The sequence below is a fragment of the Glycocaulis sp. genome, assembly GCF_052168375.1.
Taxonomy (GTDB): domain Bacteria; phylum Pseudomonadota; class Alphaproteobacteria; order Caulobacterales; family Maricaulaceae; genus Glycocaulis.
In genome coordinates, this window is sequence record NZ_JBQLZR010000309.1 from 1 (window position 1) to 42,477 (window position 42,477).

At 63.9% G+C, this 42,477-nt stretch carries 38 protein-coding genes and 1 tRNA gene; 14 read left to right on the forward strand and 25 right to left on the reverse strand.

The genetic code is table 11. From position 1 onward, the window contains the following. Nucleotides 1-1,128: penicillin acylase family protein (locus tag ACTS2Z_RS12650; protein WP_442573570.1), on the reverse strand; the 1,128-nt coding region annotated here is incomplete at its 3' end. A 104-nt stretch (nucleotides 1,129-1,232) separates the two neighbouring features. On the opposite strand from ACTS2Z_RS12650, the gene ACTS2Z_RS12655 reads away from it, so the two are divergent. Further along, nucleotides 1,233-1,649 carry a DUF1330 domain-containing protein gene (locus ACTS2Z_RS12655; RefSeq protein WP_442573571.1) on the forward strand — a complete coding sequence of 139 codons (417 nt, stop codon included), beginning with the start codon at nucleotides 1,233-1,235 and terminating at the stop codon, nucleotides 1,647-1,649. Here the strand turns inward: ACTS2Z_RS12655 and ACTS2Z_RS12660 are convergent. Together ACTS2Z_RS12660 and msrA are read right to left on the reverse strand one after the other, a co-directional pair. Further along, a complete protein-coding gene (locus tag ACTS2Z_RS12660) occupies nucleotides 1,642-2,316 on the reverse strand; it encodes an HAD-IB family phosphatase (RefSeq protein WP_442573572.1) in 675 nt (224 codons plus the stop codon). The two genes, ACTS2Z_RS12655 and ACTS2Z_RS12660, sit on opposite strands and share 8 nt — an antisense overlap. A 27-nt stretch (nucleotides 2,317-2,343) precedes the next feature. Then, on the reverse strand, nucleotides 2,344-3,012 hold the full coding sequence (gene msrA / locus ACTS2Z_RS12665; protein WP_442573607.1) for a peptide-methionine (S)-S-oxide reductase MsrA: 669 nt from the start codon (nucleotides 3,010-3,012) through the stop codon (nucleotides 2,344-2,346). A gap of 200 nt (nucleotides 3,013-3,212) precedes the next feature. Here msrA and ACTS2Z_RS12670 point away from each other — a divergent pair, with 200 nt between their 5' ends. After that, the gene (locus ACTS2Z_RS12670) at nucleotides 3,213-4,151 is read left to right on the forward strand and encodes a calcium/sodium antiporter (RefSeq protein ID WP_442573573.1); all 939 of its coding nucleotides are present in this window, start codon (nucleotides 3,213-3,215) and stop codon (nucleotides 4,149-4,151) included. Nucleotides 4,152-4,169: 18 nt separating this feature from the next. On the opposite strand, the gene ACTS2Z_RS12675 is transcribed toward ACTS2Z_RS12670, so the two are convergent. Continuing rightward, nucleotides 4,170-4,877 carry a tellurite resistance TerB family protein gene (locus tag ACTS2Z_RS12675; RefSeq protein ID WP_442573574.1) on the reverse strand — a complete coding sequence of 236 codons (708 nt, stop codon included), beginning with the start codon at nucleotides 4,875-4,877 and terminating at the stop codon, nucleotides 4,170-4,172. A gap of 188 nt (nucleotides 4,878-5,065) precedes the next feature. Here ACTS2Z_RS12675 and ACTS2Z_RS12680 point away from each other — a divergent pair. After that, nucleotides 5,066-5,155, forward strand: a tRNA-Ser gene (locus tag ACTS2Z_RS12680). Between the two features lie 107 nt (nucleotides 5,156-5,262). Here ACTS2Z_RS12680 and ACTS2Z_RS12685 read toward each other — a convergent pair. The 9 genes from ACTS2Z_RS12685 to ACTS2Z_RS12725 all read right to left on the reverse strand — a co-directional run bounded on the left by ACTS2Z_RS12685 (nucleotide 5,263) and on the right by ACTS2Z_RS12725 (nucleotide 14,491). Further along, nucleotides 5,263-6,438, reverse strand: a complete 1,176-nt coding sequence (locus tag ACTS2Z_RS12685) for a hypothetical protein (protein ID WP_442573575.1) — start codon at nucleotides 6,436-6,438, stop codon at nucleotides 5,263-5,265. A 5-nt stretch (nucleotides 6,439-6,443) separates the two neighbouring features. After that, nucleotides 6,444-7,241, reverse strand: coding sequence for a hypothetical protein (locus tag ACTS2Z_RS12690; protein WP_442573576.1), 798 nt, complete (start codon nucleotides 7,239-7,241; stop codon nucleotides 6,444-6,446). 162 nt (nucleotides 7,242-7,403) lie between these two features. After that, nucleotides 7,404-8,081 (reverse strand): DUF4386 domain-containing protein, encoded by a 678-nt coding sequence (locus ACTS2Z_RS12695; protein WP_442573577.1) that lies wholly within the window; start codon nucleotides 8,079-8,081, stop codon nucleotides 7,404-7,406. Nucleotides 8,082-8,184: 103 nt separating this feature from the next. Then, nucleotides 8,185-9,387, reverse strand: a complete 1,203-nt coding sequence (locus ACTS2Z_RS12700) for an NAD(P)/FAD-dependent oxidoreductase (RefSeq protein WP_442573578.1) — start codon at nucleotides 9,385-9,387, stop codon at nucleotides 8,185-8,187. A 50-nt stretch (nucleotides 9,388-9,437) separates the two neighbouring features. Then, on the reverse strand, nucleotides 9,438-10,709 hold the full coding sequence (locus ACTS2Z_RS12705; RefSeq protein WP_442573579.1) for an NAD(P)/FAD-dependent oxidoreductase: 1,272 nt from the start codon (nucleotides 10,707-10,709) through the stop codon (nucleotides 9,438-9,440). Next, entirely contained in the window at nucleotides 10,706-11,866 is a 1,161-nt protein-coding gene (locus tag ACTS2Z_RS12710; protein WP_442573580.1) for a M24 family metallopeptidase, read from the reverse strand. Before ACTS2Z_RS12710 ends, ACTS2Z_RS12705 begins: the two co-directional genes overlap by 4 nt. A 27-nt stretch (nucleotides 11,867-11,893) precedes the next feature. After that, nucleotides 11,894-12,559, reverse strand: coding sequence for a GntR family transcriptional regulator (locus tag ACTS2Z_RS12715; RefSeq protein ID WP_442573581.1), 666 nt, complete (start codon nucleotides 12,557-12,559; stop codon nucleotides 11,894-11,896). 1 nt (nucleotide 12,560) lies between these two features. Then, nucleotides 12,561-13,559 carry a 4-hydroxyproline epimerase gene (locus ACTS2Z_RS12720; RefSeq protein ID WP_442573582.1) on the reverse strand — a complete coding sequence of 333 codons (999 nt, stop codon included), beginning with the start codon at nucleotides 13,557-13,559 and terminating at the stop codon, nucleotides 12,561-12,563. Between the two features lie 14 nt (nucleotides 13,560-13,573). Beyond that, nucleotides 13,574-14,491 (reverse strand): dihydrodipicolinate synthase family protein, encoded by a 918-nt coding sequence (locus ACTS2Z_RS12725; protein WP_442573583.1) that lies wholly within the window; start codon nucleotides 14,489-14,491, stop codon nucleotides 13,574-13,576. Between the two features lie 181 nt (nucleotides 14,492-14,672). Between ACTS2Z_RS12725 and ACTS2Z_RS12730 the strand changes: the two genes are divergently transcribed. Both ACTS2Z_RS12730 and ACTS2Z_RS12735 read left to right on the forward strand, forming a co-directional pair. Beyond that, entirely contained in the window at nucleotides 14,673-15,839 is a 1,167-nt protein-coding gene (locus ACTS2Z_RS12730; protein ID WP_442573584.1) for a serine hydrolase domain-containing protein, read from the forward strand. A gap of 30 nt (nucleotides 15,840-15,869) precedes the next feature. After that, nucleotides 15,870-17,381 (forward strand): serine hydrolase domain-containing protein, encoded by a 1,512-nt coding sequence (locus tag ACTS2Z_RS12735; RefSeq protein ID WP_442573585.1) that lies wholly within the window; start codon nucleotides 15,870-15,872, stop codon nucleotides 17,379-17,381. A 27-nt stretch (nucleotides 17,382-17,408) separates the two neighbouring features. On the opposite strand, the gene ACTS2Z_RS12740 is transcribed toward ACTS2Z_RS12735, so the two are convergent. Continuing rightward, nucleotides 17,409-19,658 (reverse strand): acyl-CoA dehydrogenase, encoded by a 2,250-nt coding sequence (locus tag ACTS2Z_RS12740; protein ID WP_442573586.1) that lies wholly within the window; start codon nucleotides 19,656-19,658, stop codon nucleotides 17,409-17,411. Between the two features lie 64 nt (nucleotides 19,659-19,722). Here ACTS2Z_RS12740 and ACTS2Z_RS12745 point away from each other — a divergent pair, with 64 nt between their 5' ends. Further along, nucleotides 19,723-21,057, forward strand: a complete 1,335-nt coding sequence (locus tag ACTS2Z_RS12745; RefSeq protein ID WP_442573587.1) for a ferredoxin reductase family protein — start codon at nucleotides 19,723-19,725, stop codon at nucleotides 21,055-21,057. A 101-nt stretch (nucleotides 21,058-21,158) separates the two neighbouring features. On the opposite strand, the gene ACTS2Z_RS12750 is transcribed toward ACTS2Z_RS12745, so the two are convergent. From ACTS2Z_RS12750 to coxB, 3 genes are read right to left on the reverse strand one after another with little or no spacing between them, the layout of a single operon-like run. Then, on the reverse strand, nucleotides 21,159-21,518 hold the full coding sequence (locus tag ACTS2Z_RS12750) for a hypothetical protein (protein ID WP_442573588.1): 360 nt from the start codon (nucleotides 21,516-21,518) through the stop codon (nucleotides 21,159-21,161). Further along, on the reverse strand, nucleotides 21,515-24,016 hold the full coding sequence (ctaD, locus tag ACTS2Z_RS12755; RefSeq protein ID WP_442573589.1) for a cytochrome c oxidase subunit I: 2,502 nt from the start codon (nucleotides 24,014-24,016) through the stop codon (nucleotides 21,515-21,517). Before ctaD ends, ACTS2Z_RS12750 begins: the two co-directional genes overlap by 4 nt. Then, complete coding sequence (gene coxB, locus ACTS2Z_RS12760) at nucleotides 24,013-24,684, reverse strand: cytochrome c oxidase subunit II (RefSeq protein ID WP_442573590.1); 672 nt, start codon at nucleotides 24,682-24,684, stop codon at nucleotides 24,013-24,015. The genes ctaD and coxB overlap by 4 nt, the downstream gene beginning before the upstream one ends. 12 nt (nucleotides 24,685-24,696) lie before the next feature. Here coxB and ACTS2Z_RS12765 point away from each other — a divergent pair, with 12 nt between their 5' ends. Then, nucleotides 24,697-25,269: a DUF2231 domain-containing protein gene (locus tag ACTS2Z_RS12765; protein ID WP_442573591.1), complete on the forward strand. Its 573-nt coding sequence runs from the start codon at nucleotides 24,697-24,699 to the stop codon at nucleotides 25,267-25,269. Here ACTS2Z_RS12765 and ACTS2Z_RS12770 read toward each other — a convergent pair. Then, entirely contained in the window at nucleotides 25,185-25,718 is a 534-nt protein-coding gene (locus ACTS2Z_RS12770; protein WP_442573592.1) for a CopD family protein, read from the reverse strand. The two genes, ACTS2Z_RS12765 and ACTS2Z_RS12770, sit on opposite strands and share 85 nt — an antisense overlap. Then, nucleotides 25,718-26,479: a cytochrome c oxidase assembly protein gene (locus ACTS2Z_RS12775; protein ID WP_442573593.1), complete on the reverse strand. Its 762-nt coding sequence runs from the start codon at nucleotides 26,477-26,479 to the stop codon at nucleotides 25,718-25,720. The genes ACTS2Z_RS12770 and ACTS2Z_RS12775 overlap by 1 nt, the downstream gene beginning before the upstream one ends. Nucleotides 26,480-26,693: 214 nt before the next feature. Here ACTS2Z_RS12775 and ACTS2Z_RS12780 point away from each other — a divergent pair, with 214 nt between their 5' ends. Together ACTS2Z_RS12780 and ACTS2Z_RS12785 are read left to right on the forward strand one after the other, a co-directional pair. After that, nucleotides 26,694-26,882 (forward strand): DUF3008 family protein, encoded by a 189-nt coding sequence (locus ACTS2Z_RS12780; protein ID WP_442573594.1) that lies wholly within the window; start codon nucleotides 26,694-26,696, stop codon nucleotides 26,880-26,882. Between the two features lie 67 nt (nucleotides 26,883-26,949). After that, nucleotides 26,950-27,225 (forward strand): hypothetical protein, encoded by a 276-nt coding sequence (locus tag ACTS2Z_RS12785; RefSeq protein ID WP_442573595.1) that lies wholly within the window; start codon nucleotides 26,950-26,952, stop codon nucleotides 27,223-27,225. Here the strand turns inward: ACTS2Z_RS12785 and ACTS2Z_RS12790 are convergent. From ACTS2Z_RS12790 to ACTS2Z_RS12805, 4 genes are read right to left on the reverse strand one after another with little or no spacing between them, the layout of a single operon-like run. Continuing rightward, complete coding sequence (locus tag ACTS2Z_RS12790; protein ID WP_442573596.1) at nucleotides 27,222-28,460, reverse strand: DsbA family protein; 1,239 nt, start codon at nucleotides 28,458-28,460, stop codon at nucleotides 27,222-27,224. The genes ACTS2Z_RS12785 and ACTS2Z_RS12790 overlap by 4 nt on opposite strands. Continuing rightward, nucleotides 28,457-29,119, reverse strand: coding sequence for a glutathione S-transferase family protein (locus ACTS2Z_RS12795; protein WP_442573597.1), 663 nt, complete (start codon nucleotides 29,117-29,119; stop codon nucleotides 28,457-28,459). The genes ACTS2Z_RS12790 and ACTS2Z_RS12795 overlap by 4 nt, the downstream gene beginning before the upstream one ends. Before the next feature lie 3 nt (nucleotides 29,120-29,122). Next, the gene (locus ACTS2Z_RS12800) at nucleotides 29,123-30,160 is read right to left on the reverse strand and encodes a glutathione S-transferase N-terminal domain-containing protein (RefSeq protein ID WP_442573598.1); all 1,038 of its coding nucleotides are present in this window, start codon (nucleotides 30,158-30,160) and stop codon (nucleotides 29,123-29,125) included. Between the two features lie 16 nt (nucleotides 30,161-30,176). Next, nucleotides 30,177-30,863 carry a TetR/AcrR family transcriptional regulator gene (locus ACTS2Z_RS12805; RefSeq protein WP_442573599.1) on the reverse strand — a complete coding sequence of 229 codons (687 nt, stop codon included), beginning with the start codon at nucleotides 30,861-30,863 and terminating at the stop codon, nucleotides 30,177-30,179. Nucleotides 30,864-30,971: 108 nt separating this feature from the next. Here ACTS2Z_RS12805 and ACTS2Z_RS12810 point away from each other — a divergent pair, with 108 nt between their 5' ends. Both ACTS2Z_RS12810 and ACTS2Z_RS12815 read left to right on the forward strand, forming a co-directional pair. Further along, entirely contained in the window at nucleotides 30,972-32,630 is a 1,659-nt protein-coding gene (locus tag ACTS2Z_RS12810; RefSeq protein ID WP_442573600.1) for a sulfatase, read from the forward strand. Next, entirely contained in the window at nucleotides 32,611-34,368 is a 1,758-nt protein-coding gene (locus ACTS2Z_RS12815; protein WP_442573601.1) for a sulfatase-like hydrolase/transferase, read from the forward strand. The genes ACTS2Z_RS12810 and ACTS2Z_RS12815 overlap by 20 nt, the downstream gene beginning before the upstream one ends. Here the strand turns inward: ACTS2Z_RS12815 and ACTS2Z_RS12820 are convergent, their stop codons facing one another. Beyond that, on the reverse strand, nucleotides 34,369-35,310 hold the full coding sequence (locus ACTS2Z_RS12820) for a formylglycine-generating enzyme family protein (protein ID WP_442573602.1): 942 nt from the start codon (nucleotides 35,308-35,310) through the stop codon (nucleotides 34,369-34,371). 207 nt (nucleotides 35,311-35,517) lie between these two features. Here ACTS2Z_RS12820 and katG point away from each other — a divergent pair, with 207 nt between their 5' ends. The 3 genes from katG (at nucleotide 35,518) to ACTS2Z_RS12835 (ending at nucleotide 42,120) form a co-directional block, all read left to right on the forward strand. Further along, the gene (gene katG / locus ACTS2Z_RS12825; RefSeq protein WP_442573603.1) at nucleotides 35,518-37,695 is read left to right on the forward strand and encodes a catalase/peroxidase HPI; all 2,178 of its coding nucleotides are present in this window, start codon (nucleotides 35,518-35,520) and stop codon (nucleotides 37,693-37,695) included. Nucleotides 37,696-37,848: 153 nt separating this feature from the next. Next, a complete protein-coding gene (locus ACTS2Z_RS12830; RefSeq protein WP_442573604.1) occupies nucleotides 37,849-39,291 on the forward strand; it encodes a pyridoxal phosphate-dependent decarboxylase family protein in 1,443 nt (480 codons plus the stop codon). A gap of 21 nt (nucleotides 39,292-39,312) precedes the next feature. Beyond that, nucleotides 39,313-42,120 carry a phosphoenolpyruvate carboxylase gene (locus tag ACTS2Z_RS12835; RefSeq protein ID WP_442573605.1) on the forward strand — a complete coding sequence of 936 codons (2,808 nt, stop codon included), beginning with the start codon at nucleotides 39,313-39,315 and terminating at the stop codon, nucleotides 42,118-42,120. A 6-nt stretch (nucleotides 42,121-42,126) separates the two neighbouring features. On the opposite strand, the gene ACTS2Z_RS12840 is transcribed toward ACTS2Z_RS12835, so the two are convergent. Further along, nucleotides 42,127-42,282, reverse strand: a complete 156-nt coding sequence (locus tag ACTS2Z_RS12840; RefSeq protein ID WP_442573606.1) for a hypothetical protein — start codon at nucleotides 42,280-42,282, stop codon at nucleotides 42,127-42,129. Between the last annotated feature and the right edge of the window lie 195 nt (nucleotides 42,283-42,477).

Genomic DNA, 42,477 nt, shown 5'->3' on the forward strand with positions numbered 1-42,477 from the left:
CATCAGCAGATAGGTCTGCTCCGCGCCGCGCAAATCGCCTTGCGTGGCATGACGTATGGCAAAGACGCCCCGCTCGGTGCGCAGGACCGCGCCATGGACCGAGCGCTCGACCGGTCGCGTCACCTGAAAGGCGAACGGGCCCCAGAGGTGGACCAGCATGCGTGCGGTCGACCGCTCGAACGGCACATACTCGCCATCGAGCAGGTAGGAGCGGTCATCGTCGGAGACGGTCAGCTCATAGACATCGATAAGATCTGGCCGGTTGATCGTCGCGGCATGGGCCAGCCCCGGATTGGCGCCCAGATGCAGCACCGGCACGCCGGGAAACGTGCCGCCAGCAAAGTTCAGTCCCTCTGCCGACATCATGTGGGTTTCATACCAGGCGACCGGCCCCTCGACCGGCTGGTGGGAATTGATGACTACCCGCGTCGCCCCGTCATCGGAGCGCGAGGGCGCAACTGCAATTGCGTTGGAGCCCAGCTCATGGCGCTCGCCCGGGGCTATGAAGTGCACCTGAAGTTCCTGCCCGCGCGCGCCATCACGCTCGACATCAGGCGCGAAAAGCTCGGTCAGCACATCGCTCATGCCGTAAAAGAGCGGGAAGTAGAAGGCGGCCAGTGCGGCCACATCTTCCCCGGTCACCGGGAAGAGATCACGCACCCGCTCGTCCGGGTGCAGCGCCGCATAATAGTTCAGCCCCGCCGCATAGCCGCTGAAGAGAGCGCGGGTGTCGAGCGATAGCTGGCTTTCATACTCGGCGGCCACAAGGTCGGTCACGCCGAGCGCCTGCACCAGATAGGCGCCTCTGGCCTCGCTCTCGTCAGCGGCGAGCATCTCCGGCCCCAGCGCAGCGCGCAGCGCAAACTGGATAGTGGCGAAATCATCTTCTGCGTGGGCGTATGCGAGCGCGAAAGCGGCATCGCCATCGGTCTCACCATAAACGCGCGGCACGCCCCATTCATCGCGGAAAATTTCCGCCTCGAAATGCATGGCATCAGCGAGCGCGGCCTCCTCGTCAAAGCTGCGCACCTCCAGCGGAACAAGGCGCAGTCCCGCGCCAAAGGCGCCAGCGACTGCAATAGCCAGCACTACCGGCACCGCTATGACCCAGATACGTCCGATCCGCATGGAACCGCCCCCCGTTTCGTTGACTGCCGGGTCAGTGTGCACGCCAGAGGCAGACGCGCAACGATGGGCTTGCGCCGTGCACCTGCGCAACGCACCATCGCGCCATGAGCCATATCGACCCGACACGCGAAGCCTTCACCCTGTTCAAGGGTCTCGACCGCACCCAGCCGGTGGAGATGCTGAACCTGTTACGTTTCCGCGAAATCGCCGCCTACCCGGACGGCCGCAAGATGAGCGGAGAGGATGCCTACAAGGCCTATGGACGCGAAAGCGCACCTGTCTTCCAGCGCGTGGGCGGCAAGATCATCTGGCGCGGCGCGCCGCAGGTAACGCTGATCGGACCGGCTGAGGAGCGCTGGGACATGGCCTTCATCGCCCGCTATCCCAGCGCAGCTGCGTTTCTGGAAATGGTGACAGACGCGCACTACCAGCAAAATGCCGTGCCGCACCGTCAGGCTGCGGTGGCCGACAGCCGTTTGGTGCGCCATGCGGCCCTGCCGGTTGGGGACATGTTCAGCTGACGCCCAGAAGGCGCGTCAGCTCCTCTACGCTTTGTGCATAGGCTGGTGCACGCTGCGCCACCGCCTCGCGCCGCACCACGCCGCCAAAGCCGATAAAGGCATCGGCTCCGCCACCGGCGAACGCCTCGTAGTCGGTAATGCCGTCACCGACCATCACGGCAAGGTCGGCGCCCGTGAGGCTTTTCAGTGCTGCGGCCACCGGCCCTTTGCCGCCAGAGCGCGAGAGCGGATTGTCGCGGTCAAAATCACTGACCTTGCCGGCCTCATCAAAGACGAACCGGTTGGCCCGGATTTCACCGGGCGCGAACCCGAGCGCGGCAAGAGCAGGGGTGATGAGTTCGGAAAACCCGCCCGACACTGCGAACACGCCCAGCGAGCGCGCACGCAGCACGTCGATCAGTTCCGCCATGCCCGGCGTCAATTCGGCGGTGAGAGCCTGCGCTGCGTCCTCGACATCGCTGCGTTGCAGCCCGGCCATGGCAATGCGGATTTCCAGCGACTGCCTGAAATCGAGGGAACCTGCCATGCCCTTGTCGGTGATGTCTGCCAGCTTTGCGGCACGCGCCTTGCCGTCCGGTTGACCTTCAAGGGCGCGGGCCACGGCAAAGTCGAGGCTCTCCACCTTCAGCAACGTGGAGTCCACATCAAAAATGATGATACGCGCCATCGCCCGGCCCCCGGAAAACCCGTCCTGCTAACCCGCAGCCACGATACCGGTTCCAATCGGGCAGGTGACGCCCGTGCCGCCAATGCCGCAATAGCCGTCCGGGTTCTTGGCAAGATATTGCTGGTGATAATCCTCGGCGTAGTAGAACGGCCCGGCCTCGCGGATCTCGGTCGTCACCGCACCCTTGCCGGCGTCCTGCAAAGCCGCTTCATAGGCTTTTGCCGAAGCCTCGGCCGCGTCCCGCTGCGCCGCGCTGGTCCAGTAAATGGCCGAGCGGTACTGCGTGCCGATATCATTGCCCTGACGCATGCCTTGCGTCGGGTCATGGCTTTCCCAGAACACCTTCAGCAAGGTCTCAAAGCTGATGCGCTTGGGGTCAAAGACCACCCGCACCACCTCGGTATGGCCGGTGCGGCCCGAACAGACCTCTTCATAGGTCGGGTTCGGCGTGATACCGCCGGCATAGCCAGCTGCCGTGTTCACCACGCCCGGCAACTGCCAGAACACGCGCTCCACGCCCCAGAAGCAGCCCATCGCAAAGATCGCCTCTTCGTGGCCCGGTGCGATTTCGGCTTTCAGATTGCCGCCCTTGACGAAATGGGCGGCCGCCGTCGGCAAGGCCTGGATGCGGCCCGGCAAGGCTTGATCCGCCGGAACAAGCTCGGTCTTCCATTGTGTATCGCTGCGCAGGCGCATGGGTTTGCTCCACTGGATCGTCGTTCGACGAAGAACATAGGCACGACACCCCGCCGCGTCATCTGCCGCGCCTGCATCACACCCTTCTCCGGCAAGGCAGGCACTGGCCAGCGTGGCCATCAACGCGCCATGATTACGCTGTGATGATCGCGCGCCTGCCCATGAAGGGCGAACAACACAGGTATGAGGGAAAACCCGCAATGAGCGTCACAGTCATGGTCCTCCTGATCGCTGGCGGACTTGCAGCCTTGCTGGCAGGCGGTGAAAGCCTGGTGCGCGGCGCGTCTGGCCTGGCCGCCCGTCTAGGTCTGTCGCCGCTCCTGATCGGACTCGTTGTTGTGGGGTTCGGCACCTCAATGCCCGAGCTGACAACCTCGATCACTGCCGCGCTCGATGGCGCACCAGACATCGCCGTCGGCAATGTCATCGGCTCGAACATTGCCAACATTCTTCTCATACTGGGCCTTGCCGCCCTTGTCCGCCCGCTGGCAATAGACCTGCGACCATTCCGGCGCGACGGCACGGCGCTCGCCCTCTCGGCACTCCTCGGCGCGGGAATGATTGCCTTTTTCGGCCTTGAACGCTGGGGCGGTGCGATCCTGCTGGCAGGCCTTGCCGCCTACCTCGCCATATCCTGGTGGACGGGCAGGCAGGCACCGGCTGCTGACGACTCCCTGGCTACAGCGCCCAAAAGCCGCCTCTGGATAGACCTCGCTTTTCTGGCTCTCGGCTTTGCCGGGGTCATTGGCGGGGCCTGGCTGCTGGTTGAAGGCGCAGTTGCCGCGGCGAGCGCGCTGGGCGTCTCTCAGGCCGTGATCGGGCTGACCATCGTGGCGGTCGGAACCTCCCTGCCCGAGCTTGCCACCTCGCTCAGTGCCGCACGCAAGGGCGAGGGCGAGATTGCCTTTGGCAATATCGTCGGCTCCAACATCTTCAACATTCTGGGCATTCTGAGCGTCACCGCCCTGATTTCACCCCTTCAGGTGACAGGCAGCCTCGCAAGCAGTGATCTTGTGATCATGCTGGGGGCTACCGTCATCCTGCTGGTGCTGGCTCTCTGGAAGCAACGCATCGCGCGCCTCGCAGGCGCGCTCTTCCTTGTCCTGTACGCTGCCTACATCACCTCGCTGGCGCTGTAGGCAGCGTCGGACAGGCCATCAGGCGGGCGCTGCAGCGCCCGCCATTTTGTGGATTTCACTCACCAGACCGGGGTCCAGCTCCAGCCGGATCGCCAGCATGTTGAGATAGGCTTTCTCCGCCGGTGTCTCGCTCTCGATCGCAACGAGGGAGGCGGCATAAATCTCGGCGGCGATTTCCGGGCTCGTCGCGCCTGCAATGACGGCGTTGAGATCCAGCGGTGCGGCCAGTTCGTCAAACACGAAAGCCTTGTCCTCGGCCGAGAGATCGAGCGTGTTCAGCCGGGCAAAGATGCGCTCCTTCTCGGCAGCATCAATCTTTCCGTCCGCCTTGGCCGCCGCGATCATGGCACGCAGCAGCGTGCGCGCGAGCGCGTCCTGCGCGGTCTCGTCCGACGGCGCAGGCAGGAAGCCGCTGTTGGCCGGCGCTGCCTCATAATCGGCATCAATGGCCGGAACACTGCCCTGCGGCGCGACACGTGCCGATGCACCGGCAGCGCCGGACTGACCCGCATTCTGCCGGCTCTTCTGCCAGGCGTGATAGGCAAGACCGCCAATCGCCGCGACGGCGCCGTACTTTGCTGCCTTGCCCAGCATCTTGCGACCCGAGCCGCCCATCAGCATGGACGCAGCCAGACCGGCGGCAAGCCCGCCACCGCCCACCATCGCGGTCCGCCGCGCATTGGGGTCGTTCTGAAGGGCATCAAGAATGCGGTTCACGTCGATCATGGCAGCGTCCCGGGCAAGAGGTGAAAGCGGCAGCCCGGCAGACCGGTGCCACATGTGTGCATTGCACACATGGCAGGGAGATAGGCACAGCTCCGAGCCGTCTCAAGTAGGCCTGAACGCCTTGCGCAGCGCCGCCGTGTCAGCGTGCTTGACTGGCCATGGTTCTCAGATAGTTTGCGCCGCCTTGCGGTGAGGTGGCCGAGTGGTCGAAGGCGCACGCCTGGAACGCGTGTATACGGGAAACCGTATCGTGGGTTCGAATCCCACCCTCACCGCCATAATCCCATGGCCTGACCTGTGCTCGCTGGCGTTCTGGAGGCAGACGCGCCCGGCCCGCCCCTTGTCAGGGCAAGGAGCAGGCCGGTGACTATCGCGGGGGCAAGCCCTAGCGGCGATTGTCAAAAATCGCGAAGCCGATCGACAGAGATCCGTCCAGATTGCGTCCTTCGATACGCACCGTTGCCAGACGGCCATCGCGCATACGCACGCAGGACCACGAGCCTTCCTGAAGCAGGCCTGAGGGTATCTGTGTGGCCACAACCCGGCCGCAGTCCTCGGCGCGGGGAGTTGCCGATGCATGATAGAATGACACGCGCGCCGAACCGAGGGCTTCCAGACCCACATTCGTCAGACGGACATCCGCATCAGCAAGCCCGTCCCGAATGGTCTGACCGATGAGATCGATCGACTGACCCGGTGACACCTGCAAGCGTTCGTCTGCAACCGGCTCCAGAAGTGGAACAAGGGCTGTCTGAAAGGTCTCAGGCGCGCAGTCGGCAAACCAGACATGTTCACCATCCAACCCGTACCGGCCTGCAATGGCGAACGTATTGGCCTCCGCCTTTGGATATACCCGGCCCGCCCACTGACGATCACCCTCGGCAAACCTGATTTCATCCTCACGCCATGACGCAGGGACGGTGAGCTGTTCGCGCATGCTCACGCCGAGCACCTGCCCCTCAAGCACGGCATCGCCATCGCTCTGGGGCTGAACGGACATGCGGGCGGAAATTACATTGCCGCCCTCCAGCCCGATAATGCCGCAGCTCATCCGCGGGCCGCGCGGTGCAACCGCAACGAAATCGGGTTCGATCACCCCAACCGCCCCAAAGCCGGGTTCCCAGGTCGTGATGTCGAGACGCAAGACAGGCTCGCGCGCAGACAGGCCGTTGAGAAACTCGATGCGGGAAACATTGCCCAGATTGGTCCGTACGCACAGGTAATCACCCGCCCGTATGCTGCGCGCGTCGAGCGGTGTTTCTGCAAGGGCAGCACGCTGACAGTCAGCAAATCCGATACCTGACGCGCGAAGCAGCGCGATTTGTGCACCGTTGGATGGTTGCAGACGCTCCGAACCGGGCCGGCCCAGCAGGATCAACTCACCCGTCGTCTGTGCGATGGTGCCTGCCTGACCCCGGTCGAGATCGAGCAGATACGAAGTCTCCAGTGAGTCCGTGACCGTGGGGAGAATGCTGCGACGGCCTTCGAAGACAATTGTCTGGGCACTTGATGCAGCCGTGGCGGCAACCATCAGTCCGGCGGCAATAAAGCAGGCTTTCATGGTGCTCACTCCTGCCAGGTGACATAGCGCAGGCCAACCGGCATCCCGGCCGCGCGCGGTGTCTCAGTTACGATGAAGCTGGAAATCCGGTTATTGCCGGTCGACGCACAGAACAGGTCACCTTCGGCCAGAAAGGCCACCGGAATGGCGTCCTGGCTGGCATCCTCCACTGCCGAAAGGCAGCGATCAATGTGGAGAGGGTCGAAGACACGGTCGGGATCCTGTCCCCGGGCCACCCGGATGAACCGGGCCGACAGAACCGGTGCCAGCGCGGGCGATATTCCTGCCGTGTGAATGATATCGGCGGCATCCATAGCGCTGCCAGCCATGCCGGTTTCGAGATCAAGATAGGCACCGCGGGCAAGGGCAATATCGCCGCGCGAAGCCAAACCTCTGCCGGCATCATCGATCTCTGCCGACATGTCCGGGTTGCGCGGCCGGCAATCACCAAACCAGACCCCTTGCCAGTCATCTCCATAGCGCCCGGCGAGGCGCCGCACTTCCGTCCCGTCCTCCGCTGTCAGATGGACAAACGCTTCATAGCGCTGGCCATTGATCATGAAGCGGACCTGCGTTGCCGACCAGTCCCCGCGCACGATGAGGGTGCTGCCCTGCCGCACAAGTTCGCCGTAAAGGCTGGTACCATTGACGTCCGCGCGCAGCACGGCGTCCTGGCGTGCATTCGATGCGATCTGACCAAAGCTCAACGCACACTCGTAGGACTGTTGTGCAAGAGCGGCAGGCGCCCAGAGCACTGCCGCAGCTAATGGCAAAAAGCCAAAAGACACATTTCCAAGCTTCATGAAACTTCCCCTCCTGTTACGGACCGCCCTGCCCTCTTATCTAGATTCAAGAGTGCCACTGGCCAGCACAAGGGTAAGCAGACGACCTGACTGCCAAATGAACGGGGAAATCTGCTCTGTCCGGTCAGCCTTCAGTCTCGCCGGTCCTATATCCTGCCCCGCTTACGCTGCGCGCCGCTGCGTGAGCAGCCGGATGCAAAACGCTGTCTCGGCGAGGATTGTTACGGCGTAGGCAGGCAGGAACGCCGCAGACAGCTCCGGTGCGAAGAACCGCAGCGCGCTGCCCGTCAGGTAGACGAGGCCGGCCAGAGCAAGACCAGCACCGAAAATTCGTGAGAACACGCCCGAACGCCAGACGAGCACACCCATGATCAGGCTGTTCACGGCGAAGAACACAAGGCCGAGATCGTAGCCGTGCCCGTGCAGGTCGAGGAATACCAGCGCCAGCTCCTGCGCATCCTCAATGCCGCTTTCGCCGGAAATCAGCAGCCACGCAATCTGCATGGCCATGAGGTTTGCCGCGATCAGGACGGTCTGGATCAGACGGAACACCATGGCCGAAAGGGCGAGCCCCGGAGCCATGGACCGGAAGATCAGAAGGAGCAGTATCGCCAGCCCCGCATCACACAGTGCCATGACGAGATCGGCTGCCATCGCCAGCCGGAACTGACCGGGCGCAGCCAGAATGGCCGCCGCCGTGCCTTGCGCATCTGCCAGATCAATGAGGGGCGCGCGCAGGCCCAGCTCCGCACCCAGCCCGGCAATGATGATGACGAGATAAAAAAGCCCCGCAAATCGGATCTGCCAAACCAGGCCCGGGGTCAGGGTCAGTCGGGTCATGGCCGGTTTCCTTCGCAGTGAACACGCCTTCAATCCGGGAGTAGACCATACAATCAATGTCGAAGGCGATTATGGGTGCCTTGCATCCGTCCGCCCGCCTCATTCAGCCCAGCGCTGCTGCATGGGCGCTCGCCCACGCCCACTGGAAATTATAGCCGCCCAGCCAGCCGGTCACATCGACGCACTCACCGATAAAGTAGAGGCCCGGTACCAGACGGCTTTCCATCGTGCGCGATGACAGTGCAGCGGTATCGATACCGCCGAGCGTCACTTCCGCCGTGCGCCAGCCTTCTGTTCCCGCCGGCAGGACGCCCCAGTCCGACAGGGCCTTGCACAAGGCGTGAATGCTGGCATGGGACATGTCGGCCATGCGCTCGAAAGCGGGCAAATCCCCGCGTGCGGCCAACAGGGCCACCAGCCGGTTAGGCAGCAGCGTTTCCAGCGCGCTCAGAAGCGATTTGCGCGGGCTTTCCGCCTTGAAGGCGATCAGCGCCTCGGCTGCGTTCTGGCCGGCGAGCAGGTCGAGGCGAACTTCGCCGCCCTCTCGCCAGTAGGAGGAAATCTGCAGGATGGCAGGTCCGGAAAGCCCCCTGTGGGTAAACAGCATCGCCTCGTCGAAGCTCGCGCCGTCGAAGCCTGCGCGCACCGGACAGGCAACGCCAGAGATCGAGGCGAAGTCCTCCTTCTCCCGGCCTTCGAACACGAAGGGCACCAGGGCCGGGCGCGGTGTAACGACCTCATGTCCGAACTGGCGGGCAATATCATAGGCAAGGCCGGTTGCGCCCATCTTGGGAATGGAAAGCCCCCCGCTTGCGACGATCAGGCGGCCCGCCTCGATCTTCCCGCCTGATGTCTCGACCAGAAAGCCATCCGCGCTGCGTGCAATGGCACCGACGCGCGTTTCAAGACGCATCTCGCCGCCTGAGGCATGAAGCTCTCCGACCAGCATGTCGATAATGGCCGCCGAACGCCCGTCACAAAAGAGCTGGCCCAGCGTCTTCTCGTGCCAGCCAATGCCGTGACGGGCGAGCCGGGCGGTGAAGTCCTCCGGAGTGAAGCGCGCCAACGCGGACCGTGCAAAATGCGGATTTTGGGAGAGGAAGGCTTCCGGCCGGGTATGGATATTGGTGAAATTGCATCGCCCTCCACCCGAAATGCGCACCTTTTCGGCTGGCTTGGCCGCGTGGTCGACGACCAGCACACGCAAGCCCGCCTCGCCCGCTCGCGCGGCGTAAAATAGGCCCGCAGCGCCGGCACCGATAACCAGAGCGTCAACGCGCGTCAGTGAATTGGAAGGGTTGGACATGCGCCCTCCTGTCCGGCGTTGCGCGTGCGGCGTCAAGTCGGCAAACCGCCTCAGGCTCGGGCAAAGCGGCGCAGACTGAACGGTGAGAGATCGACCGAAGACGCGCGCACGAGGGCAAGCTCCGCTACAAGGTCTGCCGTGATGGCAGCAAGCGTCAGGCCAAGGTGCTGGTGCCCGAACGCATAGAGAATATTGCCATTGTCCGGTATCCGGCCGATTGCTGGCAGGTAGTCGGGAAGCGTGGGGCGCGGACCGGACCAACGTTTGCCCGTGCCGCTCACGGGCAGGCCCAGCATCCCGGCATGCCGTTCCAGTCTCTGCCATTTGCGAGGATCAGGCGGTGCATAGGCCGAGCCGAACTCGGTCATTCCGGCAAGGCGCAGGCCGCTGTCAAAGGCTCCGGCCACGACGGAATGTTCTTCAAACACGGTCAAGGGCAGACCGGCTGGCCAGTCATGCTCCTCCCATCGCACCGAATAGCCCCGCTCCCCTATCAGGGGCACAGCTAGCCCCAGGGTGCGAAGGACGACCGCCGATCCTGCCCCTGCAGCCAGAAGTACGAGGTCAGTTTCCAACACCGCACCGCCTGCGAGATGAACCAGAGCGCGGCTCCCATCGCTTTGAAGGCTGGTGACCGTGGCGGCTACGGTCTGCACACCAGCCTTTGTGCCTGCAGCCAATAGATCCTCGAGCAAACCACCCGGATCACGCACCTGACCGGTCCCTGAAAACCGCAGCCCCCCTGCCGGCCGGCGCGCCAGCACGGTTTCATACTGGTCAAGCTCGAAGGATTCCATGGGACGGATGGATGCCGTCCCGAGCGGCGCCTTCTGCCAGGCCTTTTGTCCTCGTGCTGCACGGAGGGGATCGAACCAGATGATACCATGCCCCTCCATGCGCACTGCCCTGTCTGGCAGGCCTGCATCGCGCGCCAGTTCAAGCCAGGCATCCCCGGCGCCTGACAGAAGCGCGCTCAGGGCGCGTGTGCCGCCTGCAAACCGGTCAGGCAAGGCGGCGCGGACAAGCCGGGCAGACCAGGGCAGCCAGAGGCCAGCATCACGCAGCCGGAAATCGACCGGACCGCCGGTTGCAAACAGGCGCGACGGTACGTTTGCGAGCGTGGGAAGCGAGGCCAGCGGCGTCACCTGTTCGGTGGCAATATGGCCGGCATTGCCAAAGGCCGCCGCGCGCTCCCTGTCGCCTGGATCAACCAGCGTGACATCAAGCCCTGCCGCCTGCAGGCGGAAAGCGCATGCCGCTCCTATGATGCCGCCACCGATAACGGTGCAGGTTCGTCCGCGCGGTCCGCCATCTTCGCTCATCGCGGGTCCGTTATCGGTTCAACGCCGCGAAACGGGTCATCGAGGCTGTGCGATGGCTCGGTGAACCAGACCGGCCCATCCTGCCCCATGTAAAAATGGTCCTCCAGACGCACCCCGAACCGGCCGGGCATGACAATCATCGGCTCGTTGGAAAAGCACATACCTGTCTGCAACGGCGTTTTATCGCCGCGCACCAGATACGGGCCCTCATGAATGTCGAGCCCGATGCCATGTCCGGTCCTGTGAGGCAGGCCGGGCAGGCGATAATCAGGGCCATAGCCCAGCGATGTCAGGAAAGTACGCACCGCATCATCGACCGCCTCGCATGGTCGGCCGGGCCTTGCCGCTTGGAATGCCACGGCCTGGGCCGCCTTCTCATGCTCCCAGACGCGGCGCATATCGGCATCCGGTTCGCCAAAGACATAGGTGCGGGTGATGTCCGATTTGTAGCCGTCAACCATGGTGCCGGTATCCACCAGCACCACATCGCCTTCGGACAACACCCGGTCGGTCTCGCCGCCATGGGGAAGTGACGTGTCAGGGCCAAAGGATACCGCGCAGAAGAAGGAGCCGCCTTCGCCGCCAAGGGCTCGGTGCTGGGCATCGATATAGCTGGCCAGTTCAGAGGCGCACAGGCCCGCCTGCAACTGCCCGTGCGCGCGGCGCTGGACCTCCAGTGTTATCGCCTTGGCATGGGAAAGAAGTGCCAGCTCTGCCGGGGACTTGCGCGCCCGCAAGGCCTGCAATCTCGCCGATCCGTCAGCCAGCCGGTCTGCACCCATCACACCGGCAAGCCCGTGCCAGACCCAGACCGGCATGAGCGGATCGATGTCGAGACGACCCTCAGGCATCGCCGCAGCGACGAGGCGGAACGGGCTCTCATGCTCCTCCCAGCAGAGTATGTCAGCCTCTACCTGCGCGGCAGCGGCAATCTTGCCTTCCTCAAAGCGCGGGGCGATGTAGGCAATCCTGCCATCAGACCGGACGAGCAGGGCGACAAGGCGCTCTGTCGGCGTCCAGCGCAGGCCTGCAAAATAGCGAAGCCCCGATTGCGAGCCGATTAGCACCGCGCCCGTTCCGTCACGGTCAAGGCTCTCGGCCAGCCTCTCGATCCGGGCGCGGCGCTCGTGAACGCTGATCGGTGGCGGCAGTGTCATGGTTGGCCAGCTCCTCGGAAAACAGGTTCAGCGTGTGCTGTCCAGCACGGCAGAAAGATCGGCGAGCGTGCCTTCGAGATGCTCGGCGACAAGCCGCCGGACCGTATACTCGTTTCGGGAAAGCCAGGCTGACAGAAGCGCATGATGTTCGCGCCGGGCCCGCTCATGACGCCCGTCAGGGGCCAGATGCACATGTACATAGCGGTCTGCCAGGACGTGCAGCCGCTCGACAATTCCGGTCGTGATCTGGCGTTCTCCCGGACTGACAAGAGCCAGATGAAACGCCCGGTTCAACCGGCCCACGCTTGCGTGCTGCGCGATGGCTGCTGCGTCGAGGCGCGAAAGCGCGTCACGCGCGGCCTCCTGCTGCGTCTTGGATGCCACGACGCACGCGCGCGCCGCCGCATCCGGTTCGATCTGCAAGCGCAGCTCGTAGACCTCGCGCGCTTCATTCCAGGAAAGCGCGCGTACGAAGTAGCCGCGATTGGGATGGGAGGTTACCAGCCCATCCTGTTCCAGCCGGGCCAGAGCCTCGCGCAAGGGTATTTTCGAGACCTGAAAGCGCGCAGCGAGCGCATCCTGACGTACCGGCTGATCAGGCTGAATCTCGCCTTGCACGATGCTTTCACGAAGCAATTCCACCAGGCGCTCTGCCAGCGTGCGCGTGTCGAGCAGAAGCGTGGAGGGCTCCATGTCAGGCTACCTCGAAACCGGCATGGAACACGTCGTCGGAGTCGATCCAGATCGTGTTGAAGCCGGTCGCAATGGCGCTCCCCTCAACTGACGGGATGATACCTGGCATCGCTCCCAGCGTGCATTCGGCCTCGACGCGGCCTGTAAACCGGCTGCCGATATAGCTTTCGTGGACGAAGCTCTGACCTGCTTTCAGCCGTCCGCGTGCATGAAGCTGGGCCATGCGCGCCGAGGTGCCTGTGCCGCACGGGCTGCGGTCGATTGCGCCATCGCCATAGAAGACGGCATTGCGGGCATCGGCGTTCGGTGAGCGTGCGGCGTCGGCCCACAGGACATGGCTGACACCGCGAATGGTGGGGTCTTCGGGATGCACCGGCGTCACCGTTTCGCGCAAGGCCTGACGGATTTGCCGACTGAGCGCGATGATGCGCGCCGAACCCAGATCATCCAGCCCGGTATAGGCACCTTGCGGTTCGATGATGGCGTAGAAGTTTCCGCCATAGGCGATATCCAGCCGGATCGTTCCGAGCTCCGGCACGTCAAGCGACATGTCACGTTCAGCCAGATAGCTCGCCACATTCGTCAGGCGGACAGAGCGCACGCGATTGCCTTCGGCCTGATAGCTGATGTCGATGATACCGGCAGGTGTTTCCACTTTCAGCACGCCGGGCATGCGCGGACGGATCAGCCCGTGCTCCAGCCCGAACGTGATCATGCCGATCGTGCCATGGCCGCACATGGGCAGGCAGCCGCTCGTCTCGATGAAGAGAATGCCAAGATCGGTATCGGGCCGCGAGGGCGGATAGAAGAACCCGCCGCTCATCATGGCGTGCCCGCGCGGTTCAAAACACAGTCCGGTCCGTATCCAGTCAAAGCGCTGGAGGAAGTCCTGCCTGCGTTCGCTCATGGTCTGACCGCGCAGGAGCGGCGCACCGCCCGCCACCAGACGCACCGGATTGCCGGCGGTATGCCCGACAATGCAGAAGAAGACCGAGCGCATGGCCCGCCCCTGTCCTAATGTGCCTTCGCGCCGACAGGGCGCGTGGCGGCGGCCTTCTCGACCATCTCGATGACGTGTTTGCGGCGCGCACCGGCCAGCGGCATGCGCGGCATGCGCACCCGCTCCGAGCCCCGGCCCATGATCTGTTCGGCGAGCTTGATGCACTGGACGAGATCAGGGTCGGCATCGAGGTGCAGGAGCGGCAGGAACCAGCGATAGATGGCCAGAGCGCGCTCCAAATCACCGCGATTGACCGCCGCCACCATCTCGACCGACTCTTCGGGGAAGGCGTTTGTCAGGCCTGAAATCCAGCCCGTCGCACCGAGCAACAAGCCCTCCAGCGCAACATCATCGAGACCGGCGAGGATCTTGTAGCGCTCACCCACCGCATTGAAGATATCCGTGAAGCGGCGCGAATCCGGCGCGCTCTCCTTGATGGCGACGATATTGGGAATGTCAGCCATCGCCTTGAGATCATCGAGGCTCAGCGAGACCCGGTAGGCCGGCGGATTATTGTAGAGCATGATTGGCAGGGACGTCGCCTCGGCCACCGCCCGGAAATGGGCGACCAACTCCTGCGGCGTCGGCACATAGACCATGGCCGGCAGCACCATCAGCCCGTCCGCGCCGAGCGCTTCCGCATCTCGCGCATACTGGACCGCACGCGCGGTCGTCAGCTCGCTGACCCCGCTGATGATGGGACCGCGCCCGCCAGCCATTTCCGCGGCGGCTTTCAGGATTGTGCGCTTTTCCTCCGGCTCCAGCGAATTGTTCTCGCCCACCGTTCCCATCACGACCAGCCCGTCCACCCCATCGCGGAACAGGGCATCCTGCACGCGCTGGGTGGCATCAAGGTCCACCGAGAAGTCTTCGTGAAACTGCGTGGTCGCGGCGGGAATAACGCCGGTCCAGGACGGGATAATGCTGGCCATGCCTGTCTCCTCAAAATCGTATACGATATAATAAGCGGACCTTGGTGGAACACAAGCGCCAGTCTCCGCACCGCCATGCGGATTAAAATTTATCCATTCAGGACGCAATTCTCTGATTGGGATTGCCAAGAGAAAGAATGAGTGCTTCGCTCTGCGGCACCATTTCTGTCCGGAGGCCGCCATGACCCGCCTTTTCCAGATTGCCCTTGCCTGCCTCCCCCTGCTTCTCTCGGCAGCCTCTACAGCAATTGCTGCAGAGGATGCTGCAAGCCGTGCGGCCGAGGCAGCCGGCACATTTGCCAGCACAGTGCTTGAAGCGGGCGAGGCGCCGGGACTGTCGATCGGGATCGCACATCGCGGCGAGATACTCGTGGTGAACGGCTATGGCTTCGCCAATCTGGAGCATGAGGTGCCGGTTACGGAAGACACGGTTTTCCGCATCGGCTCGGTCACCAAGCAGTTTACCGCAGCGGCCATTCTCCTGCTGGCTGAAGAGCGCCGGCTATCGCTCGATGACACGATTGACGCCTATTTCCCCGATTTTCCACGCGGCGGAGAGGTAACGATCCGCCATTTGCTGCAGCACACCTCCGGCCTGCACAACTACACCTCTCTTGAGGGCTTCATGGCGATTGCTGCGCCGCTCGAGCACGACGAGGCGCGCATGCTGGCCTATATCCGCAGCGCGGACCCGCTCTACGATTTCGACCCGGGTACCGGCTGGAGCTACAGCAATACCGGCTACATGCTGCTGGACTATATTGCGGCGCGCGCTGCAGGCATGCCGCTCGCGGACTTTCTGGAGCAGCGCGTTTTCGAGCCTCTGGGCATGACGCGGACCCGCATCGACACCGCAGCCGAGATCGTACCTGGACGGGCACAAGGTTATGACGTCGTTGAAGATGCTCCGGGCGACTTTACGAACACCACCCATCTTTCCCTGAGCGTTGCTGCGGGCGCGGGAGCCATGCGCTCCACACCGCGCGATCTCCTTGTGTGGACACACGCCCTTCTCGGCGGTGAGGTTGTATCGCAGGACGGCCTTTCGCTCATGCTGGCACCGGCGCGGCTGATCGACGGCTCTCTCGCTAGTGCGGCGCGCGCCACCCAAGGCGGCTCCACGAACATTTCAGACTACGGCTTCGGCATCATGACCGGAGAAAGGGGCGGTCACCGCTTTATCGGCCATGGCGGTTCGATCAACGGCTTCAATGCCTCTCTCATGCACTACCCTGACCAGGACGTGACCATCGTGCTTCTTGTCAACACGATCGGCCCGGCGGCACGCGGCACCCCTGTGCTGGCGGAGGCCGTGTTCGAGGCCCTGGCCCCCGCTGACGCCGACTAGCCGCCGTGTCCGCCAAAAAAGGAAATTGCCATGCGCCCTGCCCGCCGACTACTTCTAGCCACCGTCCTTGCCCTCATGCCGCTTCACGCCATGCCTGCGCTGGCGCAGCCGAGCGGCAGTGTGACGGCAACCCTTGATCCGGCACGCATCGAAACCCTGCCGGCCTTCATTGACGGCGTGATGGCCCAGCAGATCGCCTCGCGCGAAGTGTCCGGCGCGCTCGTGACGGTCGTCCATCAGGGCGAAGTGGTGATGAGCCGGGGTTACGGCTTTGCCGATGTCGAGAACCGCGTACCCGTCGACGGGCAAAGCACGCTCTTCCGGCCCGGCTCCATCTCGAAAATGTTTACCTGGGTCGCGCTCATGCAGCTCGTCGAACAGGGACGGGTCTCGCTTGATGATGACGTCAACGCGCACATCGATTTCGAGATCGAACCCTTTAACGGGGAACCGATCACCGTGCGGGACCTGTTACAGCACACGCCGGGCATGAGCGATGTCGGCGGGTTTACGACCACCGACCCGCAAGCCCTGATCGATCATGCCGAATGGACGCGCACCCATGTTCCAGCGCGGGTGCGGGCACCGGGCGAGGAAGTAGCCTACTCCAACTGGGGCACCTCGCTGGCGGGCTATATCGTCGAGCAGGTCTCGGGCGAGCACTTTGCCGACTATGTCGAGGCACACATTTTCCAGCCGCTCGGCATGACATCCTCGACATTCCGCGAACCCCTGCCCCAAGCGCTGGCAGATCGCATTGCCCTCGGTCACGACCTCGAGAACGGGCGCTTCACCGCGCGGACGTTCGACTATTATTCGATGGTGATGCCGGCAGGCTCGGCCACGGTCAGCGGCCCGGACATGGCCCGCTTCATGATGGCGATGCTCAATGACGGCGCACTCGGAGAGGCCCGCATCCTCAGCGCAGAATCGGTAGCTCTGCTGGAAAGCAACTCCATTACCAATGCGCCGCGCCTGCCGGGCATGGCACATGGCTATCTGGTCTATCGCGAGGAAGGACCGCGCCTGATCGGCCATGCCGGCGCGATGCGCGATTTCCGCTCCAACATGATCCTGTCTCCGGAAACACAGACCGGCGTTTTCCTCTCCATCGTGGCAGCCCCTGCAGGCCGCCCAGCGCAAGGTGAGCTGTCCGCAGCCATCACCGGACGCCTCTTTCCCCAAGAGCCGTCCCCGCGATGGACCGAACAGGCAGAAGCGGGCAATTTCGAGGGCCGCTATCTCGTCAATCGCCGCGACTATTCAACCGAGCCGCACCCGCTCATGCATGCAGTTGTGCGCGCGGTGGGCGATAATGCGCTGACCATCGAGGCGATCGGCCAGACCCTCTATTTCGAGCAGATCGGACCGGGCCTGTTTGAACAGGCGACGGGTCTGCGCGAGGGTGGCCCGTTCGATCAGGTGGAGTTCTATGGCAGTGGAGAGGATCTGCGGCTCTCCTTTGCCAGCCAGCCCTTCATGAACTGGCACTATGCCGGTCCGCTGGAAGGCGGCGAAGACGACAGCGAAGCTGACGAATAGCGACTGTCCGCGTGCAGGATGCGCGCTTCAGGCCGCATCCTGCGCGGCGTGGCCCTTCTCGATCCGGCCAGCCTCGAAATCGTCCGTCAGCAGCACCTCGCGTGCGAGCGCATCCGCTGCCCGGATTTCGTCAAGCTCGGCCTGTGACAGCACGCCGTTGGCAAGAGCTTCATCGGGTTTGACGCCCGCATCCTTTGCCTTCTTCAGAAGGGCATCGCGCCGGACCACGGCCCGGAACGCACGTTCCAGTACCGCCAGTGGATCATCGCCGGAGCCGGTGTAGACGTTGCGGCCGAGGCGTTCACGCGTACCGGTCTCACTCAGGAGGCATTCTGCCGCCGCATGCATCAGCGTGTCGGACGGGGGCTGGCGATGCTGGCCCAGAGGGCAGATCACCAGACGCAGCAGCACCCGCCAATGGAAGCCCGGGAAATGGCGAATGACGGCACGCAGCCGCTGCTGGATCCGGTAGAGGCCATCCTCGAAACACCAGTCCAGCAAGGGCTTGTCCTCAGCCTGCCGGCCTTCCGCGTCATAGCGTTTCAGCACGGCTGAGAGCAGGTAGATTTCTGCCAGAATGTCACCCAGCCGCGCGGACAGGGATTCCTTGCGCTTCAACGCGCCGCCGAGCACACCCAGCGCCACTTCGGAAATAACCGCGAGACGTACCGAAGCATGGGTCAGTTGCCGGTAATAGGGTGCAAGCTCCCCCGCCTTGTCCGGCGCGTGGGCGAACCGGCCAAAGGTCAGACCGTGGACGAAGGCCCGCGAAAAATTCGCGATATCGTGCCCGATATGCGCAAACAGGGCCTTGTCGAAGGCTTTGAGGCCTTCTTCCTTGTCCGGGTTTCTGACCGCCTCCATCTCTTTGAGCAGATAGGGATGGCAGCGTATTGCGCCTTGTCCGAAAATGATCAGGCTGCGGGTCAGAATGTTCGCGCCTTCCACGGTGATCGCGACCGGAATGGCCTTGTAGGCTGTTGCCAGATGATTGCGCGGCCCCTCCATGATGGCCTTGCCGCCATGCACGTCCATCGCATCGTTGATCGACTGACGCAGGCGCTCGGTGGCGTGATATTTCATGATTGCGGAAACGACGGCAGGCTTCTCGCCTGCATCAATCCCGGCACTGGTCAGATAGCGCCCGGCATCGAGCAAATAGGCATTGGCCGCAATCCGGGCGAGCGGTTCACGCACGCCTTCAAAATTGCCGATTGCCATGCCGAACTGCTCACGCACGCGGGCATAGGCCCCGGTCGAGACGGCCGCCACGGCGCCGCCTGCACAGCTCAAGGAGGGTAGCGAAATGCCGCGGCCCGCCGCCAGCGCGCCCATCAGCATCTTCCAGCCCTTTCCGATCTGCTCGCGCCCGCCGAGCACCTGGTCCATCGGCACAAAAACCTTCTCGCCGCTTACAGGACCGTTCTGGAAAGCGAGCCCCGAAGGCTGGTGGCGCCGCCCGGTCTCGAGACCTGGCGTATCGGTCGGGACGAGGGCGACAGTAATCCCGCGCTCCTCCTCACCGCCCAGAAGCCCGTCCGGGTCCCGCAGCTTGAAGGCAAGCCCGGCCAGCGTCCCAACCGGCGCGAGCGTGATGTAGCGTTTGTTGCAGGTGATCTCGATGCCGAGCACGCGCTCGCCCTTGATCTCACGCTCAACGACGACGCCCTCATCGCTCATGGCAGAAGCGTCAGAACCAGCCTCAATGCCGGTCAGCGCAAAGCAGGGAATGTCCTTTCCGCTGGCCAGACGCGGCAGATAAGTCTGCTTCTGCTCGTCTGTCCCGTAGAGCATCAGCAACTCGCCAGGGCCGAGCGAGTTGGGCACCATCACGGTGACGGCAGCCGTGATGGAACGCGTGGCGATCATCCGCACGATTTCCGAATGGGCAAAGGCGGAAAAGCCCTTCCCGCCATGGTCGGCCGGAATGATCATCGCGAAGAAGCCCTCGCGGACCAGCAAATCCCAGACAGGCTCGGGCAGGTCACGCAATTCATGCTCGATCTGCCAGTCGTCCAGCATTGCGCACAGGGTCTGGACCGGGCCGTCGATGAAGGCCTGCTCGTCCGCCGTCAGCACGCCGGTCTTCAGCCCGGCAAGGTAGTCCCAATCCGGACGGCCCGACATGATCTCGCGGTCCCACCACACTGTACCGGCTTCGATGGCTTCAGCCTCGGTCTCGGACATGGCGGGTACGACGCCTGCATACAAGCGCATCAGGGGTTTGCTGATCAGGTTCTGCCGCCACTTCATCGCGCGTCTCCTTGATGTCCGCATGCCGCAACAACCGGCATTGCCTCTGGAGCATGCAACGCGTGCCGGATTGGTGCGTTCCCGTTTGATGAGCTTGCGCCTCGACCGTCTCCCGATCAAGGCGGCCCTCTGGGTCGCCCTTGCCGCCTTTGCCCTCGCCTTGCCCTTCATCGTCCTTCTGGCCGGTGAACGCGCCAGCGGGAGAAGCGTACTCTGGGACTTTTCGATGGGGCTGGGCTTTGGCGCTCTGGCCGCCGCCGGTCTTCAATTCGTCCTGACCGCCCGGTTCCAGCCCATCACGCGGCCCTATGGCATCGACATAGTCTACCTGTTCCACCGCTATTTCGCGATTGGCGCGGTGGCGCTGATGCTCGGCCATTTCGGCATTCTCTACATCTGGTTCCAGCCCGAACTGGGGGACCTCAATCCCCTGACCGCGCGCTGGGAACTGACAATGGGGCGCGTGGCGCTGGCCAGCTTTGTCCTCCTCGTCATCACGTCCGAACTTCGCAAGACATTGCACCTGCCCTACGGCCTCTGGCGCTACGGGCATGTGATCCTGGCCGTCATCGCCTTCGGGTCGGCAGTCACGCATATTCTGGGCGTAGGTCATTTCACCGGCGAGGCCGACAAGCGGATCTTGTGGCTGGGCGTGGCCGTGAGCTGGGCCGGGCTTCTGGTCTGGACGCGCCTCGTCCGGCCCTTCCGCCTGTGGCGCAACCCATGGCGCATCGTTGAGAACATTCCGCGCGAAGGCGGTGTCCATTCTCTCGTACTGGAACCCAAAGGCGAGGGTCTGAAGAACTGGAAGCCCGGCCAGTTTGTCTGGCTCACGCTCGGCGCTTCACCTTTCGCGCTGAAGGAGCATCCCTTCACCATCTCCACCCCGCCCGAACACGGGCCGCAGGTTACGCTCTCGATCAAGCCGCTGGGCGATTTCAGCGCCTGGGCGGCACGCACCCGGCCCGGCGCGAAGGCCTATCTGGACGGCCCCTTCGGGGCTTTTTCGGTCGATAACGACCCGGACGCAGAAGGCTTTGTCATGATTGCCGGCGGGGTCGGCATCACGCCCATGATCAGCAACATCCACGCCCTTGATGCGCGCGGCGACCAGCGGCGGGTCATCCTGATCTATGCCACCAAGGACATGGACACCGCGCATTTCCGCGATGAACTCGAAGAGCTCGAAAAGCGGCTGAACCTGCATCTGGTACACGTGCCCGAAAACCCGCCAGCAGGATGGGAAGGCGAATCCGGCTTTATCGACCGCGAACTGCTGGAGCGCCATTTGCCAGAGGAGACACACCAATGGCCACACTTCCTGTGCGGCCCTGGCCCGCTCACCGACGCAGCAAAGTCGCATTTGCGCGCCATGGGCGTACCGCTTGCCGCAATCGACGCTGAAATCTTCGATCTGGTCTAGGAGGCAGAGACGATGAGACCTGTTCTGGCCCTTGTCACCGCCGTCGCCCTTGTAGGATTCGCCGTCTTGCTGGCGGCAGGTTTTGCGCTCGTCGTGAACCTCTAGCGGCAGGCATCGAGAAACAGGACCGGCGCGCCGATCCAGAGTGTCGACAGCGTGGCCGCGACCGTGACAATCACACAGATGCGCGCCAGCGTTTCAGCCGATGCGCCTTGCCAGCGCGCGGCGACGCGCCGCAAGGGCCAGTAAAGCGCTGCGCCCAGAGCGATGTGGGTGATATAGACCGCGATCAGTACAGTCCGGTTCAGGCTGATGCCTGCAAATGCCGCCTCTTCCCATCCGGCCCGGCACCCGATGGCATGCACGCCGTAAAGCGCACAAAACCCGATCGCCCAGAGCGTGAAGCCTGCGATAAGCCAGTAGAGATCGGGGCCGCGGACGCGGCGCAAGGCCTTGTTCATCCCATCCCCCAGGGCGCCAGAACGAGCAGGGCCAGACCCCCAAGCCCGGTGACTGCGGTGTAGGTCTGCCAGATGGCCGTCCCTCGCATGTCGGCAGAGCGTAGCGCCGAGACATAGCCGGCCCCGATGCGCGCGAGCGCATAGGCGCAGAACAGTAAGCCCAGGATCAGGTGCAACAGGACATAGCCCAGGATCGCCATTGTGACTGCCGCATAGGCATGGGTTTGCGGCGCGGGCGCATCGAGGACGGCGATGGCGGCCAGACCCGCACCGGCAATCAGAGTTGAAACGAGAGACCCGGCAAGGTGAAGCACACGGGCACGTTTAAGGCGCCTTGCATTGGCCCGCCGTGCCGCCCACGCAAAACCTGCCAGGCCGGCAAGACCGATAACGGCCCCCGTCAGCGAGACCGGGTTGGCGGCGAGAAAGTCCGGCGGCGGCCAGTCCGGAGCCGTTGTCCACAGGAACAGAAAGCCGAACGCGAGAGAGCCGAAGAAGGCGGCATTGGCGGCGAGAAAGTATTTCAGTCCGAGCAGGGTTGGTACGCTGGAGGCGGCATAATGCACCGGCAGCCACTCTCCCTTCGCCGCCTCTATCGGCTCCGGATCGGCTTTTGCGCCGAGGGACCAGAGCCAGCGCCAGCCAAACACGGTTGCCAGCACGAGGCCGAGGGGCGCAATCCAGTAGACGCTCAGCAGGAAGGCGACAAAAAAGATGGCGAGCGACAGCGCCATCCAGAACGGCGTGTAGTCATTTTGCGGCAGGACCAGCACATGGTCAGGTTCGCCCGTCACCATGTCGACGCACAGTGTCTCCATCTGTCCGCGCGGCGCCCCGGCAAGATATCCCTTGCCTGATGCTATCTCGGCGCCGAGGCGCGCATTGACGGTCAACGGATCACGGTCGTCCACACGTGGCAGCGCGGCAAAGTTATAGCTGGGCGCAGGCGTCGGCATCGCCCAGTCCAGCCCTGTTCCGCCCCACGGATTGCGCCGGAAACGCCGACCGAACCGGGTTTGCAGGACCAGGTCGATGACGAACAGGGCAAAGCCCGCCGTCATCACGAAACCGCCCACCGATGAGATGAGGTTCATCGTGTCCCAGCCGTCAGACGCCCCATAGGTGAAGACACGGCGCGGCATGCCCATCAACCCGGTGAAATGCATGATCAGGAAGGTGCCGTGGAAGCCGAGGAAGATGAGCCAGAAAGCCGTTCTCGACACTGCAAACACAGGCAATCGCCCCGTCATCAGCGGAAGCCAGTAATAGGCGGCTGCCAGCATCGGGAACACGAACCCACCGATCAGCACATAGTGCAGATGGGCAACGACGAAATGCGTATCGTGCGCCTGCCAGTTGAAGGGTACGAGCGCGAGCATCACGCCTGTCAGCCCGCCAAGGATGAAGACCGAAAAGAACCCCATCAGGTAGAGCATGGGCAGGCTCATCTGCGGCCGCCCGCGCATCAGCGTCGCGATCCACGCAAAGATCTGGACCGCGGTCGGCACCGCCACCAGCATGGAGGCTGCCGAGAAGAAGGCGAGCGCCAGATGCGGGATGCCGGTGGTGAACATGTGGTGCACCCACAGCCCGAAGCTGAGGAAAGCCAGCGCGATGATGGCGGCGACGATCCACGCATAGCCGACGATTTTCGTACGCGCGAAGACCGGAATCAGGGTGGAGACCGCCCCGGCGGCGGGCAGGAAGATGATGTAGACCTCCGGATGACCGAACAGCCAGAACAGGTGCTGCCAGAGCAAAGGCGCGCCGCCGCGCTCCGGGTCAAAGAACGGCCAGTTGAAGGCCCGCTCGATCTCCAGAAGGACGCTGCCAAGGATCAGGGGCGGAAAGGCGATCAGCATCATCGCCGCCGTGACCAGCAGGTACCAGGCCATCAGGGGCAGGCGTGTGAGCGCCATGCCCGCAGTGCGCACCTTGAGCACCGTCACGACGATCTCCACCGCCGCACAGACGGCGGAAATCTCCACGAAGGTGACGCCCAGCAGCCAGACATCGGCATTGATGCCGGGCGTGTAGGTGGCAGACGCCAGCGGCGTATACATGAACCAGCCGCCATCGGGCGCTACCCCGGCCAGCATGGCCACCAGGATGATCGTGCCGCCAAAGAGGTAGCACCAGTACCCGAACGCGGAGAGGCGCGGATAGGCGAGGTCGCGCGCGCCCATGATCTTGGGCAGGAGGTAGAGTGCGACCCCTTCGATCAGGGGGATGGCGAAGAGGAACATCATCACCGTGCCATGCATGGTGAAGATCTGGTTGTAGGCCTCCGCCCCGAGGAAGGGATTATCGGGGCGGGCGAGCTGGGCGCGGATCAGCATGGCCAGAAGCCCGCCAATCGCGAAATAGATAAAGGCGGTCAGGATGAAGCGCCGTCCAACGACGGAGTGATTGACCGCCGAGAGCGCTGCAAGCCCCTTTGGCGCGCGCCAGAGGGCATCGAGCGCGCGGTGCAGGCCGACAGGTGTCTGCCCGCTCATGGTGTCGCCTCGCCGTCTAAGCCTGCGGCGCGGCGCGCCTCGTATTCCGCTGGTGCATGGGCGATCACCTGAAAGCGCATCGTGGTGTGATCAAGCCCGCAGAACTCCGCACACATGCCTTCATAAATGCCCGGCTCCGGCGCGATGATGCGCAACGTGTTGACCGTGCCGGGAATGGCGTCGGTCTTGCCTGCAAGGCGCGGCACCCAGAACGCATGGATCACATCGGCAGAGCGAATTTCCACATCGACCGGCTCGCCTGCCGGGATGTACAGCACGTTGCGCGTGACAGCCGGGCTGTCAGGGTAGGCAAAGTCCCAGCCCCACTGGAATGCATCGGCCCGCACGGTGTGAACCCCGTCCTCGCCACCGGCCAGCATGGACTGCCCCGATGGCAGTCCCCACGCCAGAAGTGCCGTGAGTACCACCATCGGAAAGGCCAGCCCTCCGGCCCAAAGCCAGACGTGTTCGGGAACCTCGCGGGCCTGATGCCGTTTCAGGAAGGGTAACAGGACCAGGCCCATCATGAAGATGAGGATGAGGAGCGATCCGCTCATCATCACCCACCACACGGTCGCGATCGACTGCGCGGCGGGGCCAGCAGGGTCCAGCGCGGAAAGCGCACCCTCGCACCCGGACAGCCCGGTTGCGGCAAGGCCAAGGAGCAAGGGGAGACGCAGATGGCGGACACTCGCAGCGAGGAAAACTCGCAGACCTTCCACAACCCCTCTGCCGCCGACCCGGCCTATCACGACCTCGACAGCCGCATCGCCGTTGCCGGGCACCCGGTTCACGCCATGCTGGTTGCCTTTCCCATTGCCGGTGCCTTCGCACTGGCGTTCTGCGATGTCGCCTACTGGTGGACCAGCGACCCGTTCTGGGCGCGCGCTGCCATCTGGGCGAGCGGGGGCGGCTTCCTCATGGGCTGCCTTGCCGCGCTCGCGGGCGCTGCCGAATTGCTGCTCGTGCCCGGCGTGCGCCGCCGCGCCGCCGCATGGAGCCATGGCGTCGCGGCAATGGTGTTGCTCGGTGTGATGGGCGCTAGCTGGTCCTTGCGCCTGCAACAGGGCGCCGAGGCCATCCTGCCCTGGGGCCTGATCCTGAGCTGGCTGGCGCTTGGCCTTGTCGGCATTGCCGGCTGGCATGGCGGAAAGCTGGTGTTTGAACATCAGGTCGGCATCTCCCTGCCGGTAGAGGAAGACGAGGAACCCCCGCTTCCGTCTTCGGAGATAAAGGGCAATTCCCCCTCCTGACCCTGCAGGAGCCAGCCCGGCATCCAGCCATCGGGCAGATCCGGGCGTCCAAGCACCAGGAGCAGAACCGCGCCCGACGTGACGCACGCGCCTGTCAGCAGGCCTGCCCGCACCAGTGGTGTCGGGCGCGCGCCCGGCGCTTCGAGCTGGTCCAGCACGCGGGCAACCAGCATGTGAATGCCAGCCATCGCGGATACGGCTGCGAGTTTCAGAAACAGCCAGTCCTGCGCGGGCACAAAGAAGATCAGCGAGATGCCGCTGGCAATGGCGATGACCGCCGCGGGCGAGACCAGCGCATCATGGGCAAAGCGCGAGAAATGATGGAGCCGCACCACGGCGGCGCGGCTGGGCATTTCATTGTCCCGCCGCAACAGGACCGGCAGCGCAATGAGCCCGCCCGCCCACAGCGTTATCGCCAGAATATGGATCGATTTCAGTGCGATCAGCATCACCGCCCGTCCGCGCTCCGCTTCAGGCCCAGAGCCGATGCCACGGCGAGGGCGAGGGCCGCGAGATAGGGCAGCACACCCGGAACCCACATGATGAGACCGGCGAGCTGTTGATCCTCCAGGGCGGAAAGACCCCAGACAGTCGTGGTCGCCAGATGCGGCTCGTAAAGCGCTTGCGGCGCCAGCGCGATGAGCGCGCCGAGCAGGCCCATCTGCGCAGCAAAACCGGCCAGTGTCCCAGCCGTTGCAGTGATATCGCTCCAGCGCGCCATCAAGGCCCGCCAGAACCAGACGCCGCTGCAGAGGAGGCTCGCCTGCATCAGCCAGTAAATGGCGTCATGGCTCAAGGCTTCGCCATAAGGCGCAGGCGCATGCCAGAACCAGAAAATGACGGTGTGCAGCACACCGGCAATCGCCAGCCCGCCGGTCAGACGCCGCCCGCCAAGCCCGTAGGCCAGCAATGGCGCCAGCACGGCCACCAGCACAAGGTGATTGACCGCGCGCATCGAGAAGAGAGCCACGCTCATCGCGCAAAATGGGGAAACATAGAGCGTGAAGGCTATCAGCCAGGCTGCCAGCAGGGCCGGATTGCGCCGGCGCTCATCACCGCTGCGGCGCGAGGCAAGGATCGTCCCGCCGAGCAGCGCTACAAGCAGACCTGCAATCAATAGCGGGTCAGCATTCCAGCTGGTCCAGAGACTGTCCGGCAGCGCTGGCGGACCGCAATAGGCATCGGACGCCCAGGCTACGCCCGGCGTCATGCCTGCACCGTGTTGTCCTGTAGGGGTCGGACCATCGCGCCCTCCTGCCCGGCTATCGGCCTGGCAGGGTAACCCGCCTTGCGCGCCGAAGGTTCCGGCAGACGCACGCAGAACCTGCACAGCCCTCACCCAGCAAGGAACGTTTCGCCACGCGCCGGGTTGTCATTTCAGTGCCCGAAGGGCGCGCAGCGACAGCGATGGCAAGGAGGTTTCCATGCCCGCCAAATCGAAAAGTCAGCAGAAGGCTGCAGGCGCAGCCCTCGCCGTGAAACGCGGCGACATCAAGAAAAGCGAACTGAAAGGTGCGTCCAAGGAAATGGCAGAGTCCATGTCCGAGGACGAGCTTGAGGAAATGGCCTCGACCCCGCGCAAGGGAAAGCCGGAAAAGGTCAAGCAGTCCTGACTGGCTGTAATCCCGGCCCGGCCCGAATTTTCAACACCCTGCGCCGCGAGGGCTGCAAGGAGGTCTGATGTCGCTATTTCTGAAAATCCTGGGCGTCCTGATCCTGATTGCGGGGCTCGCGGTATCGTGGTCTCCCATCCCGCTGGGCATTGTGCTTATCCCTGTCGGACTGGGCCTGCTCGTTGCGACATCACAGTCGGTGAGGAACTGGCTGAAACGGCGCCGGGAAAACAATCCCGGTCTCGACCGCTGGCTGCGCAAGTCGGAAGACAAGGTGCCCGAGCGCCTGTCCGAGCCCTTGCGCCGCACCGATGCGGATAATGCCAACCAACAGGAGCCCTAGCGCCGCAGCGAGCGCAAATCCTCTTCAACCGCCCAGAGACGGTCCTGTCCCCAATGGGCGGGCAGGTCGTTCACCCTGAAGCTCGGCACACCCCACAGACCGGCTTCGAGCATTGCCTCGCGATTGGCTTCGGCCCGTGCGCGCCAGCTTTGATCGGTGAGTGCTGCGTCCATCTCTGCGCGGGAGACCCCGGCGCGAAGGCACAGGTGTTCGAGCCCGTCATCGCTGCTTGCATCCACGCCTTCGGCAAAGACGCCCTGCAGGAAGGAGAGGAGGAAGCTGGCGCCCCTTTCGCTCTCAAGCACCGAAAAGAGCACTGCAAGACCGCGATTGACCGGTTCGCCCACCGGATCACACACCTTGCCGAAGGGCAGGCCGAGGCGCTCTGCCTCGCGTTTTGTGTCGCGCAGGATATAGAGCCGCTTGGCAAGCGGCACGGGCAGGCCGCGCATCACCATCGGCAGGACCGGGCGCAGGCGCAGCTTTGCCCCGCTCGCCTCTGCCAGCGCGATAAGGCGGGGCATGGCGATGTAGGTATAGGGGCTGCGCAAGGAGACGAAGGCTTCGATTGTATCCTTGCTGGAGGCTTTCACCTCCAGCGTGACATCGCGCGCTTTGACGAAGCGGGAGCCGCCGCGCCTGATCTTCGCCAGCCGGTCCTCCAGATAGGGCAGCCGGTCGAGCCCCCAATACCATTCCCCCTCAAAGGCGAACATGCCGCCCAGATAATGGCCCCGCCGGGCGCGCAGGCCCTTGGCGAGTGCGGATTTCGCGTCCCCGCTGGCAAGCGGGATGGTGGATGCCTTCCCGGTCTTGAAGGCCCGTTCGATGGCGCTGGAAATGGCTGCGAATACCGTCGCGTCATCTACGCCGGCGAGCGCGCCTTGCGCCCTGGCAAGCAATTCGTCCGACGGTATGTCTGTAAAGCTCGGCTCGATGCCGAGCCCCCGCGCCAGCGTCTGTGCATCACGCAAGGACCACAGCTTCAGCCGCTCGGCATCGGGCGCGGCCGCAGCATCCGGCGGCGGCACGATGCACTGGACAATGCGTGCCCCCCAGACCGTCTCCAGATGCGGCAGGGCACGTGCGGCCAGCGCCGAATACGGGTCATCGACCTGATGGAAATAGTGCACGACGGGGCGCGAGAAATTGAGCCGCCGCCGGGAGGCAGCAAAGCCGCGCTGCACGGCGCGCAAGGCGGGACTGGTGATGATGCGCGGCAGAAGCGTTTTCATCCCTTCACCAGGTCCTGACCGGCCTGCGCCAGTTTCGAAAGATCGGGCAGTGGCGGGATAGACAGGCCCTTCAAGACGGCGGGCCGCTGTTCGAGGCGCGCTTTCCAGTCGAGCAGATGGGTCAGCCCGTCCAGCTGCACCCCTGCCCAGAAATGCGCGAACACCCAGGGGAATGCGGCAATGTCGGCGATGGAATAGGTGTCACCGGCCAGATACGGCGCTTCGGCCAGCCGGCTGTTCATCACCTCATAGAGCCGGCGTGTCTCGCCCTGATAGCGCTCGATGGCGAGCGGGATCTTCTCCGGCAGGTAACGGAAGAAGACGTTTGCCTGGCCCTGCATCGGCCCCAGCCCGCCCACCTGCCAGAACAGCCACTGGATCGCGCGCGAGCGGCCGTCAGCGTCAGTGGGCAGAAGCTTGCCGGTCTTCTCTGCCAGATGGAGGAGGATCGCACCGGATTCGAAGATGACCCTCCCGCCATCGTCAGGATCGACGAGCGTCGGGATGCGGCCATTGGGATTGAGCCTGAGATAGTCAGCCTGCTTCTGGTCACCTTTCTGCAGCTGCAGGACACGCACCGCATAGGGAAGGCCAAGCTCCTCCAGCGCGATGGATATCTTCCAGCCATTTGGCGTGGGCGCGGTGTAAAGTTCCAGCATGGCTCACTCCTCGTACACGGCCAGAATGCCGTGATCGCCCAGCCATTCGCGCACCTTCGCACGATCCGCAGCAGGCAGCGCCGCGATAGCCGCCTGTGTGGCAAGGCGCGTATCCTCGACCGGCTTGCGTGTGATCATGCGCACTTCCTGGCCATTGGCTATGGTGAACCAGGACGATTTTTCTCCCGCCTCCAGTGCTGACCGGTTGGCCGCCATGTACTGGCAGAAGCCGCCGCGCATCAGTGTGAGGAGTCCGCCCAACCCTTCCGGCAAGGCGTCATCGGCCAGCCAGCCCTCGCCCTCGTCACGGCGCTCCCAGGCACGATCCGTCCAGTCCAGTATCGCCGGTGCCTCGCCTTGCACAAAATTGCGCGCATAGTCATCGGCAGCAAAGTGCGCCTTCATGGCACCCAGAAGGCCGAGGTCCGCCATCGAGAGCCGGCGCCCGAAAAGCCCGCCATCCTTGCCAACCAGTGCCGCGCACTGGCGCAGAAACTCGCCGAACTCGGTGCGCAGGCCTTCCTGGTATTCCGGGCCCGCTCCCATCACCGTCATGGCGCGGCGTCCCCATGGCATCACAAAGGCGGCGGTTGCCGATACCGATTCCTCTTCAGCCGGTGTCAGCGGGCGGTCATGCGTGCCCCCGCCCATATCCATCGCGATCTTTCGCGCGCAGATGGCGGCGTCCGCATCATCAATCCAGCGCAGGTGCAGGGCCGCGCGTGTGAACCACTCATCGATCCAGTCATCCATCAGACGGCAGGCAATGTACTGGAACGGGGTTTTGGGAATGACCGTGTGCGCGGGAAAGCGCGCATCCAGAAGCTCGATTATGTAGGTGGAGTCGTGAATGACCCATCCTTCCGGCGTCTCCACAACCGGGATGAGATGGGTGCCGGAGCGCGCCTCGAGCCGGGCGCTTACGTCAGGCGATTTGGGACGGGCGGCATGGTTGATGCGCATATAGCGAAAGGCCGCCTCCACCTTGCGGGTGAAATAGGACGGATCCGCCCCGTAAACTGTGTACTGGCCCGGCATCATGATGGCTTTCCTCCCCTTATGTCGTTGACTGTCCGGCAGGCCGCAGCGCGCCATGTTTGAGAACGGTGACAAGCACGTCGGCATAACGCTCGGCAATGGCGGGATTTGAAAGATCGAGCCCGGCAAGCGCGCGCGCATTCGCGCTCTGCGCAAACGGTCCGATCGCGGCATTCGTAGAGAGCATGAAGAGGAAGTGGGCATCGGGCACATGGGCCCGGCCGGCCTCCTTCATCTGGTAGAACGGCTCCAGTGTGAATGCATAGGCCGGGCGCAGATGGCGTTCCACCAAGGTCTCGTAGCGTTCACCGCCCGCCAGTCCGGCCTGCATCACAAAACCGGCCAGCCAGGGAATGCGTGAGGCTGTGCGTACCGTGGCGCGCACCTGCGCCTCCATGCGCGCTTCGGGATCGTTCAGGTCCACCTGACCCAGCGCCTCGGCCATGGCCGCATTCATCTGTCCGAACAGGTCGGCCGCAGCGGCATCCCACAGATCATCCTTGCTGCCGAAGAAATGCCGGATCACCGCGTGGGAGAGGCCCGCATCACCTGCAATGTCGCGCAAGGATGCGCCTTCAAACCCGCGCCGGGCAAACTGCGCCGCCGCCGCATCCAGAATGCGCCGCCTCTGCTCCTCAGGGGCGATCTTTACCGGCCGGCCAGGCCGGCGCGGCTTTCGGTCCAGAGAAGCGGACAAGCGGGCCATGACGATTTTCGCTTTTGCGTTGGACAGGTCGGGATATTAATTTTACAGTTGTATATTAACGAGCCTGCCCGGAGTGGCAAGCCGCAAACAAGGGGAGGGCAGACGGCCATGTCTTCAGGGCTCGTCCGCGGATTGCTGATAGCGGCTGGTGCACTCGTCGTGCTGGGCGTCTCGGCCTTCTGGGCTTTTGACCGCTACTTCATCTATCTGCCGGGCCTGGTGCAGGACATCCGCAACCCGATCGGCCCTTCGAGAGACGTGGACTGGCAGGCAGGGCCGGCCGAGGCTCCGGCAGGCGAACAGCCGCCCAACATCATTCTCATCGTGGCCGATGATCTGGGCTGGAACGACCTGACCCTGCATGGCGGTGTGGCGGGTGGCAGCGTGCCGACGCCCAATATCGACCGCCTTGCCCGCAGCGGCGTGCAGCTGACCAATGCCTATGCCGCCAGCGGCACCTGTGCGCCCTCGCGCGCTGCCCTGATGACAGGACGCTATCCTACCCGCACAGGGTTCGAGTTCACCCCTACCCCGCCCGGCATGACGCAGGTCGTCCGCCATGTAGAGCGCGGACGCGCGGACCGCCGGCCCTTCCTGATGCGCGACGCGCAAGGCGATATGCCCGCCTTTGCCGATATGGGCCTGCCAACAGAGGAGGTGACGCTGGCCGAGATGCTGTCGGATGCGGGCTACCACACCGTGCATGTCGGCAAGTGGCATCTGGGTAATACGAACGGCTCTGATCCGCTGAGCCAGGGCTTCGACGAGAGTCTGGAACTGGCGGGCCTGCTCTATGCGCCGGCTGGCTCCCCCGGCGTCGTGGAAGCACGCCAGGATTTCGACCCGATCGATCAGGTCTACTGGGCCATCGGGCGCGCCGCCGTGACGCACAACAATTCGGCGCGCTTCGAGCCCGACGGCTACCTTACCGACTACTTCACCCGCGAGGCGGTGGAGGTCATTGGCGCGAACCGCAACCGGCCCTTCTTCCTCTACCTCGCCCATTGGGCGCCGCATTCGCCCTTGCAGGCTGACCGCGCAGACTATGACGCGCTTGCCCATATCGAGGACCATCCCTTGCGCGTATATGGCGCCATGATCCGCTCGCTGGATCGCGGTATCGGCGCCGTGCTCGACGCGCTGGAAGACAATGGCATCGCGGACAACACGATCATCGTCTTCACCTCCGATAATGGGGGTGCGCACTATATCGGCCTGCCCGGTATCAATGCGCCCTATCGCGGCTGGAAGGCGACCTTCTTCGGCGGCGGCATCCGCGTGCCAACCTTTGTCAGCTGGCCTGGCGTTATCGAACCGGGCACGCAAATGACCGGACTTTCCCAGCATATCGACATTGCCCCGACGCTGGCTGCCATCGGGGGCGCAAGCCTGCCTGCCGAGCCACCAATGGACGGTCGAGACCTGACCGCCTTTCTGACCGGCGAGGCGAGCGGCGACCCCCATGAAACCCTTTTCTGGCGCAGCGGGCACTATCAGGCCGTCATCCATCAGGGCTGGAAACTGCAGGTTGCGCAGCGGCCCGACCGGGTGTGGCTGTTCGACCTAGCCAATGACCCTGAAGAACGCCGTGACCTCTCGGCAGAAGAGCTCGAGCGCGTTGCGGACCTGCTCGCGCTGCTGGAGGCGCACAACGCCACTCTGGCCGAACCCTTATGGCCATCCATCGCCGAAATGCCGGTCGGCATCGACCAGCCGCTGGGCGAGGAGGAGAGCGAGGAGGACGAATATGTCTACTGGCCTAACTAGCCGCTGGCTGGCGACGCTGTTTCTGGGGCTGGCGCTGGCCGCCCCGGCAGCAGCAGACGACCGCCCCAACATCCTCCTGATCATTCTTGATGATATCGGCATGACGGATCTAGGCGCCTATGGCAGCGAGATCGCCACACCGAACATGGATGCGCTCGCCGAACGGGGGGCGCAGTTCACCAATTTCCATGTAGCCCCGACCTGCGCGCCGACCCGTGCCATGCTGATGACCGGCACGGACAGCCACCGCACCGGTATCCCGACGCTGGAACACATGGTCATCCCCGAATATCAGGGCCAGTTCGGCCATGAGGGCGAGCTCAACACCGCGGTTGCGACGATTGCCGAGCATCTGGCTGCGGCAGGCTATCAATCCTTCATCGCGGGGAAATGGCATCTGGGCCGCTCTGAGACAGCTCTTCCTGCCGCACGCGGATTTGACCGCAGCTTCATCCTGGATTCCTCCGGTGCGGACAATTGGGAGTACCAGCCCTACCTGCCGCACTATACGCGGGCCGAATGGTGGGAGGATTCCACCCCCGTGGAGTCCCTGCCCGAGGACTTCTACTCCTCGCAATTCCTCACCGACCGGCTTCTGAATTACATCGATGAGGGAGATACCGGGAGGCCTTTCCTCGCCGTCCTGTCCTTGCAGGCAAACCATATCCCGTTGCAGGCACCGCGCGAATTCGTCGAGCGCTATGACGGTGTCTACGACGCTGGCTGGGACGCCTTGCGTGAAGCCCGCCTGCAGGCCGCGATAGAGCGGGGTCTTGTGGAACCGGGGACCGAGCTCGCGCCTCCTCCGCCGGGCCTGCGCGACTGGGACAGTCTTTCAGACAATGAGCGCGCCTTCGTCATTGCATCGCGCGAAGTGGCCGCCGGCATGCTGGAAGCTGCCGACCACCATGTCGGCCGGCTTCTGGACAGCCTCGACGCGCAAGGCAGGCTGGAGAACACCATCGTCATCGTGCTCTCCGACAACGGGCCTGAATACAACCGTCCGACAGACAACTGGGCGTTTGACTTGTGGCTGGCCATGCAGGGCTATTCGCGCGATGTCGAGACGCTCGGCGAGGAAGGCACCTATGCCTTTATAGGCCCGGAATGGGCGCTGGCCTCTGCCTCGCCCTTCTCGCTCTTCAAGTTCCACGCAGGTGAAGGCGGGGTACGCGTGCCCCTGCTGATTTCGGGACCGGGCGTGGAAGCACGCGGCCTTGTCTCCGGCTTCAGCTTCGTCACCGACATTGCGCCCACCTTGCTGGAACTCGCGGGCGCTCAGCCGCTGGAAGGGCGTGAGCCGATAACGGGCCGTTCGCTCCTGCCAGTCCTGAGTGGCAACGTTCAAGGCGTCTATGGCGATGACGAGGCAATCGGCCTCGAAATGTCGGGCATGTCGGCGCTCTGGCGCGGTGACTGGAAGATTGCGCGCAGCATGGCGCCCCATGGCGATGGGCGCTGGCGCCTGTTCAACCTCGCAGACGATCCCGGCGAGGCTCGCGACCTGTCAGAGGCCGAGCCGGAAATTTTCGCCTCCATGCTGGAAGCCTATGCCGCCTACGAGGCGCGCGTAGGTGTGATCCCGGTGCCGGACGATTTCAATGCGGCAGAACGCATTGCTGCGCTCGGCTGGCAGGCCTTCCTGCGCCAGAACAGGCCTGTTTTCATAGGCGCGGGCCTTCTCCTTCTGGCCTTGCTGGCTGGCGGCGTCCTGCTGCTCGCCAATCGGAGACGCTGATCACGTCCCTTCCTGTGGTGGCGGCCCATGCCAGACGGTGCGAAAGCCCAGATGCTCGGTTGAAAAACGTTCATCGCCCGGCTGGCGCGCTGCCGGGCGATAGCGGTGGCAATAGCTGTCCGAGCACAGGAAAGACCCGCCCTTGATCACGCGAAAGCCGGGTTGCTCCCATCGGTCAGTCGTCCATTCCCAGACATTGCCCGCCATGTCGTAAAGACCGTAGCCATTGGGGGCATAGCAACCGACAGGCGCGCGGCCTGCATGGCCATCCGCGCCGGAATCCTCCACCGGAAATATCCCCTGCCAGTGATTGGCCTGATATTCGCCGCCGGGGCGCACCTCATCACCCCAGACATAGGGTGCGCCGGAGAGGCCACCGCGTGCCGCCCACTCCCATTGCGCCTCGCCGGGGAGGTCGTGACCACGCCAGCGCGCATAGGCCAGCGCATCTTCATACGCGATCTGCACGACTGGCAGTGTGCTTTGCGAGATGCCGCCAGTTTCGCGCCCTTGCGGACGGCGCCAGCTCGCGCGCGGCTCGAAGCGCCACCAAGTGCGGATATCCGACCAGTCGCGCACCTGCACGCCCGGCCCAAACACGCCGCCACCGCCTGCATTCTCGCCCTCGCGTTCGGCGAGCGTCACATAGCCCGTGGCAGCGACGAAGGCGGCGAACTCGCCTTCGGTCACCTCATGTGTGCTCATCCAGAAGCCTTCGACCTGCGCGGTACGCAAGGGACGCTCCTCGGCAAAGAACTGCTCAGAGCCCAGCTCGACAATCCCCGCCGGGATCCACACCATGCCGGCCTCCGGGCGGGACGGATCGGCGACAGGCGGGACAAGACAGACGCCCGCAACGGGCGCCGGACTGCAACTCACCATCAGCAGGGCTGCAACACTGAAGGCTGCCGGTGACAGCGATCTGATAACGGGACCGGTCATTGGCTGTTCCTCGTCTCCACCCTCAAGCCATAGACATTCTTTCGCATTCGCGCACGCACCATTCAGCATACCTATAGCGCCAATCAGTATAATCGATTTAATTTTTCCCCGATGCCTTGATACATCTAGCCTGTCGGGGCGCTGGGCACGCCCCTCTTGCGCTGCGCGTCTGCCCCCTTGAACGCGCCAATCAGATGGGAGAATCCGATGGACGGAAATGATGCGAAGATGACGGGCAAATGCCCGGTCATGCACGGCGGCAATACCAGCTATAACACGCACCCCACCCGCTGGTGGCCGAACATGCTCAACCTGGACATCCTGCACCAGCATGGTGCCCGCGCGAACCCGATGGATGTCGACTACAACCATCGCGAGGCGGTGAAGAAGCTCGACTTCCAGGGTGTCTGGAACGATGTCGATGCGCTCCTGACCGACAGCCAGGATTGGTGGCCGGCTGACTGGGGCCATTATGGCGGCCTCTTCATCCGCCTGTCCTGGCACGCGGCTGGCTCCTACCGTCTGGGCGATGGCCGCGGCGGCGCGGGCTCGGGCAATATCCGCTTCGAACCGCTCAACTCCTGGCCGGACAATGCCAGCCTGGAAAAAGCGCGCCGCCTGCTCTGGCCGGTGAAGAAGAAGTACGGCAACGCCCTGTCCTGGGCAGACCTGCTCGCGCTCGCCGGCACGGTCGCCTACGCAAACATGGGCCTGAAAGTTTACGGCTTTGCCTTCGGCCGCGAAGACATCTGGGCTCCGGAAATCGACATCAACTGGGGTAGCGACAGCGCAATCCTCGCGCCGTCCGACGAGCGTGTGTCGTCCATCGACGACGCCAACACCATGCTCAACCCGCTGGCTGCCTCCCACATGGGCCTGATCTATGTGAACCCGGAAGGCGTGAACGGCAATCCGAACCCGGCAGAGACCGCCAAGTTCGTGCGCGCCACCTTCGCCCGCATGGCCATGAATGACGAGGAAACCGCTGCGCTGACCGTCGGCGGCCACACCGTCGGCAAGGCCCATGGCGGCACGATGGCTGACCGTATCGGCGCCGACCCTGCCTCCAGCGACCTGCAGCTTGCCGGCCTTGGCTGGGACAATCCGGGCTTTGACGGCAAGGCGAACACCGCCCACACCTCCGGCCTGGAAGGCGCCTGGACGACCAACCCGACCAAGTGGGACATGGGCTATCTCGACCTGCTCTTCAAATACGAATGGGAAGTGAAGAAGTCCCGCGCCGGTGCCTGGCAATGGGAGCCGATCAATATCGCCGAGGAAGACAAATTCCCCGACGCATCCGATCCCTCGATCAAGCACAATCCGATCATGACGGATGCCGACATGGCGATGAAGGTCGACCCGACCTATCGCGCCATCTGCGAGCGCTTCCACAAGGACCCCGACTATTTCGCCGACACCTTCGCCCGCGCCTGGTTCAAGCTGACCCACCGCGACATGGGCCCGAAGGCGAACTATTACGGCCCGTTCGTGCCGGACGAGGACCTCATCTGGCAGGACCCGGTGCCGCAAGGCCCGACCGGCTATGACGTGGAAAAGGTCAAGGCGAAGATTGCCGCCAGCGGCCTGAGCGTTGCCGAGATGGTCAACACCGCCTGGGACAGCGCCCGCACCTATCGCGGTTCGGACAAGCGCGGCGGTGCCAATGGCGCCCGCATCCGCCTTGCCCCGCAAAAGGACTGGGAAGGCAATGAGCCGGCCCGCCTCGCCAAGGTGCTCTCGGTTCTCGAACCGATCGCCAAGGAAGCCGGCGCCAGCATCGCCGACGTGATCGTGCTGGCCGGCAATGTCGGTATCGAGAAGGCTGCCAAGGCTGGCGGCTATGACGTGAAGGTGCCGTTCGCGCCGGGCCGCGGCGACGCCACGGCCGAACAGACTGACGGCGACAGCTTTGAATCGCTCGAACCGTTTGCCGACGGTTTCCGCAACTGGATCCGCAGCGACTATGACACGAAGCCGGAAGAGGTTCTCCTCGACCGCGCCCAGCTCATGGGCCTGACCGGACCGGAAATGACGGTTCTGGTGGGCGGCCTGCGGGTCATCGGCGCCAACCATGGCGGCACCAAGCACGGCGTCTTCACCAACAAGGAAGGCGCTCTGTCGACGGACTTCTTCGTGAACCTGACCGACATGGGCAACAAGTGGGAGCCGAAAGGCAAGAACCTGTACGAGATCGTCGACCGCAAGACCGGCAAGACCCGCTGGACCGCTACGCGCGCTGACCTTGTCTTCGGTTCGAACGCGATCCTTCGCGCCTACTCCGAAGTCTATGCCCAGGACGACAACAAGGCGAAGTTCGTTCGCGACTTCGTTGCCGCCTGGACCAAGGTGATGAACGCCGACCGGTTCGACCTCGCCGCCTAGGCAAGGTTCAACCCTGACTGACGTGAAGCGCCCGGATGCACCCTGCATCCGGGCGTTTTCATGTGCCGATTGAGGCTTGATCCGATAGCGCGCGCCGTTAGCGTCATGCGCCGGACCCCAAAACCTCCCCTTCCCTTCCTGGAGCTAAGATTCATGGCATTCCCGAAGACAGGCCGCACGGCCGAGTCCCTGCTGGCTGAACTCGAAGCGCGCAAAGGTAATGACGTGCGCTGGAAAGAGGGGCGCGTCTTTGCCTATGTCTATGACGCCGGCCCCGAAGCCATGGAAACCGTGAAGCAGGCCTATGGCTCCTTTCTGACCGAGAACGGCCTCGACCCAACCTCCTTCCCGTCCTGTCTGGAGCTGGAACGCGACGTCATCGCCATGGCACTCGACCTGCAAAATGCACCGCCCGGCGCCAAAGGCAGCTTCACCACCGGCGGTACAGAAAGCATCCTGCTCTCCGTGAAGACGGCGCGAGACCATGCCCGCGCAACCAAGCCCCACATCACCGCGCCAGAGCTCGTCCTGCCGGAAACCGCGCACCCGGCTTTTTACAAGGCCTGCAAGTATTTCGACGTGAAGCCGGTCGTCACGCCGGTCGATCCCGAAACCTTCACTGCCATGCCCGATGCCATGGAGAAGGCCATCACCGACCAGACCGTGATGCTGGTCGCCTCCGCGCCGTCCTATGCACACGGCGTCGTGGATCCCATCGCCGATATTGGCCAGATCGCCCTGAAGGCGGGTTTGCTCTTTCACGTCGATTGCTGCGTCGGCGGGATGTACCTGCCCTTCGCGCGCAAGCTCGGCGCCGACATTCCCGATTTCGACCTCTCCACGCCCGGCGTGACCCAGATGTCGCTCGACTTCCACAAATGGGGCTATGCAGCCAAGGGCGCATCCTGCGTGCTCTACACCGATGGCGAGCTCAGAAAGCACCAGATTTTCGCCTGGTCGGGCTGGACCGGCTACACGATCGTGAACCCCACCATGCAGTCTGGCCGTTCAGGCGGTCCCATCGCCGGTGCGTGGGCAGCGCTGAATTTCATCGGCGAGGAAGGTTATCTGCGCTTTGCCAAAGTCACCCAGGAAGGCGCGCGCAAGATCTGCGACGCGGTGCGCGAGATCGAGGGCCTGAAACTTCTCGGCAATCCGCCGGGCAATGTGCTCGCCTTTGCCGCCGAGGATTTCGACATCTTCGCCCTGTCTGACGCGATGAAGGCCAAGGGCTGGTATCTCCAGCCCCAGTTCGGCTTCGGCCCGTCTCCGGCAAATCTGCACATCTCGGTCGGTTTCGTGAATGCGCCGAATGTCGATGCCATGCTGGAGGATTTGCGCGCCGAGACAGCCCGTCTGCGTGCCGATCCTGCCTACCGCACTGCGCCCCACAAACCCGAAGACATCAGCGCGATTGCCGGCATGGACCCGGCAGAGCTGCTTGATTCCATGAGCGGTGTCTTCGCCGCGCGCGCCGGGGGACCGGGCGCGGAAATGCGCCCCATCAATACGCTGATGGATGCCCTGCCGCACACCGCGCGCGACCGTATCCTGACCGAGTATATCAACCGGCTCTACGCCAAGCCGCGCGCCTGATTCAGACCTGAAAGGCAAATCATGTCACGGCCCAAGGACGACCCCGAGACGCGTCTGCCCGGCACGCCCGGTGCTCTTGCACGCTATTGCCTGCAGGCGCTTGAAGGCGGCTGGGGAGAAGACTGGGACTCGCCCTTGCGCAACCCGGTTGGCGACCTTGCCAGCGAGCTTTTCTCCGGCCTGCACCGCGGTGCGGTATCGGTCGAGGGGATAGGCGCTCTCGTTCGTGAACTTGCCGATGCAGGCCTCGCCCGCCGGGCAGAGGCCCTTCGCGAATTGCACGCACCGGGACTTTCAGGCGCCGCCGAGACCGCCCTGAAAGACCGTCTGGACACGCTGGCGGCGAAAGGGTTTGACGCCTTCAGCGACGCGGTCGGACGTTGCCGGGCGGGCATTGTCTTTACCGCCCACCCGACTTTTGCCCTGTCCAGGGCGTTGCGCGGAGCGCTGGTCGATGCGGCGCTGAACGGCGATGTGCCTGAAACCGGCGGTCTCACCCATGGCCCTGACGATGACATCTCGCTCCTGACCGAACATGGCGAGGTGAAAGACGCGATCGAGCGGGCACGAACCGCTCTTGCGCGCCTCGACGCCCTCATTCTTGAAACCGCGCGCTCCCATTTTCCTGAAAAGTGGCAGGCCTTGCAGCCGCGGCTGATCTCTCTGGCAAGCTGGGTCGGCTATGATCTTGATGGCCGCACCGACATTCACTGGGGCCGGTCCATCGCCTTCCGCCTCGAGGAAAAGGCAATCCAGCTGGAGCGCTATGCCCGGCTGGCCGCTGAAGCAGGCCTTCCTGAACTTGGCGAGCGTCTTGCCCGGGCCGCCAGCCTTTCACGCAGTCACGCCGCGCTTTTCGAGACCGATCTGGAAGTGCCCGCCAGCGTGGTGAAAGCCGCCAATGCCCTGACGGCACCGCACGCCGACCGTCTGGTCTCGGTGACGCCGCTGCTGGAAGAGCTGGGCGAGGCTCTGGAAACGGCCAGCGGTGAGAACGCGTTGAAACTGGCTTCCTTGCGCGCAGAGATGGCTTCAGCCGGGCTTGGCGCCGCACACATTCATCTGCGCATCAATGCGGCGCAGCTAAAAAGCGCCGTGAGGGCCGATCTCGGCCTAGAGGAAGAGGAAGAAGATTTCGGGCGCCTCGCCCTGGCCCGTGCGGCCGAGCGCGCTCAGAGCGCGGCCCTGCACGATGTCAGCTTCGCTTCGGTCTTCCTTGAACAGATGACCGCGCGGCGTCAGTTCATGATGTGCGCGCAATTCCTGAAGCATATCGATGCGGACACCCCGATCCGCTTCCTGCTGGCGGAGTGCGAGACACCCGCAACGGTGATGGGCGCCGTCTATCTTGCCCGCCTCTACGGTGTGGCGGAGAAGGTCGACATTTCGCCCCTGTTCGAGACGCCTGACGCACTGGAACGCGGTGGACGCCTCATGGACCGCCTCATCAGCGAGCCCGCCTATCGCGACTATGTCGAGGCGCGCGGACGCATCACCATCCAGCTCGGTTTCTCCGATGCAGGCCGCTTCATGGGCCAGGCGGCAGCTGAGCTCGCCATCGAGCGCCTGCATATACTCGTGGCCCGGGCGCTCGCCCGCCATGATGTGCGCAATATCGAGCTTGTGGTGTTCAACACGCACGGCGAGTCGATGGGGCGGGGTGCACATCCCGGATCACTGGCTGACCGGCTGGACCATTTGCTGACCCCCTGGGCGCGCTCGCGCTTCAAGGCGGCTGGCGTGCCGCTGATCCACGAGACGAGCTATCAGGGCGGTGACGGTTTCGTGCATTTCGCCCGTCAGGAACTGGCCAACTCCGTCGTCATGCAGACGGCGGTGCACGCGCTAGACATTCCTGACGGCAATAGCGCCGACCCCTTCTATGCCGAGATCGACTACACCTGGGATGTCTATCGCGCCCTGAAAAGCTGGCAGGAAGACCTGTTTGAAAACCCCGATTACCGCAATGCGATAACGGCCTTTGCGCCAAACCTTCTGGTCAAGTCCGGATCACGAAAAGCCAAGCGCCCCGGCGGACCCGGCCAGTCGCTCGACCTGTCGATGCTGCGCGCCATTCCGCACAATGCCGCCCTGCAACAGCTGGCCATTCCGGCCAATGTGTCTGGCGGCATCGGCGCATCAATCCATTCAGAGCCGGAGCGCATGGCAACGCTGATCGCCCGCTCGCCTCGCATGGAGCGCCTGATCGCCATGGTGATGCGGGCCCGCACGCTGACAAGCCTGAGCGCCTTGCGGGGCTATGCCCGCCTGTACGATGCCAGCGAGTGGACGGGGCGGGCGGCCTGGGCACGGTCACCGGCCATGCAGCGGGCCTTCCTCGACCTGTCGGCACGTCTTGCCGATCAGTCGCGCCATACCGCTCTGGTGCGTCTGGCCAATCATCTCTCGGCCGACCTGATGAGCTTTGACCAGCTTGTCGCCTCGACCAGCTGGCGCGAAGACCCCGACCGGCAGGCGGTTGAGGCGCTTCACGCAGTGCGTCAGGCGCTGATCATGCAGGCCTTTCTGATCATTTCACGCCTGCCGGGCTTCTCGCCGCGTCATGATCTGACACGGGGGGACATCATTGATCTGGTGCTGGCCTTGCGCATTCCGGAAGCCGTCAGTGCGCTGGACGAGATTTTCCCCGAGGCAAGCGAGGCACTCGGCGCGCTCGACGCCATCGAGGAGCCCAGCACGACCGACTCGCCGGCCTTGAGGGGGTATCCGGAGATTCAGGCCCGGATCATCCGTCCGCTGGAGCAGCTCTATCCGCTGATCACGCAGGTGAGCGTGGCGATCAGCCATTATCACCGGGCCATAGGCTAGATCGCGTCAGCGTCCCTCGGACTCGATACGCAGGGTCTCATCGCCAAGATTGATCTCCAGCGTCTGGGTCTGGCTGTCGCGCCACAGCGCATAGCCCACTGCACCGACCAGGATCAGCACAACGGCAACACCGGCATAAACAAGTTTCTGGTTGGAACGCATGGCGTTTCTCCTCTTTCACTGCCCCGCCACAGGGAGGCTCGATGGAGAAAACGCCTGTAAACGCGGGCGGTTCCTGCCTGCCGGACAAGGCAAAGGGCCGGAGTGGTGGCTCCGGCCCTCTGCTCCTCACGCAAGCAGGACCGGCTTACCAGCCCCAGCTCACGCCCGCACGGCCAGCCACCTGGCCAGTGCGGA

What these genes read in the sequence shown, in the direction of transcription:
- ACTS2Z_RS12655 (WP_442573571.1), top strand. Translation starts at nt 1,233, where the DNA reads ATGAGCCATATCGACCCGACACGCGAAGCCTTCACCCTGTTCAAGGGT.
- ACTS2Z_RS12660 (WP_442573572.1), bottom strand. Translation starts at nt 2,316, where the DNA reads ATGGCGCGTATCATCATTTTTGATGTGGACTCCACGTTGCTGAAGGTG.
- msrA (WP_442573607.1), bottom strand. Translation starts at nt 3,012, where the DNA reads ATGCGCCTGCGCAGCGATACACAATGGAAGACCGAGCTTGTTCCGGCG.
- ACTS2Z_RS12670 (WP_442573573.1), top strand. Translation starts at nt 3,213, where the DNA reads ATGAGCGTCACAGTCATGGTCCTCCTGATCGCTGGCGGACTTGCAGCC.
- ACTS2Z_RS12675 (WP_442573574.1), bottom strand. Translation starts at nt 4,877, where the DNA reads ATGATCGACGTGAACCGCATTCTTGATGCCCTTCAGAACGACCCCAAT.
- ACTS2Z_RS12685 (WP_442573575.1), bottom strand. Translation starts at nt 6,438, where the DNA reads ATGAAAGCCTGCTTTATTGCCGCCGGACTGATGGTTGCCGCCACGGCT.
- ACTS2Z_RS12690 (WP_442573576.1), bottom strand. Translation starts at nt 7,241, where the DNA reads ATGAAGCTTGGAAATGTGTCTTTTGGCTTTTTGCCATTAGCTGCGGCA.
- ACTS2Z_RS12695 (WP_442573577.1), bottom strand. Translation starts at nt 8,081, where the DNA reads ATGACCCGACTGACCCTGACCCCGGGCCTGGTTTGGCAGATCCGATTT.
- ACTS2Z_RS12700 (WP_442573578.1), bottom strand. Translation starts at nt 9,387, where the DNA reads ATGTCCAACCCTTCCAATTCACTGACGCGCGTTGACGCTCTGGTTATC.
- ACTS2Z_RS12705 (WP_442573579.1), bottom strand. Translation starts at nt 10,709, where the DNA reads ATGAGCGAAGATGGCGGACCGCGCGGACGAACCTGCACCGTTATCGGT.
- ACTS2Z_RS12710 (WP_442573580.1), bottom strand. Translation starts at nt 11,866, where the DNA reads ATGACACTGCCGCCACCGATCAGCGTTCACGAGCGCCGCGCCCGGATC.
- ACTS2Z_RS12715 (WP_442573581.1), bottom strand. Translation starts at nt 12,559, where the DNA reads ATGGAGCCCTCCACGCTTCTGCTCGACACGCGCACGCTGGCAGAGCGC.
- ACTS2Z_RS12720 (WP_442573582.1), bottom strand. Translation starts at nt 13,559, where the DNA reads ATGCGCTCGGTCTTCTTCTGCATTGTCGGGCATACCGCCGGCAATCCG.
- ACTS2Z_RS12725 (WP_442573583.1), bottom strand. Translation starts at nt 14,491, where the DNA reads ATGGCCAGCATTATCCCGTCCTGGACCGGCGTTATTCCCGCCGCGACC.
- ACTS2Z_RS12730 (WP_442573584.1), top strand. Translation starts at nt 14,673, where the DNA reads ATGACCCGCCTTTTCCAGATTGCCCTTGCCTGCCTCCCCCTGCTTCTC.
- ACTS2Z_RS12735 (WP_442573585.1), top strand. Translation starts at nt 15,870, where the DNA reads ATGCGCCCTGCCCGCCGACTACTTCTAGCCACCGTCCTTGCCCTCATG.
- ACTS2Z_RS12740 (WP_442573586.1), bottom strand. Translation starts at nt 19,658, where the DNA reads ATGCGGACATCAAGGAGACGCGCGATGAAGTGGCGGCAGAACCTGATC.
- ACTS2Z_RS12745 (WP_442573587.1), top strand. Translation starts at nt 19,723, where the DNA reads ATGAGCTTGCGCCTCGACCGTCTCCCGATCAAGGCGGCCCTCTGGGTC.
- ACTS2Z_RS12750 (WP_442573588.1), bottom strand. Translation starts at nt 21,518, where the DNA reads ATGAACAAGGCCTTGCGCCGCGTCCGCGGCCCCGATCTCTACTGGCTT.
- ctaD (WP_442573589.1), bottom strand. Translation starts at nt 24,016, where the DNA reads ATGAGCGGGCAGACACCTGTCGGCCTGCACCGCGCGCTCGATGCCCTC.
- ACTS2Z_RS12765 (WP_442573591.1), top strand. Translation starts at nt 24,697, where the DNA reads ATGGCGGACACTCGCAGCGAGGAAAACTCGCAGACCTTCCACAACCCC.
- ACTS2Z_RS12770 (WP_442573592.1), bottom strand. Translation starts at nt 25,718, where the DNA reads ATGCTGATCGCACTGAAATCGATCCATATTCTGGCGATAACGCTGTGG.
- ACTS2Z_RS12775 (WP_442573593.1), bottom strand. Translation starts at nt 26,479, where the DNA reads ATGACGCCGGGCGTAGCCTGGGCGTCCGATGCCTATTGCGGTCCGCCA.
- ACTS2Z_RS12780 (WP_442573594.1), top strand. Translation starts at nt 26,694, where the DNA reads ATGCCCGCCAAATCGAAAAGTCAGCAGAAGGCTGCAGGCGCAGCCCTC.
- ACTS2Z_RS12785 (WP_442573595.1), top strand. Translation starts at nt 26,950, where the DNA reads ATGTCGCTATTTCTGAAAATCCTGGGCGTCCTGATCCTGATTGCGGGG.
- ACTS2Z_RS12790 (WP_442573596.1), bottom strand. Translation starts at nt 28,460, where the DNA reads ATGAAAACGCTTCTGCCGCGCATCATCACCAGTCCCGCCTTGCGCGCC.
- ACTS2Z_RS12795 (WP_442573597.1), bottom strand. Translation starts at nt 29,119, where the DNA reads ATGCTGGAACTTTACACCGCGCCCACGCCAAATGGCTGGAAGATATCC.
- ACTS2Z_RS12800 (WP_442573598.1), bottom strand. Translation starts at nt 30,160, where the DNA reads ATGATGCCGGGCCAGTACACAGTTTACGGGGCGGATCCGTCCTATTTC.
- ACTS2Z_RS12805 (WP_442573599.1), bottom strand. Translation starts at nt 30,863, where the DNA reads ATGGCCCGCTTGTCCGCTTCTCTGGACCGAAAGCCGCGCCGGCCTGGC.
- ACTS2Z_RS12810 (WP_442573600.1), top strand. Translation starts at nt 30,972, where the DNA reads ATGTCTTCAGGGCTCGTCCGCGGATTGCTGATAGCGGCTGGTGCACTC.
- ACTS2Z_RS12815 (WP_442573601.1), top strand. Translation starts at nt 32,611, where the DNA reads ATGTCTACTGGCCTAACTAGCCGCTGGCTGGCGACGCTGTTTCTGGGG.
- ACTS2Z_RS12820 (WP_442573602.1), bottom strand. Translation starts at nt 35,310, where the DNA reads ATGACCGGTCCCGTTATCAGATCGCTGTCACCGGCAGCCTTCAGTGTT.
- katG (WP_442573603.1), top strand. Translation starts at nt 35,518, where the DNA reads ATGGACGGAAATGATGCGAAGATGACGGGCAAATGCCCGGTCATGCAC.
- ACTS2Z_RS12830 (WP_442573604.1), top strand. Translation starts at nt 37,849, where the DNA reads ATGGCATTCCCGAAGACAGGCCGCACGGCCGAGTCCCTGCTGGCTGAA.
- ACTS2Z_RS12835 (WP_442573605.1), top strand. Translation starts at nt 39,313, where the DNA reads ATGTCACGGCCCAAGGACGACCCCGAGACGCGTCTGCCCGGCACGCCC.
- ACTS2Z_RS12840 (WP_442573606.1), bottom strand. Translation starts at nt 42,282, where the DNA reads ATGCGTTCCAACCAGAAACTTGTTTATGCCGGTGTTGCCGTTGTGCTG.